General features: G+C 72.3%; 50 protein-coding genes, 4 tRNA genes, 1 other RNA gene and 2 pseudogenes. 32 read left to right on the forward strand and 25 right to left on the reverse strand.

Going from position 1 to position 51144, the window contains the following annotated elements:
* Together AB0O67_RS15070 and AB0O67_RS15075 are read right to left on the reverse strand one after the other, a co-directional pair.
* Positions 1-2961: PAS domain-containing protein (locus AB0O67_RS15070; RefSeq protein WP_365449977.1), on the reverse strand; the 2961-nt coding region annotated here is incomplete at its 3' end.
* 335 nt (positions 2962-3296) lie between these two features.
* Positions 3297-3779, reverse strand: coding sequence for an SSI family serine proteinase inhibitor (locus AB0O67_RS15075; RefSeq protein ID WP_365449979.1), 483 nt, complete (start codon positions 3777-3779; stop codon positions 3297-3299).
* A 180-nt stretch (positions 3780-3959) separates the two neighbouring features.
* Here AB0O67_RS15075 and AB0O67_RS15080 point away from each other — a divergent pair.
* Positions 3960-4050 (forward strand) — tRNA-Ser (locus AB0O67_RS15080).
* 191 nt (positions 4051-4241) lie between these two features.
* Positions 4242-4314, forward strand: a tRNA-Arg gene (locus tag AB0O67_RS15085).
* A 115-nt stretch (positions 4315-4429) separates the two neighbouring features.
* On the opposite strand, the gene AB0O67_RS15090 is transcribed toward AB0O67_RS15085, so the two are convergent.
* Positions 4430-4780 (reverse strand): hypothetical protein, encoded by a 351-nt coding sequence (locus tag AB0O67_RS15090; RefSeq protein ID WP_365449981.1) that lies wholly within the window; start codon positions 4778-4780, stop codon positions 4430-4432.
* A gap of 94 nt (positions 4781-4874) precedes the next feature.
* Between AB0O67_RS15090 and AB0O67_RS15095 the strand changes: the two genes are divergently transcribed.
* Positions 4875-5003 carry an alpha/beta hydrolase gene (locus AB0O67_RS15095; RefSeq protein ID WP_365449983.1) on the forward strand — a complete coding sequence of 43 codons (129 nt, stop codon included), beginning with the start codon at positions 4875-4877 and terminating at the stop codon, positions 5001-5003.
* Between the two features lie 190 nt (positions 5004-5193).
* Positions 5194-5460, forward strand: coding sequence for a hypothetical protein (locus AB0O67_RS15100; RefSeq protein ID WP_365449985.1), 267 nt, complete (start codon positions 5194-5196; stop codon positions 5458-5460).
* Positions 5461-5474: 14 nt separating this feature from the next.
* On the opposite strand, the gene AB0O67_RS15105 is transcribed toward AB0O67_RS15100, so the two are convergent.
* Positions 5475-5840 carry a DoxX family protein gene (locus AB0O67_RS15105; RefSeq protein WP_365449987.1) on the reverse strand — a complete coding sequence of 122 codons (366 nt, stop codon included), beginning with the start codon at positions 5838-5840 and terminating at the stop codon, positions 5475-5477.
* A gap of 96 nt (positions 5841-5936) precedes the next feature.
* Here AB0O67_RS15105 and AB0O67_RS15110 point away from each other — a divergent pair, with 96 nt between their 5' ends.
* The 4 genes from AB0O67_RS15110 to AB0O67_RS15125 all read left to right on the forward strand — a co-directional run bounded on the left by AB0O67_RS15110 (position 5937) and on the right by AB0O67_RS15125 (position 10878).
* Positions 5937-7034 (forward strand): DUF2797 domain-containing protein, encoded by a 1098-nt coding sequence (locus AB0O67_RS15110; protein ID WP_365450069.1) that lies wholly within the window; start codon positions 5937-5939, stop codon positions 7032-7034.
* Between the two features lie 116 nt (positions 7035-7150).
* Positions 7151-7891 carry a response regulator transcription factor gene (locus AB0O67_RS15115; protein ID WP_365449989.1) on the forward strand — a complete coding sequence of 247 codons (741 nt, stop codon included), beginning with the start codon at positions 7151-7153 and terminating at the stop codon, positions 7889-7891.
* A 609-nt stretch (positions 7892-8500) separates the two neighbouring features.
* A complete protein-coding gene (locus tag AB0O67_RS15120) occupies positions 8501-10045 on the forward strand; it encodes an MFS transporter (protein WP_365449991.1) in 1545 nt (514 codons plus the stop codon).
* Positions 10046-10116: 71 nt separating this feature from the next.
* Positions 10117-10878 carry a TetR/AcrR family transcriptional regulator gene (locus tag AB0O67_RS15125; protein ID WP_365449993.1) on the forward strand — a complete coding sequence of 254 codons (762 nt, stop codon included), beginning with the start codon at positions 10117-10119 and terminating at the stop codon, positions 10876-10878.
* Here AB0O67_RS15125 and AB0O67_RS15130 read toward each other — a convergent pair whose 3' ends face one another.
* Complete coding sequence (locus AB0O67_RS15130; RefSeq protein WP_365449995.1) at positions 10879-11349, reverse strand: PPOX class F420-dependent oxidoreductase; 471 nt, start codon at positions 11347-11349, stop codon at positions 10879-10881. It abuts the gene before it with no gap.
* A 56-nt stretch (positions 11350-11405) separates the two neighbouring features.
* Positions 11406-11759, reverse strand: coding sequence for an STAS domain-containing protein (locus tag AB0O67_RS15135; RefSeq protein WP_365449997.1), 354 nt, complete (start codon positions 11757-11759; stop codon positions 11406-11408).
* 288 nt (positions 11760-12047) lie between these two features.
* Here AB0O67_RS15135 and AB0O67_RS15140 point away from each other — a divergent pair, with 288 nt between their 5' ends.
* Positions 12048-12728: a GAF and ANTAR domain-containing protein gene (locus tag AB0O67_RS15140; RefSeq protein ID WP_365449999.1), complete on the forward strand. Its 681-nt coding sequence runs from the start codon at positions 12048-12050 to the stop codon at positions 12726-12728.
* A 12-nt stretch (positions 12729-12740) separates the two neighbouring features.
* Here AB0O67_RS15140 and AB0O67_RS15145 read toward each other — a convergent pair whose 3' ends face one another.
* The 3 genes from AB0O67_RS15145 to AB0O67_RS15155 all read right to left on the reverse strand — a co-directional run bounded on the left by AB0O67_RS15145 (position 12741) and on the right by AB0O67_RS15155 (position 16611).
* Positions 12741-13562: a YceI family protein gene (locus AB0O67_RS15145; RefSeq protein ID WP_365450001.1), complete on the reverse strand. Its 822-nt coding sequence runs from the start codon at positions 13560-13562 to the stop codon at positions 12741-12743.
* A gap of 76 nt (positions 13563-13638) precedes the next feature.
* Positions 13639-16146 carry an MFS transporter gene (locus AB0O67_RS15150; RefSeq protein ID WP_365450003.1) on the reverse strand — a complete coding sequence of 836 codons (2508 nt, stop codon included), beginning with the start codon at positions 16144-16146 and terminating at the stop codon, positions 13639-13641.
* Positions 16147-16161: 15 nt separating this feature from the next.
* Positions 16162-16611, reverse strand: a complete 450-nt coding sequence (locus AB0O67_RS15155) for a MarR family transcriptional regulator (RefSeq protein ID WP_365450005.1) — start codon at positions 16609-16611, stop codon at positions 16162-16164.
* A 182-nt stretch (positions 16612-16793) separates the two neighbouring features.
* Here AB0O67_RS15155 and AB0O67_RS15160 point away from each other — a divergent pair, with 182 nt between their 5' ends.
* Positions 16794-16988 (forward strand): hypothetical protein, encoded by a 195-nt coding sequence (locus tag AB0O67_RS15160; RefSeq protein ID WP_365450007.1) that lies wholly within the window; start codon positions 16794-16796, stop codon positions 16986-16988.
* An 8-nt stretch (positions 16989-16996) separates the two neighbouring features.
* On the opposite strand, the gene AB0O67_RS15165 is transcribed toward AB0O67_RS15160, so the two are convergent.
* The 5 genes from AB0O67_RS15165 to AB0O67_RS15185 form a co-directional block, all read right to left on the reverse strand.
* Complete coding sequence (locus AB0O67_RS15165) at positions 16997-17812, reverse strand: hypothetical protein (protein ID WP_365450009.1); 816 nt, start codon at positions 17810-17812, stop codon at positions 16997-16999.
* 39 nt (positions 17813-17851) lie between these two features.
* Positions 17852-18787 carry an RNA polymerase sigma factor SigF gene (locus AB0O67_RS15170; RefSeq protein WP_365450011.1) on the reverse strand — a complete coding sequence of 312 codons (936 nt, stop codon included), beginning with the start codon at positions 18785-18787 and terminating at the stop codon, positions 17852-17854.
* Positions 18788-19124: 337 nt separating this feature from the next.
* Entirely contained in the window at positions 19125-20015 is an 891-nt protein-coding gene (locus tag AB0O67_RS15175) for an RNA polymerase sigma factor SigF (RefSeq protein ID WP_365450013.1), read from the reverse strand.
* Between the two features lie 145 nt (positions 20016-20160).
* Positions 20161-20454, reverse strand: a complete 294-nt coding sequence (locus AB0O67_RS15180) for a Dabb family protein (protein WP_365450015.1) — start codon at positions 20452-20454, stop codon at positions 20161-20163.
* Positions 20454-20630, reverse strand: coding sequence for a hypothetical protein (locus tag AB0O67_RS15185; RefSeq protein WP_365450017.1), 177 nt, complete (start codon positions 20628-20630; stop codon positions 20454-20456). The genes AB0O67_RS15180 and AB0O67_RS15185 overlap by 1 nt, the downstream gene beginning before the upstream one ends.
* Before the next feature lie 151 nt (positions 20631-20781).
* Between AB0O67_RS15185 and AB0O67_RS15190 the strand changes: the two genes are divergently transcribed.
* The 4 genes from AB0O67_RS15190 (at position 20782) to AB0O67_RS15205 (ending at position 23072) form a co-directional block, all read left to right on the forward strand.
* Positions 20782-21375, forward strand: coding sequence for an HhH-GPD-type base excision DNA repair protein (locus AB0O67_RS15190; protein ID WP_365450019.1), 594 nt, complete (start codon positions 20782-20784; stop codon positions 21373-21375).
* Between the two features lie 67 nt (positions 21376-21442).
* The gene (locus tag AB0O67_RS15195) at positions 21443-22120 is read left to right on the forward strand and encodes an HdeD family acid-resistance protein (protein WP_365450021.1); all 678 of its coding nucleotides are present in this window, start codon (positions 21443-21445) and stop codon (positions 22118-22120) included.
* 445 nt (positions 22121-22565) lie between these two features.
* A complete protein-coding gene (locus AB0O67_RS15200; RefSeq protein ID WP_365450023.1) occupies positions 22566-22895 on the forward strand; it encodes a hypothetical protein in 330 nt (109 codons plus the stop codon).
* Between the two features lie 51 nt (positions 22896-22946).
* A complete protein-coding gene (locus tag AB0O67_RS15205; RefSeq protein WP_365450025.1) occupies positions 22947-23072 on the forward strand; it encodes a hypothetical protein in 126 nt (41 codons plus the stop codon).
* A gap of 20 nt (positions 23073-23092) precedes the next feature.
* On the opposite strand, the gene AB0O67_RS15210 is transcribed toward AB0O67_RS15205, so the two are convergent.
* Positions 23093-24682: a helicase HerA-like domain-containing protein gene (locus tag AB0O67_RS15210; protein ID WP_365450027.1), complete on the reverse strand. Its 1590-nt coding sequence runs from the start codon at positions 24680-24682 to the stop codon at positions 23093-23095.
* A 103-nt stretch (positions 24683-24785) separates the two neighbouring features.
* On the opposite strand from AB0O67_RS15210, the gene AB0O67_RS15215 reads away from it, so the two are divergent.
* Entirely contained in the window at positions 24786-25082 is a 297-nt protein-coding gene (locus AB0O67_RS15215; protein WP_003991361.1) for a type II toxin-antitoxin system VapB family antitoxin, read from the forward strand.
* A 148-nt stretch (positions 25083-25230) separates the two neighbouring features.
* The gene (locus AB0O67_RS15220) at positions 25231-25854 is read left to right on the forward strand and encodes a LytR C-terminal domain-containing protein (RefSeq protein WP_365450071.1); all 624 of its coding nucleotides are present in this window, start codon (positions 25231-25233) and stop codon (positions 25852-25854) included.
* Between the two features lie 343 nt (positions 25855-26197).
* Here the strand turns inward: AB0O67_RS15220 and upp are convergent, their stop codons facing one another.
* On the reverse strand, positions 26198-26833 hold the full coding sequence (gene upp, locus AB0O67_RS15225; RefSeq protein WP_365450029.1) for a uracil phosphoribosyltransferase: 636 nt from the start codon (positions 26831-26833) through the stop codon (positions 26198-26200).
* Between the two features lie 96 nt (positions 26834-26929).
* On the opposite strand from upp, the gene AB0O67_RS15230 reads away from it, so the two are divergent.
* From AB0O67_RS15230 to AB0O67_RS15245, 4 genes are all read left to right on the forward strand, one after another.
* Entirely contained in the window at positions 26930-27133 is a 204-nt protein-coding gene (locus AB0O67_RS15230) for a hypothetical protein (protein ID WP_365450031.1), read from the forward strand.
* Between the two features lie 303 nt (positions 27134-27436).
* Entirely contained in the window at positions 27437-27973 is a 537-nt protein-coding gene (locus tag AB0O67_RS15235; RefSeq protein ID WP_365450033.1) for a hypothetical protein, read from the forward strand.
* 56 nt (positions 27974-28029) lie between these two features.
* On the forward strand, positions 28030-28461 hold the full coding sequence (gene tadA / locus AB0O67_RS15240; RefSeq protein WP_365450073.1) for a tRNA adenosine(34) deaminase TadA: 432 nt from the start codon (positions 28030-28032) through the stop codon (positions 28459-28461).
* Positions 28462-28526: 65 nt separating this feature from the next.
* Positions 28527-28611, forward strand: a tRNA-Ser gene (locus tag AB0O67_RS15245).
* Between the two features lie 55 nt (positions 28612-28666).
* On the opposite strand, the gene AB0O67_RS15250 is transcribed toward AB0O67_RS15245, so the two are convergent.
* From AB0O67_RS15250 to AB0O67_RS15270, 5 genes are all read right to left on the reverse strand, one after another.
* Positions 28667-30712, reverse strand: coding sequence for a copper resistance protein CopC (locus AB0O67_RS15250; protein WP_365450035.1), 2046 nt, complete (start codon positions 30710-30712; stop codon positions 28667-28669).
* 202 nt (positions 30713-30914) lie between these two features.
* Positions 30915-31679, reverse strand: a complete 765-nt coding sequence (locus tag AB0O67_RS15255; RefSeq protein WP_365450037.1) for a glucose 1-dehydrogenase — start codon at positions 31677-31679, stop codon at positions 30915-30917.
* Positions 31676-32149 (reverse strand): cupin domain-containing protein, encoded by a 474-nt coding sequence (locus tag AB0O67_RS15260; RefSeq protein ID WP_365450039.1) that lies wholly within the window; start codon positions 32147-32149, stop codon positions 31676-31678. The genes AB0O67_RS15255 and AB0O67_RS15260 overlap by 4 nt, the downstream gene beginning before the upstream one ends.
* Positions 32146-32754, reverse strand: coding sequence for a GNAT family N-acetyltransferase (locus AB0O67_RS15265; RefSeq protein WP_365450041.1), 609 nt, complete (start codon positions 32752-32754; stop codon positions 32146-32148). The genes AB0O67_RS15260 and AB0O67_RS15265 overlap by 4 nt, the downstream gene beginning before the upstream one ends.
* On the reverse strand, positions 32747-34864 hold the full coding sequence (locus AB0O67_RS15270; protein ID WP_365450043.1) for a penicillin acylase family protein: 2118 nt from the start codon (positions 34862-34864) through the stop codon (positions 32747-32749). The genes AB0O67_RS15265 and AB0O67_RS15270 overlap by 8 nt, the downstream gene beginning before the upstream one ends.
* A 92-nt stretch (positions 34865-34956) precedes the next feature.
* On the opposite strand from AB0O67_RS15270, the gene AB0O67_RS15275 reads away from it, so the two are divergent.
* The 6 genes from AB0O67_RS15275 (at position 34957) to AB0O67_RS15300 (ending at position 41470) form a co-directional block, all read left to right on the forward strand.
* Positions 34957-35667 carry a siderophore-interacting protein gene (locus AB0O67_RS15275; protein WP_365450045.1) on the forward strand — a complete coding sequence of 237 codons (711 nt, stop codon included), beginning with the start codon at positions 34957-34959 and terminating at the stop codon, positions 35665-35667.
* A 324-nt stretch (positions 35668-35991) separates the two neighbouring features.
* Positions 35992-37302: an ABC transporter substrate-binding protein gene (locus AB0O67_RS15280; protein ID WP_365450047.1), complete on the forward strand. Its 1311-nt coding sequence runs from the start codon at positions 35992-35994 to the stop codon at positions 37300-37302.
* Positions 37299-38282, forward strand: a complete 984-nt coding sequence (locus tag AB0O67_RS15285; RefSeq protein WP_365450049.1) for a sugar ABC transporter permease — start codon at positions 37299-37301, stop codon at positions 38280-38282. Before AB0O67_RS15280 ends, AB0O67_RS15285 begins: the two co-directional genes overlap by 4 nt.
* Entirely contained in the window at positions 38279-39166 is an 888-nt protein-coding gene (locus AB0O67_RS15290; RefSeq protein WP_365450051.1) for a carbohydrate ABC transporter permease, read from the forward strand. Before AB0O67_RS15285 ends, AB0O67_RS15290 begins: the two co-directional genes overlap by 4 nt.
* Positions 39167-39193: 27 nt before the next feature.
* Entirely contained in the window at positions 39194-40507 is a 1314-nt protein-coding gene (locus AB0O67_RS15295; protein WP_365450053.1) for a glycoside hydrolase family 36 protein, read from the forward strand.
* A gap of 174 nt (positions 40508-40681) precedes the next feature.
* Positions 40682-41470 (forward strand): DNA-formamidopyrimidine glycosylase family protein, encoded by a 789-nt coding sequence (locus AB0O67_RS15300; protein WP_365450055.1) that lies wholly within the window; start codon positions 40682-40684, stop codon positions 41468-41470.
* 102 nt (positions 41471-41572) lie between these two features.
* Here the strand turns inward: AB0O67_RS15300 and AB0O67_RS15305 are convergent.
* Positions 41573-41767 (reverse strand): annotated as a pseudogene (locus tag AB0O67_RS15305) (heme-binding protein); the annotation flags it as partial.
* Between the two features lie 153 nt (positions 41768-41920).
* Here AB0O67_RS15305 and AB0O67_RS15310 point away from each other — a divergent pair.
* Positions 41921-42016: pseudogene (locus AB0O67_RS15310) on the forward strand (DNA-binding response regulator); the annotation flags it as partial.
* Between the two features lie 143 nt (positions 42017-42159).
* On the opposite strand, the gene AB0O67_RS15315 reads toward AB0O67_RS15310, so the two are convergent.
* From AB0O67_RS15315 to AB0O67_RS15325, 3 genes are all read right to left on the reverse strand, one after another.
* Positions 42160-42312 (reverse strand): hypothetical protein, encoded by a 153-nt coding sequence (locus AB0O67_RS15315; RefSeq protein WP_365450057.1) that lies wholly within the window; start codon positions 42310-42312, stop codon positions 42160-42162.
* Positions 42313-42405: 93 nt separating this feature from the next.
* Positions 42406-42627, reverse strand: coding sequence for a hypothetical protein (locus AB0O67_RS15320; RefSeq protein WP_365450059.1), 222 nt, complete (start codon positions 42625-42627; stop codon positions 42406-42408).
* 77 nt (positions 42628-42704) lie between these two features.
* Positions 42705-42792: transfer RNA gene (locus tag AB0O67_RS15325), tRNA-Ser, on the reverse strand.
* Between the two features lie 73 nt (positions 42793-42865).
* On the opposite strand from AB0O67_RS15325, the gene ffs reads away from it, so the two are divergent.
* From ffs to AB0O67_RS15350, 5 genes are all read left to right on the forward strand, one after another.
* An RNA gene (ffs, locus tag AB0O67_RS15330) (signal recognition particle sRNA small type) lies at positions 42866-42960 on the forward strand.
* A gap of 84 nt (positions 42961-43044) precedes the next feature.
* The gene (locus AB0O67_RS15335; protein WP_365450061.1) at positions 43045-45357 is read left to right on the forward strand and encodes a DNA polymerase III subunit gamma and tau; all 2313 of its coding nucleotides are present in this window, start codon (positions 43045-43047) and stop codon (positions 45355-45357) included.
* Positions 45358-45509: 152 nt separating this feature from the next.
* Complete coding sequence (purD, locus tag AB0O67_RS15340) at positions 45510-46763, forward strand: phosphoribosylamine--glycine ligase (RefSeq protein ID WP_365450063.1); 1254 nt, start codon at positions 45510-45512, stop codon at positions 46761-46763.
* 302 nt (positions 46764-47065) lie between these two features.
* Positions 47066-49183, forward strand: coding sequence for a hypothetical protein (locus AB0O67_RS15345; protein ID WP_365450065.1), 2118 nt, complete (start codon positions 47066-47068; stop codon positions 49181-49183).
* A gap of 317 nt (positions 49184-49500) precedes the next feature.
* Positions 49501-51000: a N,N-dimethylformamidase beta subunit family domain-containing protein gene (locus AB0O67_RS15350; RefSeq protein WP_365450067.1), complete on the forward strand. Its 1500-nt coding sequence runs from the start codon at positions 49501-49503 to the stop codon at positions 50998-51000.
* Positions 51001-51144: the final 144 nt, after the last annotated feature.

Below are 51144 nucleotides of genomic sequence, written 5' to 3' on the forward strand. Positions count from 1 at the left end.
CTGGGCCGGCTGGGGCTGGGGCTGGGGCTGGGGTGGGACGGGCCGGCCGGGGCCGGGCTGCTGCGCCGGGGCCTGCCGGGCCGGCCCGGTCGCGCCCGGCAGCGGCTGGGCGACGCCCTGCGCGGGCACGCCGGGCTGCTGCGCCGGGACGCTCTGCGGCGGGGCGGCCGGAGCGGCCTGGGGCTGCTGAGCCACCGGAGCACCCTGGGCGGCGGAGACCGCATGGGGTTGAGGCTGGGGCTGGACGGCAGGCTGGGCCCGGGCCGGGATCGACTGGGCCGGGATCGCCTGCGCGGGCCCGCCGTTGGCCTCCGCCTGCGGGGCGGCCACCCGACGGCGGCGCCCCGTCGGCGCGCTCGCCGGATGCGGCTGCGGCGGCGTGTGGTCCTCGGACCGGTCATGCGGTACGGCGTCGTGCCGGCCGTGATCGTCGGGGTGCTCGGCACCGGGGGAGCCCTGGTTCGGCACCTGTGCCTGTGTCTGCGTCTGCGCCGGGCCGATCTGCGGGACGGCGTGTGGACCGGCCTGCCCCGGCACCTGGACGGCCGCCGGCGCCGGACCCTGAGGCTGCCCGGGCGCCGGAACCGTCGCCTGATCCGCCGCACCCCGATCCGCCTCGGCGGGCGGGAGCGCGAACACCGTGCGCGGACCCGTCTCCTGCGCGGCGGCCCGTTCCTGCGCCGCCGCGAGCGCCCGCCGCCGACGCCCGGTCGACTGCTGCTGCCCCTCGGCACCGGCACCGGCCCCGGCCGGCACGACCGCGGCGGACGCGTCGGGCGCCGGGGCCGCCGTGGCGTCCGGGGCTCCGGCGGGCAACGCCGCAGGCAGAGCATGCTGTTCGCCCGCCGCACGCCGGGCCCGCCGCCCGCCGCCGGAACCAGGTACGCCCTGCGGCGGAACCGTGCCACCCAGGCCGTTCGCGGCCGCCGCGGTCCCCGCGGCATGCTCGGCGGCGGTGACGACGGCGCCCTCGCTGACGTCGTCCCCCGCCGCGTCGTCCGGCGCAGCGCCCGGCAGGGCGAGTTCGGCGCCCTCGGCCGGCCGCCCGCGCCGCCGCCCGGTACCACCACCGGCCTCACCGGGGTCGGCCGCAGCGGGTGCCGGCGCCACCTCGGGCGCGGCCCGCCGCCGGCGGCGTCCGGTCGGAGCGGCGGCCTCGATCTCGGCGGCCTTGGCCTGCGGCACCTCGCTCCCCAGGAAGGCGTCCACGGAGGCGCGCCGTGCCCGCCGCCGCCCGCCGCCGGAGGTCTCCTCGGCCTCGGGCGCGGCTTCCGGCACGGCCGGAGCGGCAACGGCCCCCGCCCCGCCCCCGAGCGGCACTTCCAGCACGTACGCGCTGCCGCTCATGCCCGGCACCTCGTGCGTCTGGAGCACACCGCCGTGCGCGCGCACGATGCCGCGCACGATCGGCTCGTGCACCGGGTCTCCCCCGGCGTACGGCCCGCGCACCTCGATCCGTACGACCTCGCCGCGCTGCGCCGCCGCGACCACGACCGTGTTGTCCATGTAACCGCCCGCCGACACGGGCGCGTTGCCGGTCGCGTCGACGCCCGCCACGTCCGCGACGAGATGCGCGAGCGCGGTGGCGAGGCGCTGAGGGTCGACCTCGGCCTCGATGGGCGGCGCGTGCACGGCGAACTGCACGCGCCCCGGGCCGACGAGCTCGACGGCGCCGTCGACACCGGCCGCGACGACCGCGTCGAGCATGACCTTCGTCCGCGTGATCGTCTCGGCCCCGGCGTCGATCCGCTGGTAGGCGAGGACGTTGTCGATGAGCTGGGTGATCCGGGAGTACCCGGCGGAGAGGTGGTGCAGGACCTGGTTGGCCTCGGGCCACAGCTGGCCGGCGTCGTCGGCGGCGAGGGCCGCGAGATCGCGGCGCAGTTCGTCGAGCGGCCCGCGCAGCGAGCGGGCGAGCAGTGTCAGCAGCTGGTCGTGGCGCCCGGCCAGGGCCTCGTAGCGGTCCTTCTCCCGCTCGGCGAGCGCGGCGTACCGCTCCTCGCTCGCCGCCACCTCCTCCGTGTGCTGCTCGCGCAGCTCCTCCAGCTCGGTGACGTGCTGCTGGCGCAGGGCGGTGAGGTCCGAGGCGTGCTCCTCGGAGAGCCGCTCCAGTTCCTCGGCGTGCCGCTTCTCGACGGCGGACTTCTCCTCGGCGAGGACGTCGTACGGGCGCCGGTCCGCGAAGGTCATCACGGCGCCGACGAGCTGGTCGCCGTCCCGGACGGGGGCGGTCGTGAGGTCGACGGAGACCCTGTCCCCGCCCTTGGACCACAAGACCTGCCCCCGCACCCGGTGCTTGCGCCCCGAGCGCAGGGTGTCGGCGAGCGCGGACTCCTCGTACGGGAAGGGCGAACCGTCGGCGCGGGAGTGGAGGACGAGGTCGTGCAGTTCCTTGCCGCCGAGTTCACCGGCGCGGTAGCCGAGGATCTGGGCGGCGGCCGGGTTGACGAGCACGATCCGGCCGTCGGTGTCGGTGCCGACGACGCCCTCGGACGCGGCCCGCAGGATCATCTCGGTCTGCCGCTGCGAGCGGGCCAGCTCGGCCTCTGTGTCGACGGTGCCGGACAGGTCGCGCACGACGAGCATCAGCAGCTCGTCGCTGGTGTAGCCGTAACTGTCGTAGGCCTGTTGGCCGTTCTCCAGGTTCGCGCTGGTGACCTCGACGGGGAACTCGCTGCCGTCCGTCCGCCGGGCGGTCATCCGGGTCGGCTTGGTCCGTCCGCGCGGGTCGATGTGGTCGGGGCGCCGCATGGAGCCCGGGATGAGCTTCGAGTCGAACTGGGGCAGCAGATCCAGCAGCCCGCGCCCGACCAGGGCGGTGCCGGGCGCCTCGAAGGCCTCCAGCGCGATGGTGTTCGCGTTGACGACGGTCCCGTTGGCGTTGACCAGCACCAACGCGTCGGGCAGCGCGTCCAGTATGGCTGCGAGGCGAGCAGCGCCTCGGGATGGCCTGCTGCTCACGAGACGCTTCCCTCCTGTTACCGCACCTTGCCGACCGCTCGGGCCATCTTGCCAACCTGCCCGCGACGTGTCACGCGAGGGAGTCTAAGGGCTGGGGTTGTCCTCGCGACGCTGGATGAGAGAGAGGTCGCACGACGAATTGACACCGAACGGGAGTGCGTACCGGCTCTCGGCACACCACCGCCACGCGCCGTTCGCGCCCCCTGCGCCGGATCTTTACGTGAGGGAGTGGGGGAGGGCGGGGGGCGCGGCATGGGGATGGCGGGGGGCGCGGCATGGGGATGGCGCGGGTGAGGCTTATGGGCGGGTCTGTGAAAGCGGTGGCTCTCGGGCGCCTACGCGTGGCCGGCGTCGGGGAGCAACGGTTCGAGCCGGTCCCAGCGGGCGATCTCGCAACCGTTGCTGCGGTCGAACGTGGCATCGACGGGGCGTCCGGCCCACGTCCCGGTGACGCGCGCGGTGGCGGGACCGCCGTACTGCATGGTGCACATGGTGTCCCGGGGCACCGGCGCGAAGACGTCCCGTCCCCACCGGGTCTCCCTCTCCAGCGCCTGACAGGCTCCGTCGGCGTCCGGGTGACTCCCGCCACTCGGGTGGCATCGCACCTCGAAGGTCCCGTCGGCACCACCGCTCACACCGCTGACGGTGACGGTGAGGTTATCGGCGTCGGGATGGGGGTGTCCGCGGTGCTGGCCGAGGGAGCCGAGGGAGCCGACGAGAGGGGAGGGCGGGGCGGCGGCCGCGGGTGCGGACAGGGAGGTGAGCGCGGCGAGGGAGGCGCCGGCGGCGAGGGCGAGCCGGGGCAGCGTGAGACTCATGACCTGCAACATGACCTGACCAACGCCTCACGCCCCCGGATGTTGCGCGCGCCCCACCGGCGGGGAAGCCCTTTGCCCTGCGACCCGGCTGCCTAGTACCGTGGGGGGCGATTGGTGACAGCACGCTCGACTGTGTCATCATCTGCACACACCGCTCGCGCACGCGAGAGCGGCTGTGCTGGAGGCGTCGCCTAGTCCGGTCTATGGCGCCGCACTGCTAATGCGGTTTGGGCCTTAAAGCCCATCGAGGGTTCAAATCCCTCCGCCTCCGCGCATCACCGAAGCCCTGGTCCTCCCCGGACCGGGGCTTCGGTCGTCTCGGGGCTCCGAATGGCGTTTGCGCAGGTCACAAGGGGTGCGGCTAACGGATTTCACATGACGGCGGCAGTCATGTAATGTTCTTCCTGTCGCCGCGAGCGGGCCGGGAGGGCCGGGAGCGGCGGGAAAACAGAACACAGACAAGCACTCGTAGCTTAACGGATAGAGCATCTGACTACGGATCAGAAGGTTGCAGGTTCGAATCCTGCCGAGTGCACACAGGTTGGAGGCCCCGGAGAGATCCGGGGCCTCTGGCGTTTGCTCATGCGCCGTGCGACCGGTGGCTCAACTTCGGTTGCCGGTGGGGGGTGGGAGGGTGAGCCGGGCGGCGGTCATGACCATGAGCTGGTGGTCGGGGTCGGTGGCGCAGCGGTACGGCGGCGGGGTCGGGCGGCGTCCTTTCCGGCCAGGCCGTACAGATAGGCCCGCTGGTCCTCGTCCGGGCGCAGCGCGGGGGCGAGTGCGGCCAGTACCGGGGCGGACGCCGGGAGGCCGCCGTGTTTCGAGGCGGGTGTAGCCGTCAAGCTGATCGCCGCGAGCTGCGCGACGTCTTCCCGGCGTAGGCCCGGCATCCGGCGAGGCCGGTCGCCGTTGGGCATTCCGACCGCGTGAGGGCGTAGCTGCGCACGCCTGGCCTTCAGGAAATCGCCCAGTTCATCGCGCGGCGCATTGTTGCCGGCCATGGAACCAGTGACTTCGCGCCCCCTGCGACGAGGTGGACCCCGGGCGCATCGGCGCCCTGGGCGTCTGCGCGTCGGGCGGCTACGTCCCCTGAAGGTGAACGAGCCCAAGGAACTGTTCTGGATCGACGGCGCCACCCACATCGACCTCTACGACAAGGAGGAGTACGTGCCCACGGTCGTCACGAAGCTGAGCAGCTTCTTCGGGGAGTACCTCGGCACCTGACCCGCCGACACGAGGGCAGGACGTACGGGGAGCAACGGCTCGTGCGAATGCGCAAGTTGCGGCGGCTGTACGGGTGATTAGAGTTGTTATATCCGTATCAAAGTTCTTGTGAGAGGGGGCAGGCATGCCCGCTTCACGAAGAGGGGCCGCCGTCCTGAGTTCGGCTGTCATCGCCTTGAGCCTCGGTCTGATGCCGGTCACCTTCCAGCAGGCTGCAGCGGCCACGCCCAGTGGGACTCATGTCGGTACGGCGACGCTGGTGCCGGAGCAGAGCAGGGACTACCGGCGGGGCTTCAGCGACGGTTTCAAGCAGGGCTTCCGCCAGGGCGAGCGTAAGTGCGACAAGCACGACAACCGCCGGGCACTCACCGGTTTCCCCGAGCAGAGCAGGGACTACCGACGGGGTTACAAGGACGGCTTCAACGTCGGGTACCGCACGGGGCAGCGGTCCTGCTGACCGGAGCGGTGTCCTCATCGACCGGTCAGGTAGGCCACGTTCAGCAGCAGAGTCGCCAGGGACAGGGTGAAGTACGCCGACCACGCGCCCAGTTGGGTGTCGTGGACCCGTAGGTGGGCGCCGAGGGCGGCCAGGAAGTACAGGACCAGGCCCGCCGCCGCGAGCGTGCCGAGCGCGGGGACGGCCAGGCCGGTCAGGAGCCCGAGCGAGGCCGCCGCGAGGAGGGTGCCCAAGGGGCGGATCCACGAGTGCGGGATGCCGAGGCGGTCCGCCTGGGCCCTGGGGTAGGGGTGGCCGATCAGGTCGGCGACGGCCGCGCTGGCGGTGGCCGTGGTGGTGAGGAGGGTGAGGAGGAGGTAGGGCAGGAAGAGGCTGGACATCTCGGCTCCGTTTGGTCGGTGGTCACTGGCTCGACGGTGCGGGTGGGCGGGAGGTGACCGGCCGTTGTCAGTGGCTGCGCCTACGCTCGGACGTTGATGGCTGACGTGTGGAAGTGCTCGGGGCTGCGGTGGGCGGGCGGTGGCCCCGTACTCGCCTGGAGCGGAGGCCGGCGGAGCGCGCTGAGCTGGGGGAAGCGGGTCGCCTTCGGCGTCGCGGAAGGAGGTGTCCGGACGTGCGTGGGGGCTCGCGGGCACGCGTGTCCCCGGGGGGTCGTCGTGGCGGGAAGGAGTACGGGGGCCCGGTGCGAGGAGTGTGCTCGGCTGAACCGGGCGCATTCCGTGGCCGCCGATGCCGTGCCCGACGATCCGCGGGCCTACCACGTGTATCTGGCGTGGTTCGGGCCCGGCATGGTGAAGGTGGGGATCACCGCCGTGGAGCGCGGCGAGGCCCGCCTGCTGGAACAGGGGGCCGTCTGTTTCAGCTGGCTGGGGGCCGGGCCCTTGATGGCCGCGCGGCGGGCCGAGGAGATGCTGCGGGCCGCGTCGCGGGTACCCGATCGGATTCCGTACGCCGCCAAGCGGGCCGTGCGAGCCGGGTTGCCCGAGACCGTGGCGGAGCGGGCGGCCGAGATCGCGGAGCTGCACGCGCGGGCCATCGCTTTCGCGGCCTGGCCGGAGTCGCTGGAGCGCAAGCCGTTCCGGGCCGTCGATCATGTGCGGGCGTTCGGGCTGGACGGGGCGCCGGGCGCCGTCGGCGAGGTGAGCGAACTCGTCGCCGGCGGGGTGGTGAGCGGCGAGCTGGTGGCTGCCGCCGGGCCCGATCTGCATCTCGATGTCGGCGGACGCGTGGTGGTACTGGACACACGGCTCATGTGCGGGTGGGAGTTGATCGCCTCACCCGCCGAGGCCCCCTCGCCGGGCGCGGCTTCGACACCCGGCGCTGCTGTGTCGTCCGCGGCGGCTTCGTCGCCGGGCGCAGCCCCCTTCCCGGGCGTAGCCCACTCGCCGGTCGCAGCTCTGCCGCCCGCGGGCGTCCCCTCGCCCGGTGCAGCCCCCTCGCCCGCCGCCGCCCGGTACCCCACCCCCGCTCGGTCTGCTGCCGCAGCCCCGTCTCCCGCGGGCCCAGCAGGGGCCCTCTCCTTCCCCGTCCGTGAGTTCCCGCGGGCGGAAGCCCTGCAGGACGGCTTGTTCTGAGTCTCCGGGTCCCTGAGGGCTTCCCCAGCGCCCCCTGTCACCCGCCTGTGCGTTTCTCAGGCAAATCACAGGTTGCCGCAAGGGCCCTCTAAGAGGCGGCCGTCAGGGTATTCGGCATGACCACTATCTCGCCCCAGGGGCGCACCGAACTGCTGAGGCCGGACGGGAGCCCCGTCCGGGTGCTTGTGGTGGACGACGAGATGTCGATCACCGAGTTGTTGTCGATGGCCCTGCGCTACGAGGGCTGGCAGATACGCAGCGCCGGGGACGGCCAGGGCGCCGTACGGGCCGCGCGGGAGTTCCGGCCCGACGCCGTCGTGCTCGACATGATGCTGCCGGACATGGACGGGCTGACCGTGCTCGGCCGGCTGCGGCGGGAGCTGCCCGACGTGCCGGTGCTGTTCCTGACCGCCAAGGACGCCGTCGAGGACCGCATCGCCGGACTCACCGCGGGTGGGGACGACTACGTCACCAAGCCGTTCTCCCTGGAGGAGGTCGTCGCGCGGTTGCGCGGGCTGATCCGGCGGTCCCGTGCCGCCGACCGGCACTCGGACTCCGTCCTGGTCGTCGGCGACCTCACGCTCGACGAGGACAGCCACGAGGTCACGAGGGCCGGCGTGGGCATCCATCTCACCGCCACCGAGTTCGAGCTGCTGCGCTTCCTGATGCGCAATCCGCGGCGCGTGCTCAGCAAGGCGCAGATCCTCGACCGGGTCTGGTCGTACGACTTCGGCGGGCAGGCCAACGTCGTCGAGCTGTACATCTCGTATCTGCGGCGGAAGATCGACGCCGGCCGGGAGCCGATGATCCACACCCGGCGCGGGGCGGGTTACCTGATCAAGCCTGCCGTGTCATGACCCGGCGACGGCAGCCGCGTACGCGACGGCGCGCTGGGCGGGTGGGCCGGCCGCGCACTCTGCGGACCCGGCTCGTCGTCGCCTCGGTCGTGCTGATCGCGGTGGTGTGCGCGGTGATCGGCTCGGCCCCGACGCTCGCGCTGCGCTCCCATCTCTACGACCAGCTGGACGGCCGGCTCGGCGAGGCCCTGGCACGGGCGGTGGGCAGACCGCCCGGCGGCAAGCCCGACGCCGAGGGGATTCCCAAGAACCGGAGCAGCCGAGGTCCGACCTCGCCGAGTTCGTCACGCGCGGCCCGCAGGCCAGCGGCACGATCCCGCCGCGCCGGGGCTGGTGTTGCTGAACCGGCTCGGGCGTCGACCGGCCCACGCCGTCGTGGCGTTGGCCGTCGTGACGGGCTGGCCGGTCCGGCCGCGTACACGCTCACCACGCTGGGCGAGGGCCACACCGGCTCGATCGTGACGGCGGGTCCGTCCGTACAGGGCGGCATGGGCGGCGGCCCCGGCGGGGGCGGCTTCCCGGGCGGCGGCCAGAACCGGGGCGCCGGCCGGCGCTCGTGCGGCGGGATCCTCTTGTACGCCGTAAGAGGACTGCTATACGGTGTATGGCATGTCGACGACCTCCCACGTCAAGGCCCCCGCACAGACGCCGGCCGGTCACCCGCAGCGCTGGCTGATCCTCGGGGTGATCTGCCTCGCGCAGCTCACCGTGCTGCTGGACAACACCGTGCTGAACGTGGCGATCCCCTCCCTCACCCAGGAGTTGGACGCGGCCACCTCCGACATCCAGTGGATGATCAACGCCTACTCGCTCGTGCAGTCCGGTCTGCTGCTCAGCGCGGGCGGCGCCGCCGACCGCTACGGCCGCAAGAAGATGCTGATCGCCGGCCTGGCGCTGTTCGGTGTCGGCTCCCTGGTCGCCGGTGTCGCAGGCACCACCGGACAGCTGATCGCCGCGCGGGCCGGGATGGGCGTCGGCGGCGCGCTGTTGCTGACCACCACCCTCGCCGTGGCGATGCAGATCTTCGCGCCCGAGGAGCACCCCAAGGCGATCGGCATCTGGAGCGCCGTCAACGCGCTGGGCTTCGCGACGGGTCCGCTGATCGGCGGGTTCATGCTGGACCACTTCTGGTGGGGCGCGATCTTCCTGATCAACCTGCCGGTCGTGGCGGTCGGGCTGGTCGCGGTGGTGGCGCTGGTGCCCGAGTCGAAGAACCCTCGGGGCGACCGGCCCGACCTGCTCGGTGCGCTGCTCTCCACGATCGGCATGGCCTCGCTGGTGTTCGCGATCATCTCCGGGCCGGAGCACGGGTGGACGTCCGGGCAGGTGCTGGCCGGCGGGGGCGTCGCGGTGGTCGTGCTCGCGCTGTTCGCCTGGTGGGAGAGCAGGATTCCGTACCCGATGCTCGATCTGCACTTCTTCCGGGACCAGCGGTTCACGGGCGCGGTGGCCGGTGCGGTGCTGATCACCTTCGGCATGGGCGGCGCGCTGTTCCTGCTTACGCAGCACCTGCAGTTCGTGCTCGGGTACGAGCCGCTGGAGGCCGGCCTGCGGACGGCGCCGCTCGCCCTCGTCGTCGTGCTGCTCAACTTCTCGGGGTGGTCGGCGAAGTGGATGGTCAAGCTCGGTACGCCGGTCGCCATCGGGCTCGGCATGGTGATGATGTCGGGCGGGCTCGTGTCGATCGCGACGCTGGCCTCCGAGGGGTACGCCGGGACGCTGCTGGGGCTGGTGCTGATCGGCGTGGGCTGCGCCATCGCCAACCCCGCGATGGCGCACGCCATCATGAGCGCGATTCCGCCCGCCAAGGCCGGGATGGGCGCCGGGATCAACGGCACGCTCGCGGAGTTCGGCAACGGGCTGGGCGTCGCGGTCCTCGGCGCCGTGCTCAACTCCCGGTTCGCCGCGCTCGTTCCGGTCGCCGCGACGTCGCTGCCGGCCGCGCTGGCCTCGGCGGGGTCGTCGTCGGAGCGGCAGGAGATCACCGACGCGTTCTCGTCCGGGCTGCGGACCAGCCTGCTGGTCGGTTCGGTGGCCGTGCTGCTGGGCGGGTTCCTGGCGGCCGCGTTGCTCAAGCGGGCGGAGCGGGGGGAGCGGGGGGAGCTGGCGGAACGGGAGGACCCGGCGGAGCGCGCGGAGCCGGCGGACGCCTGAGAGCCCGTGCCCCTTCGGGGGCGCCGCGGCCTAGCCTTGTGGCGGGGACCACTGTCGAGGAAGGTGCGCCGATGACGAAGGCAGCTGCTGGGCGGGCGGCGCGGACCAGCGTCTGGCTGGAGGAGAAGACGCGCCGCAGTGGCGGCCGGGGCGGTCAGCCGTCCGGCCTCGACCGGCAGCGGATCACCGAGGTGACCGTGCGGCTGCTGGACGCCGAGGGGCTCGCCAAGTTCTCGATGCGGCGGCTGGCCACCGAGTTGAGCGTCACGGCGATGTCCGTCTACTGGTACGTCGACACCAAGGACGACCTCCTCGAACTCGCCCTGGACGCCGCCTTCGGCGAGCTGCGGCTGCCCGACCCGGACGCCGCCGAGGACTGGCGCGACCAACTGCGCGCACTCGCCACCGAGTACCGGGCACTGCTGGTGCGCCACCCCTGGCTGTCGCCGCTCGCGGGGACGTACCTCAACATCGGGCCGAACCACCTCGCGTTCTCCCGCGTGGTCCAGCGCGTGATCCGCGGCGCCGGGCTGCCGGCGCACGGCGTGACGGGCGCCATCTCGGCCGTCTTCCAGTTCGTCTACGGCTACGGCACCATCGAGGGCCACTTCTTCGCCCGCGCCGCCGAGACCGGCATGTCCCCGGACGACTACTTCCAGGAGGCCATGAGCTCGGTGGGCGAGGTGCCGGAGACCGCCGAGGTCATCGAGGAGTCCCGGAACCTCATGGCGGCCCGCGGCGGCGACACCGTCGCGGAGATGATGGACCGGGACTTCGTTTTCGCCCTGGACCTGCTGGTGGCCGGGATCGAAGCCATGGTCGAACGCGGCTGACTAGTCGCCCTCGACCAACCGCGCCGGGAATCCCCCCGTCGCCACCGGGCCCCACCGCTGCGGTGTCACCCGGATGATCGACTTGCCTTGCTTCACCATGGCCTGCCGGTACTCGGCCCAGTCCGGGTGCTCCCCGGCGATGTTCCGGTAGTACTCCACGAGCGGTTCCACGGAGTCGGGGGTGTCGATCACCTCGGCGGTGCCGTCGATCTGGACCCAGGGCCCGTTCCAGTCGTCGCTGAGGACGACGAGGCTGACGCGTGGGTCCCGCTTGGCGTTGCGGGTCTTGGCCCGCTCCGGGTAGGTGGACATGACGATCCGGCCCGAGTCGTCGACCCCGCAGGTCAGCGGGGACGCCTGGGGGTCCCCGTCGGCGCGGCGGGTGAGCAGCAGGGCGTGATGGCGGGGACGTACGAAGTCCAGGAGCTCGTCGAGCGAGACGCGGGTGTTGGTCGCGATGTTCGGTGCCATGGACGGCAGCCTAGGGGGAGCGGGGTCCACCGAGGCTGACCCTGCCGGGGGTACGTTCACGCGGCGAGAGCCTCCGCCAGGCCGGCGTACACCGGTACGTCCCGCCGGACGCCGGTCACCTCAAGGACCCGGCTCGGTACGCCGTCGGGCGTCGCCACCACACGGAGCTGGACGTGCGCCGGCAGATGGTGGCGGACGTCCGCGACGAGGCGGGCGCCCTGGGAGTCCATGAACTCGGTGCCGCTGAAGTCGAGCACCAGCAGCCGCAGCTCGCCTGCCCGGGCGTCGGCGGCTGCGGCCGACGCCGCGTACAGGGCGGCGCCGTTGCCGAGGTCGATCTCGGTGGGCAGGGTGAGCAGGGTGCAGCCCGGCAGGTCGCGCACCCGGCACGGGGTCGGGAAGGGGGTCACGGCACTCACCTGGCAGACGGCATATGGCAGACGGCGGACGATCGTCCGGTTCCGAATTCCGAAGAGGCCGCTTCCTGACCCGTCGGCCCATTCCATCACGCTCGCGGCCTCGTTCAAAGGTGTCCGGAAAGACCGTCAGCCGGGCGTCACCTCAGTGCAACGGAGCAGATAAAGTGCTGTACGTCCTGTGCTCGCAGTCGGGAATGTGCTGCGGAGCTCTCCTGCGCACGGTCTTTTTGGCCGCGCTCGCTGAAGAGGTTCGTGGTGACTGCGTCCGAGTTTTCTGGTTTGCACCGTTTTCCAGCTGGTTTCGAGCTGGCCGAAGCGCTGACGGTGGCCGCGCAGCAGCTGCACGAGACGCTCACCCCGGACACCACCCTGACCACCGCCGTGCGGCTCGCGGTGCGGCTGCTGCCGGGCGCCGAGTACGCCGCGATCTCCGTGATCGAACGGGACGGCGACCGTCGCACGGTGGCCTGGCGCGACGAGCCGGTCCGCGCCGTCGAGGCGTTCAGCAGCGACGGCGCCCGGCCGCCGTACTGGACCCGGCTGTGGAACGCCCCGGTGGTCCGGCTCGCCGACAGCGAGGCCGAGGAGGGCGGCGACGGCCCGGCCGGCCTCGGGCTGCGCTCGGCGCTGGCGCTGCGGCTGCGGGCCGACAGACGCAGCCTGACCGTGCTCACCGCCTACGCACGCAAGCCGCACGTCTTCGACGACGTGGCGACCCGGATCGGCCGCCTGTTCACCGCGCACGTCAGCATCGCCCTGGACTCCGCGACCGTGCGCGAGCAGCTCACCGAGGCCATGCGCACCCGCGACCTGATCGGGCAGGCCACCGGGATCCTGATGGAACGGATGAACATGGACGCGGGGGAGGCCTTCGAGAGCCTCGTGCGCGCCTCCCAGCGGGAGAACATCAAGTTGCGCGACCTCGCCCGCCGGCTCGTGGACGCGCACCCCCCGGCGTGAGCCGGAGCCGGCTCACGCCGTCGGCAGGGACTCCCCCTGCACCGCCTGCACGTCCAGTTCCACCTTGAGCGTCGTGCCGATGGCGGCGATGCCCGCCTGCACGACCTGGTTGTAGTGCATGGCGAAGTCCTCGCGCCGCAGTTCGGTCGTGGCGCGGAACGCGGCCCGGGTGCCGCCCCACGGGTCGGCGCCGGTGCCCAGGTAGGCGAGGTCGAGGTCGACGGGGCGGACGACGCCGTGCAGGGCGAGTTCGCCGTGCACCGTCCAACGGTCGGCACCGGCCGCCGTGAGGCCCGTCGACCGGTAGGTGATCCGCGGGTGCCGCTCGACGTCCAGGAAGTCGGGGGAGCGCAGATGCTGGTCCCGCATGCCGTTGCCGGTGTCGATGGTCGCGGCCCGGATGGCCGCCGTGACGCGGGACTTGGTGATGTCGTCCGGGGCGATCTCGATCGTGCCGGTGAAGTCCGTGAACCGGCCGCGCACGCTGGAGATTCCCAGGTGCTGCGCGACGGCTGCCACGGCGGAGTGCGCCGGGTCGATGGTCCACGGCCCCGGGGGCGGCAGCTCCGCCCCGCCCTGCCGGGACAGCGTCACCGCGCCGACCTCGGCCCGCCCGCTCGCGGTGACGATCGCGCCGGCGGCGGCGGGCGCGTACCCGACCGCCGTGACGACGACGGTGTACGCCCCCGGCTCCAGCGGCGTCGCGTCCCGCACCGCGCCTTCGGCGTCCGCCTCGGCCCGCAGCACCTGCGTGCCCCTCGCGTCCGTCACGGTGACGACCGCGTGCGACACGGCCCATCCGTCCCGGGTGCGGATCCTCGCGGTCAGTCCCATGTCCTTCGTAACTCCCTGTACTGGAACCGGCCCGTGACGGGGCACCCGCCACGGACCGGATCTGATCCTCTTGGAACTACTCGCCGGGGTGGGCGAGTTCGATGTCGTGCCCGTCGGCGCCGGTGCCGGTGACGGTCAGCGCGGTCGCCACCGGCGGGTAGCCGGTGGCGATCAAGGTGTAGTCGCCGCCGTTCAGGTCGGTGAAGGCGTACGCCCCGTCCGTCCCGGTGGTCGCGGTGCCGACGACGTTTCCGGCCGCGTCCACCAGCGTCACGCGCGCGTCTGCCAGCGGCCCGTGCGGGGCCCGTACGACGCCCTGCAGCTGGGCCCCGGCGTCCAGGTCGACCTCGACCCGGGTGACGCCGGTGCCGCCCACCTCGACGGGCAGCGCGCGCGGCCGGAACCCGGTGGCGTTGACGGCGACCGTCACGGGCCCGGGCACCAGCTCGGCGAAGCCGAACTCGCCCTGGTCCCCGGTGGTCTGGCTGGCCAGCAGGTCACCGCGCACATCGGTGACGATCACCATCGCGTCCTTCACCGGCAGCGCGTTCCCGGCGGCCCGCACCACACCGGTCAGCCCGCTGGTGCCGCTGAGCAGGATGTCGTACGACACCGGCTCCCCGCCCACGACCACGGTGGAGGCCTGCGGCTGGAAGCCGTCGGCGGAGGCGATCAGGACGTACGAACCCGTGCCCGGCGCGTCCACCGCGTAGGAGCCGTCGGCCTGCGCGACCGAACGGCCGAGCTGACGGCCCGAGAGGGAGATCAGCGTGACGGCGGCCTGCGGGACCGGCGCGTTCTCGGCGCCGCGGACATGACCGCGGACCGGGATGCCGCCGGGGACCGGCGGTTCGGTGGCCACGGCGACCGCGGCCGCGAGCCGCTGGGTCCCGTCGGGACCGGCCTCGGTGGCCGCCAGGACCGGCCGGCTCGGGAGCGGCCGACCGGCCGGCGCGGCGGCCTGGGCCGGTACCTCGTCGTCGGCGGCCTGCGCCAGTGCGCCCTTGGTCCTCAGCGGGACCTCCTTGATGAACAGCGCGCACACCAGCGCGAGCAGCGCGACCGGCGCGGCGTAGAGGAAGACGTCCGCGATGCCGTGGCCGTAGGCGCTCTCGAACAGGGTGCGGAGCGGGCCGGGCAGGGCGTCCAGGTCCGGGATGCTGCCGCTGGAATGGGAACCGGCGAGCTCGGCGGCCGACCTCGGGTCGAGGGCGGACGCGCCCTCCTCTACGTAGTCCGTGATGCGGTGGGTCAGCACCGCGCCCAGCGCGGAGACGCCGACTGCGCCACCGAGGGAGCGGAAGAAGTTGACCACCGAGCTGGCGGCGCCCAGGTCGCTCGGGGCCACCTGGTTCTGCGTGGCGAGCACGAGGTTCTGCATCATCATGCCGACGCCGAGGCCGAGCAGCGCCATGTAGGCCGCCACGTGCCAGTACTCGGTGTCGTACCGGATCGTGCCGAGCAGGCCGAGTCCGCCGGTCACCAGCACACCGCCGGCCAGCAGCCACGCCTTCCAGCGCCCGGTGCGGGTGATGACCTGGCCGGAGACGGTGGAGGAGAGGAACAGACCGCCGATCAGCGGGATGGTCAGGACGCCGGACATCGTCGGCGACTTGTCGCGGGCCAGCTGGAAGTACTGGCTGAAGAAGATGGTGCCGGCGAACATCGCGATACCGACGAACAGCGAGGCGAGCGAGGCCAGCGTGATGGTGCGGTTGCGGAACAGCCGCAGCGGCACGATCGGCTCCGAGGCCTTCGTCTCGATCAGCAGGAAGATCGCGAGCAGCGCGACCGTGCCGCCGACCAGCGCGTACGTCTGCCAGGACACCCAGTCGTACTTGTCACCGGCGAAGGTCACCCAGACCAGCAGCAGGCAGACCGCGGCGGTGATGAAGAAGGCGCCCGCCCAGTCGACCTTGACCCGCCGCTTGACGACCGGCAGGTGCAGGGTGCGCTGGAGGACTATCAGGGCTATGACGGCGAAGGGGACGCCGACGTAGAAGCACCAGCGCCAGCCGAGCCAGTCGGTGTCGGTGATGACACCGCCGATGAGCGGTCCGCCGACCATGGCGGTGGCGAAGGTGGCGCCGAGGTAGCCGTTGTAGCGTCCGCGCTCACGCGGGGAGATCATCGCCGCGAGGATGATCTGGGCCAGCGAGGACAGGCCGCCCATGCCGATGCCCTGCACCGCGCGGAAGGTGATCAGCATCGCCGGGTTCTGCGACAGACCGGCCGCAGCCGAACCCAGCATGAAGACCACCAGGGCCAGCTGGATCAGCAGCTTCTTGGAGAAGAGGTCCGCGAGCTTGCCCCACAGCGGGGTGGACGCGGTCATCGCCAGCAGCGACGCGGTGACCACCCAGGTGTAGGCGCTCTGGCCGCCGCCGAGGTCCTGGATGATGTCGGGCAGGGCGTTGGAGACGATCGTCGAGGACAGGATCGCGACGAACATGCCGAGCAGCAGCCCGGTCAGCGCCTCCATGATCTGCCGGTGCGTCATCGGGGCGCCGGAGCCGTGCGAGCCGTGGGCGCCACCTCCGTGCTTGGCGTGGGCCCGCACACCGGCTGGTGTGGTTGTTGCCATGGGCTTCCTTTTCTCCTACGTGTTTGCTGGTGTACGGGTGCAGTCGTCGAAGCTCGCCCGGAGCCGGGTCATGAGCTGGATGAGCCGGCCGACCTCGTCGTCGCTCCAGTCGCTCAGTCGCTGGGCGAGCAGGTGTGTGGTCCGCCGGGACAACTCGTCGAGCTGGTCCAGGCCACTGGGGGTCAGGTGCAGGATGCGGGAGCGCTTGTCCGCCGGGTCCGGCAGGCGTTCGATCCAGCCCCGTCCGGCCACGTGCGCGACGTGGCGGCTGGTGACCGACATGTCGACGCTGAGCAGCTCGGCGAGCCTGCTCATCCGCATGTCGCCGTACCTGCCGAGCAGCGTGAGGACGGCGGCGGAGCCGCTCGGGCACTCGGACGGCAGGATCCGACCCATCTCCCGTTTCACGGCCCCGAAGGCGCTGAACTGACGCGCCAGTTCCTCGTACTGCGCCCGTTCTGCCATGACCCCTCCCCGTTCAGTTGCTTAGAGCAACCATAGAAAAGTTGGTTGCCGCAGGCAAACTAAATCGGGGGTGTAGCCATAAAAACTTGGCAAAGGCAAGTATTGCGACCGTAAACGTGCAGGTCGGGCCCTGTCCGACCCCCGCTTGGGCCCGTCAGGCCTTTTCGCTAGGGTCTCGGGGCATGGCTAACAACCCGGGTCCCCAGGGCAACCCCGACCCCGCAGGCAACACCCAGATGTTCCGTGCCTTCGTCGACGAGGCCCCGCAGGGCCGGCAGCAGGCGGCCGCGCCGGCCGGCCCGCGCATCGGTCTGATCGTCGGCATCGTGGCGGCCGTCGCCATCGTCGCCGCGGTCGCCTGGCTCGCGCTGAAGTAACCGCCCCGTCACTCCCACCGGACCGAGACGTCCCGCGTCTCGACGTGCATGCCGAGCGGCACCCGCCAGGCGTCCACGCACACGGTCCAGGTCCGTTCCTTCCGCGCGCCGGCCGCGATCGGCGCCGGGAGTGCTTCGGTCGACTCGATCGTCCCCCAGTCGATGCCGAGCGCGCCGATGATGTGGGTGCCGAAGGTGACCGTGCCCGAACGCACCGCGCTGTCGCCGGTGTTGTGGAAGGTGACGGTCACCTGCTCGCACCACCGCTTGTCCGCGGGCGCGCGCACGGGCGTGCCCATGCTCACCTCGGCGGGTCCGGGAGGAGCCGGCCGGCCGGGGCCCGGCGTGGGACTCTCCGGGCGGGTGGGGGCCGGCGGCGGTGGGTTCGTCGTCGTACTGCCGGGATCGGTGCCGTCGCCGAAGGGGGGCGCCGTGCTGCCTTCGTCCGCCGGGGTGGAGGCGTCCTTCAGGGGCGGTGGGACCTCGCCCGGCGGCCGCTGTCCCGGGGCGGCGTCGGCCGCGGGGGCGGAATCCCGCGAACCGCCCGGTGAGTTGTCCGGTGAGTCGCGCCCCTCCGCCGTCCCGCCAGGCGCCCGGGTCCCGTCGAGCGGTACCAGCGTGACCTCGCCCGGCGGTGCGCCCGCGGTCCCGGCCGCCCGGGGTGGGCCGCCCGCGGCGCCGACCGCGACGTAGCCGTCGTCGTCGCCCCCGCTGCCGCACGCGGCCAGTAGGCCGCCCGTGCACACGAGGGCCGCCGCGGCACCCAGCAGGGCACCACGGCGGCGAGGCGACTGTGTGCCGAACGCGCTCCATGCCCCACGCATCGCGCCAGTGTGGCTGACGGTACGTCAGGAAGGAAGAACTCAGTCGGAGATGAGGCCCTCGCGCAGCTGGGCCAGCGTGCGGGTGAGCAGGCGGGAGACGTGCATCTGGGAGATGCCGACCTCCTCGCCGATCTGCGACTGGGTCATGTTGGCGAAGAAGCGCAGCATGATGATCCGCCGCTCACGGGGCGGGAGCTTGGCCAGCAGCGGCTTCAGCGACTCGCGGTACTCCACGCCCTCCAGCGCGGTGTCCTCGTAGCCGAGGCGGTCGGCCAGCGAGCCCTCGCCGCCGTCGTCCTCGGGGGCCGGGGAGTCCAGCGAGGAGGCGGTGTAGGCGTTGCCGACCGCGAGGCCGTCGACGACGTCCTCCTCGGACACGCCGAGCACCGTGGCGAGCTCGGTGACCGTCGGGGAGCGGTCCAGCTTCTGGGACAGCTCGTCGCTGGCCTTCGTCAGGGCCAGGCGCAGCTCCTGGAGCCGGCGCGGCACCCGCACCGACCAGGAGGTGTCGCGGAAGAACCGCTTGATCTCGCCGACGACGGTCGGCATCGCGAACGTCGGGAACTCCACGCCGCGTTCGCAGTCGAAGCGGTCGATGGCCTTGATCAGGCCGATCGTGCCGACCTGGACGATGTCCTCCATCGGCTCGTTGCGGGAGCGGAAACGCGCCGCCGCGTAGCGCACGAGCGGGAGGTTGAGCTCGATCAGGGTGTCCCGGACGTAGGCGCGCTCCGGGCTGTCCTCCCCGAGTGCGGCGAGCCGCAGGAACAGGGAGCGGGACAGGGTGCGGGTGTCGAGGTCCGCGGAGGCCTGCGGGGCCGGAACATCCGCGGCCGCGAGGGCCGGGGCCGGTGCGGCCGCCAGGGCCGAGACGTCATCGATGGGGTCGAGCGCGTCGTGCGCGTCGAGCGCCTCGGGCGCTGTCTCGCTCTTGGTGAGCGTCAGCACCTTCGAGCTGCCCTGGTCTGCGGACATGCCACCCCCTTTGGGTCGCGGGACGGTCGCGGCGAACGCTCCTCGTTGCGGAGCGCAGCCTTCACCTGAATACCGGCGCCGGGGCACCGGCAAACGCGCTTCCCGCAGAATGTCACATGTCGGCAACGCGCTGTAGTGACATGTCGACATGCGAGATGCGAATACCCGCTGGCAGAAGGGGGTCTGACGGGTATTCGGAACGGAGACGCCACCAAAGTGCCTGGTGAGCGATTCGCTCTCCACGGTGACGCGTCGAGCCCGCTTTCGGTTGTGCGCCGGTTCGATTCGCGGCTGCGCGGCGACCCTGTTCGCGCTTGCGTCGGACGGGGTTCAGGAGTCACGCGTCGATTCGGTTCGCCGAGCGCAGACGCTGGAAGCTGCGCGCGAGCAGCCGGGAGACGTGCATCTGGGAGACGCCGAGTTCCGCGCTGATCTGGGACTGCGTCAGATTGCTGTAGTAACGCAGCAGCAGGATCCGCTGCTCGCGCTCGGGGAGCTGGACGAGCAGATGCCGTACGAGGTCGCGGTGCTCCACGCCGTCCAGGGCCGGGTCCTCGTAGCCGAGCCGGTCGAGCAGTCCGGGCAGTCCGTCGCCCTCCTGGGCCGCCTCCAGCGAGGTGGCGTGGTACGAGCGCCCGGCCTCGATGCAGGACAGCACCTCCTCCTCGGTGATGCGCAGCCGTTCGGCGATCTCGGAGGTGGTCGGGGAGCGCCCGAACGCGGTGGTCAGGTCCTCGGTGGCGCTGTTCACCTGCACCCACAGCTCGTGCAGCCGACGCGGTACGTGAACGGTGCGGACGTTGTCCCGGAAGTACCGCTTGATCTCGCCGACGACGGTGGGCATCGCGAAGGTCGGGAACTGCACACCCCGGTCCGGGTCGAAGCGGTCGATGGCGTTGATCAGGCCGATGGTGCCGACCTGGACGACGTCCTCCATGGGCTCGTTGCGGGAGCGGAAGCGGGCGGCCGCGTAGCGCACCAGCGGGAGGTTGGCCTCGATGAGCGCCCCCCGCACCCGGGTGTGTTCCTGTGTGCCCGGCTCCAGCGTCTTGAGCTGGCCGAAGAGCACCTGGGTGAGCGCCCGGGTGTCGGCGCCCCGGCTGCTGCGCTGGGGCGCGGGTTCGGGGGCGGGCGTCTCCGGGGCGGCTGCTTCTGGCGCGGGTGTCTCCTGGGGCGGGGCTTGAGGCGCAGTACTGGCCGGCACGGTCAACTCCACCTCGTGATCCATCAACTCATCCGTCAAAAGCGGTCATAGCATCACAAGACATGTGCACTGTGTGCAAGCACCGCATAATGCCGTGTTGAGGGCAAGTTGGGGCATAAGACGCATGTGAGCCCCCCGCTGTTACCGCGGGGGGCTCGTGGCCGTGGGTCTAGAACTCGTAGTCCGCGATCACCCAGGTGGCGAACTCCCGCCACAACGCGACGCCCGCCTGGTGGTCCGGGTGCTCCAGGTACCGGCCCAGGGCGGCCCTGTCGTCGAACGAGGAGTTGATGGCGAAGTCGTGGGCGATGGGCCGGTCGCTGAAGTTCCAGCCGAGCTCCCAGGAGCGGATCTCGTCGATCCTGCCGTCCAGGGCGCGGAAGGCCTCCACACCCTCGACCACGCGGGGGTCGTCGCGCTCGACGCCCTCGTCGAGCTTGAAGAGGACCAGGTGGCGGATCATCACTCTCCTCCGTTGGCGATCCAGGTCATGAAGTCGCCGATGGCCTGGGCGGCGTCCGATATGCCCTCGAACCCTATCTGGACGTAGTCCGCTGCCGTTTCTGGATCGGTGATGATCACGTAGAGCGCGAAGACCACGAGTACATAGACGGCGATCTTCTTCGAATTCACCGCCACCGCGGCCTCCCCTGCGCCTGCTGTGCCCGTATGGAACGCCTGTTTGCCGGCGGCGAGTGTAGCTTCACGTCGTATTTGAGGACCAACGGCACGCTGGACGGAGACCAGGCACGAGGAGGCGGCCCGACGGCCGGCGCGGGATCATCGGTCCATGGACGTCACACTTCACCTCGCACAGGACCCCGAGGCCGACGAACTGCTCGGGCGCTCCCCCCTCGCCGCGCTGATCGGGATGCTGCTGGATCAGCAGATCCCGATGGAGTGGGCGTTCAAGGGGCCCGCGACCATCGCCGGCCGGATGGGCTCGGACGACCTGGACGCGCAGGAGATCGCCGCCTACGACCCGGAGGCGTTCGCCGCGCTGCTCTCGGAGAAGCCGGCCGTGCACCGTTACCCCGGGTCGATGGCCCAGCGGATCCAGCAGCTCTGCCAGTACCTCGTCGAGCACTACGACGGTGACCCGAGCGCCGTCTGGGAGGGCGTCGGCGACGGGCGGGAACTGCTGAAGCGGCTTCAGGAACTGCCAGGGTTCGGCAAGCAGAAGGCACAGATCTTCCTCGCGCTGCTCGGCAAGCAGCTCGGCGTGACCCCGCAGGGATGGCGGGAGGCCGCGGGCGACTACGGTCCGCCGCAGGCCTTCCGGTCGGTCGCCGACATCACCGGGCCCGAGTCGCTCGCCAAGGTGCGGCAGCACAAGCAGGAGATCAAGGCGGCGGCGAAGGCGGCCAAGGCCGCGAAGAAGTAGGCCCGCGCGTCATTCTTCTGGCCCGTTCCGGCGTGCGCCGGGCTCGGTCGCGTTCCCAGCATGGAGCATGACCGAGCCACCGAGCGGATCCCCGCGGGGAGCGGAGTTCGACGACCGGCACGTGCACGCCACGCGTGACCCGCGCGCGCCGAGACCGCCGCACGAGGGTCCCGAACCGCCCTTCGAGGGCCCGCTGCACATGCTGTCCAAGGCGGCCTGGCAGGCAGTCCTCGTCACCGGCATCGCGTCCCTGATCCTGGGCGTCCTCGTCCTGATCTGGCCCGGCGCCTCGCTGGTCGCCGCCGGAGTCCTCTTCGGTCTCTACCTCCTCGTCAGCGGCGTCCTCCAGCTCGTCTCCGCCTTCGGCACGCACAAGACGACGGCGCTGCGCGTGCTGGCGTTCATCAGCGGCGCGCTGTGCATCCTGCTGGGGCTGTTCTGCTTCCGCGGCGCCATGCAGTCGATCCTGCTGCTCGCGCTGTGGATCGGGATCGGCTGGCTGTTCCGCGGGATCACCCAGACGCTGGCCGCCGCCTCCGACCCGGCGATGCCCGCGCGCGGCTGGCAGATCGTCCTCGGCATCGTCAGCGTCCTCGCCGGCGTCGTCCTGATCGTCTCGCCGTTCGAGTCGGTGGCCGTCCTGACGGTGGTCGGCGGGTGCTGGCTGGTCGTGGTGGGCGCGGTCGAGATCGCGACGGCGCTGCGCATCCGGGGCCGCGCCCGCCAGGTCCCGCGCGAGGTGTGACGCCCGTGCCCACGACCACCGGCGCACCGCCGTCCCTCCCCGGCATATCCCCCCACCGCCCGGTCCCGCGCCCCCGCCTCACCACCCGACGCCGCCTGACCGCGGCGTCGGCGCACCTGCCCGGTACGCCGCCGCGCTCGATCGCCGGCCCACCGCGCTCCACCGGTGGGACGCCTCCCGGCACGGGCAGGTCGCCGCGCGTCGGTGGCACCTTGCCTGCGACCACCGGAGCCTCGTCACGCCTCACCGGCAGGTCGCCGTGCCTGACCGCGACCTCGGGGCGAGGCGCCGCCTGGTCGGACTTCCCCAGTGCGGCCCCGGTGCGAGTGCCCGGTGCATCGCCCAGCCTCACCGGTGCCGCCGCCCGGCTCATCCCTACGCCGAGCGGGCGGATTCCACCCGCCATGCGATGGACGTCGTACAGCGGCCGGGGAGATGACCTGCTGTGAGCACGCCCCAGCAGTCCCGCCGCGCGGTGCGCCGACGCGCCTGGCCCCGGCTGCTCGTGCTGCTGCTCGTGCTGCTGCTGCCGGTGGCGCACGCGCAGGCGGCGGCGGGACCCGTCGCCGTCCTGGCGGGGGAGGCGGTCGAGGCCGACGTGCTCGACACGGCCCTGCGGCCGCCGGGGCGGGGCGGGCACCGGCCCGTGGTGGCGCAGCGGCCGATGCGGTCGGCCACCCCGCAGGAGAGGATCACACAGGCCCACCCGGCGCATGCGCCGACCGGGCCGCCGTACCCGCTGCGGACCCTGCGCTCGGTGGTCCTGCGCTGCTGACAGACCTGTGGTTCCCGCAGGTCAGTCGGTACGACGCAAGGAGTCACAGCCATGCCCTCGGATCCCTACGCCGTTCTGCGCGCACTCGTTCGCGCGGAGGCCATCCGCAACGAACCGAAGACGGAACTCAAGGACACCAAGCAGCCGCAGCAGCCGCCGAAGAAGCGGGACCGCTGAGCCGTGGGCGGAGGCGGGCCCTACCGCCTCCGCCGCGCCGTCCCGAAGATCGAGCGGGTGATCTCGCGCCCGATCTGGGTGCCGATCGAACGGGCCAGGGACTTGAACATGCCGCTGCCGACGACCTGCTCCACGACGGACTCCTCCCGCCGCGGCGCACCCTTCGCCGCCCGCGACTCCGGCTCGGCCTCCGGCGCGGGCCGCCGGGCCTTCACGGCCTCCAGCCTCTCGTACGCCGACTCCCGGTCCACCGCCTGTGCGTAACGGCCGAACAGCGGCGAGGACGTCACCGCCCCGTTCAGCGCGGCCGCGTCGATCGGGCCCATCAGTGACTCCGGCGCGCGCAGCCGGGTCGCGGCGACCGGCGTCGGGGCGCCCCTCTCGCTGAGGACCGTGACCACCGCCTCGCCGGTACCGAGGTCGGTGAGGAGCTCTTCGAGGTCGTAACCGGAGTCGGGGAACGTCCTGACCGTCGCCCTGAGGGCCTTCTGGTCGTCCGGGGTGAAGGCGCGCAGCGCGTGCTGGACGCGGTTGCCGAGCTGGGCGAGGACGTCACCGGGCACGTCCTTCGGGGTCTGGGTGACGAAGAAGACGCCGACCCCTTTCGAGCGAATGAGCCGCACGGTCTGCGTGATCGAGTCCAGGAACGCCTTCGACGCGCCGTTGAAGAGCAGATGCGCCTCGTCGAAGAAGAAGACCAGCTTGGGTCGCTCGACGTCGCCGACCTCGGGGAGGTCGTGGAAGAGGTCGGCGAGCAGCCACATCAGGAATGTCGAGAAGAGCTGCGGCTTGTCCTGCACGGCCGGCAGCTCCAGGACCGAGACCAGGCCCCGCCCGTCCTCCGCCGTGCGCAGCAGTTCCGCCGTGTCGAACTCCGGCTCCCCGAAGAAGGGGCCCATTCCCTGCGCCTCGAAGGCGGTCAGCGCGCGCAGGATCACCCCGGCGGTGGCCGTGGACAGACCCCCGATCGCCTTCAGCTCGGCCCTGCCCTCGTCGGAGGTGAGGAAGGCGACGACCGCGCGCAGGTCCTTGAGGTCGATCAGCTCCAGGCCCTTGGTGTCGGCGTAGTGGAAGATCAGCCCGAGGGACTGCTCCTGGGTCTGGTTGAGCTGGAGGACCTTGGCGAGCAGGACCGGGCCGAAGCTGGTGACGGTGGCGCGCAGCGGGACGCCCTGGCCGATGCCGCCGAGGGCGTAGAACTCGGCCGGGAAGCCGGTCGCCGTCCACTGCTGGTGCACCTCGGCGGCGCGGGAGCGGATCTTGTCGTTCGGCAGGCCCGGCGCCGAGACGCCCGACACGTCGCCCTTGACGTCGGCCAGGAAGACCGGGACGCCCTGCGCGGAGAGCTGCTCGGCGATCAGCTGCAGCGTCTTCGTCTTGCCGGTTCCGGTGGCGCCCGCGACCAGGCCGTGCCGGGTGAGCATCGGCAACGGGATGCGGACCTGGGCGTCGGGCAGGCACCGGCCGTCCCAGAGCAGGGCCCCCAGATCCAGCGCGGGCCCGCCGAACGCGTACCCGGCGGCGATCCGCAGGGCCTCCTGCGGGAGGGCGGGAGCGCCGCCGGGGGCCTCGGGGTGGGTGGCCGCGGGCACGGTCTCGCTGTCACTCATGTCAGACCTCTGTTCCGTTTCACCCGAATTGCGGCATCTTTTCCAGCGTTGCACTCCCTCTCCATGGCTGCGCCCGGAACGTCTTGACCGGTAGGCTTTCCGTGTGATCTTCAAGCGCATCGGAAACGGCCGGCCGTACCCCGACCATGGCCGGGACAGCACCCGGCAGTGGGCGGACGTCGCGCCGCGCCCGGTCCGCCTCGATCAGCTCGTGACGACCAAGCAGCAGCTCGACCTGGAGACCCTCCTCGCCGAGGACTCCACCTTCTACGGTGACCTCTTCGCGCACGTCGTGAAGTGGCAGGGCGACCTCTACCTGGAGGACGGCCTGCACCGCGCGGTGCGTGCCGCGCTCCAGCAGCGCCAGGTGCTTCACGCGCGCGTCCTGGAACTGGACTGACCGACCCCGCGCGGGCTCCCGCAGCGGCACCGGCCGGTCACGGCTTGGCCCTTTCGGGTTCTCCTGAGCGGCGTCCAATGATCATCTAGTAGGCAGAGCCGCCCGGGCGCACTACGCTGCGCTCATGAGCATGCTGACTCCCCCTGGCATGGGCGGCCAGTACCGGATCACGGGGGACAAGTACCCACGGATGCGTCCACCCCGTCGGCGCGGCAGGCTCGTACTCGTCGTCACCGGGTCCGTCGTCGTGATCGGCGTTTTGAGCTGGGGAACCCTCCAACTCGTCGACGTCTTCACGGGTGGCGGCGACAGCGCGTCGGCCGCCGGCACCAAGGCGGGCTGCGCCACCAAGGCGAGCCCCTCGCCCAGCGCGGCCGCGGCAGTGGCCCTGCCGAAGCCCGGCGCCGTCACCGTCAACGTGCTCAACGCCACGACCCGCAGCGGTCTCGCGAAGAAGACCGCCGACGAGCTGAAGAAACGTGGCTTCAGGATCGGCGAGGTGGGCAACGCGCCGAAGCAGTGGGACAAGAAGGTGAAGGGCACGGGGCTGCTGATCGGGCCCACCTCGGCGCTGAACACCGCGCTGCCGGTGCTCGCCACCCAGCTGCCCGGCGCCGAGCGCAGCGCGGACCGGGCCCGCAAGGGCGTGGCGGTGGACCTCATCATCGGCAACGGCTTCAAGGAACTGGCGAAGAAGCCGGCAGCCGACCGGGCGCTGGCCACCCTGACCGCGCCGCAGTCGGCGTCCACCGACACGAAGAAGAGCTGCTGAGCACAGCCACGCGGCCCACGGAACGAGCGCGCCGGCTGAACATGCCCGGAGTCCGGCTGCCGGGGCCCTCTGGCGCCGGCTGCGGTGCGTTCGTGGCAGCTGGGTGCGTCAGTTCGGGCGGGCCGGCCGTGGGTGCTCGGGTGCCGGCTATGTCAGCGTGCTCGGGTGCCGGCGGTGACCCGTCTGTTCGCGTGCGCCGTGTCCGCGTGCTCGGGGCCGGCCGGGTTCGTCTGCGCGGCGGTTGGGGCTGGGCGCTCGCCCGCCCGTGGCCGCAAGGCCGAGCGCCCGAGCGCGGGCTGCTGCCGCGTGCTCGGGCGCTCGGAAAGACCGTCCGTGCGTGCGTCTACTCGGCCGCGCCGTACATCCGGTCCCCCGCGTCGCCCAGCCCCGGGACGATGTAGCCGTGCTCGTTGAGGCGCTCGTCGACCGAGGCCGTCACGACAGTCACCGGCGTGCCGGCCAGCTCGCGCTCCATCAGCTCGACGCCCTCGGGCGCGGCCAGCAGGACCACGGCCGTCACGTCGTCGGCGCCGCGCTTGATCAGCTCCTGGATCGCCGCGACCAGCGTGCCGCCGGTGGCCAGCATCGGGTCCAGCACGTACACCTGGCGCCCGGAGAGGTCCTCGGGCATGCGCGTGGCGTACGTCGAGGCCTCCAGCGTCTCCTCGTTGCGGATCATGCCCAGGAAGCCCACCTCGGCGGTCGGCAGCAACCGGACCATGCCGTCCAGCATGCCGAGGCCGGCGCGCAGGATCGGCACGACCAGCGGGCGCGGGTGGGAGAGCTTGACGCCGGTGGTGGTGGCGACGGGGGTGGAGAGGTCGACCTGCTCGGTGCGCACGTCGCGCGTGGCCTCGTAGGCGAGCAGGGTGACCAGCTCGTCGGCCAGACGACGGAAGGTCGGGGAGTCGGTGCGGCGGTCGCGCAGCGTGGTGAGCTTGTGGGCGACCAGGGGGTGGTCGACGACGTGGAGACGCATGGGCACAACAGTAACCGCGCTTCGGCGCGGCCACTCCCTGGCGTCAAACCGCCCATCCGGGGGAAGGTGAGAGGGACGGATAGGGGTGGTGTGCCTATGCCTGACCTGCCAGAGCTGCCCGACCACGCGTCCCGGTCGGACGCGGAGGCGCAGGAGATCGACACGGCGCGCAGGCGCCGACGGGCGCAGTTCCTGCGGGAACTCGCCGAGGCCAGGGAACTGCGTGACCGCGTCCAGCCGCGCCGCGCCAAGGCGGCCCGCCTCCGCCGCGCGATGCGCATGCGAACGTTCCGCTGGTAGCCCGCACGCCCCGCACCAGGGTGGGAAGAACCGCGCCACGTGCGGTCGTTGACGGGGTGGGGGTACGTGGCGGCGGTCGAAAGCCACGTACGATCCGCTGGTGGCGGCGACGAGTGTGCGGATGAGTGGTTCGCGGACGTGCGATCAAAACAGCCGGACACAGCGGGCCGAAGACGTCCCCTGAACGCCTTGTTTCTGCCACGATTCCGAGTGGGTGGGGCTCGGAGCCCGAGCTCTCCCCGCCCGCAGCCTCCGCCGGGGGGACCCCCAACCGGCACGCCTAAGACCAGTGGGAGAGTCACGGTGTACTTCGCCGCACTGCTCGCGCGCACCGAAGACGGGTGGGAAGCGAGCGACACGGAGCTCGACGACGTGGAGACCTTGTCGGATCTGGCCGACCTGGCCCGGGAATCCACTCCCGACGACGACACGGTGCTCGTCCTGATCGAGCAGGAGGACGCCTGGTTCGGCGTCGTCCGCATCGATGGTGAGGACGACCCTCGTATCTACGTCTCGGACGCCGCCGCCGCTGCCCGCAGCAGCTACGGCGAGATCCTGCTCACCGACGAACTGCTCGGCCGGGATCCCGCCGACGACGGCAACGACCTGGACGCCCTCGACCTGGACGGCACCGAGGACGGTGAGCCCGACGAGGACGGCGAGGACGGCGAGGAGGACGGCGGCTCCGCCGACGCCGTGCCGCACGGCCCGGTCGGCGACGTCGGCATCCTCGACGACCTGGGTGTCACCGAGAAGGAGTTGCTGTCGCTGTCGGCGGACGCGGTCACCGAGATCGCCGACGCCCTCGGCGCCTCGGAGACGCTGGAGACCGTCCGCTGATCCCGTCGGCTCCCCGTACGGCCCCGGATCCTGTGCGTGACCCCTGGCGGGCCGCGATGCGGCTCGCCCTGGACGAGGCCGGGCAGGCGGTCCGGGGCGGTGACGTCCCCGTCGGCGCGGTCGTCCTCGCCGCCGACGGTACGACCGTGCTCGCCGCCGGACACAACGAACGCGAGGCCACCGGCGACCCGACCGCGCACGCGGAGGTCCTCGCGATCCGGCGGGCCGCGGCCGAGCTGGGCGAGTGGCGACTGACCGGCTGCACGCTGGTGGTCACCCTGGAGCCCTGCACGATGTGCGCGGGTGCCCTCGTCCAGTCCCGCGTGGACCGGGTCGTCTACGGCGCCCGCGACGACAAGGCCGGTGCCGCCGGCTCCCTCTGGGACGTCGTCCGCGACCGCCGCCTCAACCACCGCCCCGAGGTGATCGAGGGCGTGCTCGCCGAGGAGTGCGCCGGGCTGCTCACCGAGTTCTTCCGGGACCGCTGACGGCCACCGCGGGGCGACGGAAACGGATTTCGGAGCATGCCGCACCTTGCTGTAAGGTCTCCCTCGGTAGCGTGTCCGAGCGGCCGAAGGAGCTCGCCTCGAAAGCGAGTGTGGCGCAAGTCACCGAGGGTTCAAATCCCTCCGCTACCGCTCTTGGCCGAAGGGCCCGGTCCGATGGACCGGGCCCTTCGTGCTGCTTCCGGCGTCAGCCGACGCGGACGTTCTTCTCCACCGTGACCTGGTCGATGTCGGTCGTACGGACGGTGATCTTCATGGTCCAGACGCCGGGCAGCGGGAGCCGGAGCTTGTCCGTGCCCCAGTAGCCGCCCCGGTTCTCCAGCTCGGCGTCGATCGGGCCGACGTCCTGCGCGCGCAGGGTGAAGGTGAGGCGCACCTCGGGGACGGTGACGATGCCGCCGTCGGGGCCGAAGACGACGGCCTGCACCTGGTTCTTGCCCACCCGGCCCGGGGCGAGGTCGAGCTGCACCTTGCCGTGGCCGTTCGGGGTGCCGACGTCGAAGGGCACCATGCTGCTGGAGGCCGTGGGCCGGCCGGCGTCGGCGGCCTCCGTCCGTGCCGCGGCCGACTCCGTGGCGGCCCGGCCGGGCAGGGTGATGGTGAGCAACGTGGTGATCACCAGGACCAGCACGCCGGTCACGAACTCGGCGAGCACGGAGCGGCGCAGGGCCCGGCGGTGGTGGTCTTGCCCCGCGGTCGGGGCGGGGACCGGGTCCCGGTCCTGGCCGGTGGGGTGCTCGTCCCGCGCGGTGGCGCCGGCGGGCGCGGTGATGACGGCGGGCGCTGCCCCCGCGGAGTCGCCCACCGCCACGCCCGCCCGGCTCGCGGCCGGCTCGCTCGTGGCCGCGCCCGCGTCCCCGCCCGCCGCCAGGCCCACCGCCACGACCGCCTGACCCGCGGCAGCCGGACTCGGGGCCGACTTGCTCGCAGCCGCACCCGCGCCCCCGCCCACCGTCTCCAGCACCCGCGCCTCGGCCTCCGCCCGCGCCGGTTCCAGCTCCGCCCAGCGCCGTGCCCACCGGCGGGAGTAGCCCGCCGCCGCCAGCAGCAGGGCCACCGCGGCCACCTTGGCGAGCAGGACGCGGCCGTACGTCGTGCCCGTGAGGGCGTCCCAGGAGCCCAGGCCCCGCCAGGACTGGTAGACGCCGGTGGTGGTGAGGACGGCCACCGAGGTGAAGGCCAGCCCGGAGAAGCGGGTGACGGCGGCGGACGTGAGGTCGTGCGGGGCGCGGTAGAGGACGGTGAGCAGGGCCGTCAGACCGCCCAGCCAGACCGCCATGCCCAGCAGGTGCAGCACGGACGACGTCATGGCCACCGGCACCTGGATGCCGGCGGAGGCGTGTTCGGCGGCGGCCCAGGTGAGGGCCAGCGCGAGGCACAGCGCGATGCCGGGTGCGGGGTGGGCGGTACGGCGGGCCGAGTGGCGCACCAGGACGAAGGCCGCCGCCAGCAGCGCCAGCCGGGTCAGCAGCGCCAGGCCGGGCCGGGTGGTCAGGGTGGCGCTCAGGACGGCCGGGTCGAGGGCGTCCGCCAGGCCCGTGCCGCGTTCGTAGGGGCCGCGAAGGAGCAGCAGGGCGGCCGTGGAGATCACGAGGGTGAGCCAGGCGGTGGGGAGGAACCGGCGCAGGGCGGCGCTGGGGCCGCCGAGGACGGCGGACATGAACACGGCGACGCCGATGAGGAGCGCCAGGCCTCCGTACGCGGCGTAGCGGGCGATGTTGTAGAGCGAGGCGGTCGCCGGGTCCTCGTTCGGGCCGGTCACCGCGGCGGTCGTCGCCGACGGCTCACCGACCGAGAAGACGAACGCGCCCGAGACCGGGTGGCTGTCCGCCGAGACGACCCGCCAGGCCACGGTGTACGTGCCGTCCGCCAGGCCGGTCGGGAGGCCGACCCGGACGGTGTCGGCACGGTCGCCGGGGTGCGTGGCGTCGCCCGTGTCGACCGGGCGGTTCTCCGGGTCGATCACGCGGACCGAGTCGTCGAGGAGCCCGACGGACTCGGTGAAGGTCAGGGTGAGGTGGCGGGGGGCCGAGTCGAGGACGGATCCGTCGCCGGGGTCGGTGCGGCCGAGGGCGGCGTGCGCGGACGCGGGGGCCGCGCCGCCGAGGAGGAGCAGGGCCAGCACGGCGACCAGCAGGAGCGGCAGCCGAAGTCGCCGGAGGACCCCGGCCGGTGCGAAGGCCTCGCCGTCGCTGCCGTCGTCGCAGCCATGCCGTGCTCCGCCGTCGCGCATGCCCATCGCTTCTCCGTCGTCGGATCTGCTTCCGGGATACGTACGGACGCGGTGCCCGATGTGCTCATCCGGAGGACATACGGATACGGGCGCCGATGTGCTCAGCCGGGAGCCGTGAGGACACCGCGCTCACCTCTGGCCCGCGCAGTTCCGTCAAGCCGGACCTGCGCGGGGACCCCACCCCGACACGCCGCCCGTGCCCTCACCAGGTGGGCCGTGCCGAGATCCCGCCGTCCACCACCAGGTCGTGCCCCGTCACCCAGGACGCCAGCGGTGAGGCCAGGAACACGCACGCGTCCCCGATGTCCTCCGGCCGCCCCAGCCGGCCGAGCGGCACCGCGCGCTGCCAGCGCTCCACGCCCTCCGGCCAGGCCTGCGCCAGCCCTTCCCGGTCGATCAGCCCGGGGGAGACGGTGTTCACGCGGATGCCGTGGCTCCCGTACTCCAGCGCCGCCGAGCGGGCGTGCATCACGACCGCCGCCTTGGAGGCGCAGTAGTGCGCGTGTGCCGGTGCCGGTGCGCTCGCCTCGATGGAGGCGATGTGCGTCACCGAACCCCCTTCGCCGCGCTCCCGCATGACCTCGACGGCCGCCTGAGTGCACGCGAAAACACTGGTCAGGTTGGTGTCCACGACCCTCCGCCAGTCGGTGGCGGTCATCTCGGCGAGCTCCTGCACGGGTTGCACGGCGGCGTTGTTGACCAGTGCGGTCAGCCGTCCGGCACCCCATGCGGCGGCCTCGCGCACCACCCGCCGGCACTCGTCCTCGTCGGCGAGATCGGCCTGGAGCACGACGGCCCGGCCGCCCAGGCCCTCCACCAGCGCCGCCACCTCACGCGCCGGCTCCACCGACGTACGGCAGTGCACGGCGACCGCGGCGCCCTGCTCCGCGAACCGCAGGGCGATGCCCCGCCCGATGCCGCCGCCCGCGCCCGTGACGAGGGCGACCTGACCCTCCAGCAGCCTCATGGCCGGCACAGTTCCACGATCCGGTCGGCCGCGTCCGGGTGGCGGGCGGTCAGCTCGGCGGGGTCGCCGTGCTCATAGCCCTCGTGGGTGAAACCGGGCGCCATCGTGCAGCCGAAGAACGTCCAGGAGCCGCCCTCGGCGACCCGCCCGCCCATCCAGGTGCCGGCCTCCACGGTGAACTGCGGGTGCTGGCCGCCGAGCACGTCCGGTCCGAGGACGACAGTGCGGGAGGCGCCGTCGGGGGCGAGGAGCAGCAGCTCCAGCGGGTCGCCGAGGTAGAAGTGCCAGACCTCGTCGGCGGGCAGGCGGTGCAGGGCGGAGTAGTCGTCCCGCCGGAGCAGGGCGACGATGGCGGTGCCCTCCGGGCGCCCGTCGGGGCGGTCCGGTCCGGCCCAGGTCTGCCGGAACAGGCCGCCCTCGCGCGGGATCGGCTCCATGGCGTAGTGCGCGACAAGCTCTTCTGGAGTCACGCCGGGCAGGCTACCGGCCGGAGCAGGAACGCCAGTTGAGCGTGCTTCTCCGGCAGGTGCACGTCGGGCAGATTCACCTCCGGCAGTACGACCTTCGGACCGGCCACGAACCCCAGTCTCAGGAAGCGCTCGATCGCCTTCTCGTTGCGCACGTCCGGGTCGACCACGACGCGCCGGCGGCCCAGGACGAGCCACACGTACGAGGCCGCGGCACCGATCAGCGACGTCGTCCAGCCGAGGCGGGATCCCCCGGCTCCGGCGGGCGCGAGGAGCAGATGGACGCCGATGTCGCCGGGCCGGACGTCGTAGCACTCGCCGACCCGGTCCGCCTGCGGCTCGTAGGTCTGGAACAGGGCGACCGGTTCGCCGTCCTTCACCAGCAGGTACGCGTGATGGGTGTCGAGGGTGTCCAGGTGGGCGTAGATGCCGGCCACCTCGTCCTGGGTGAGCCCGTTCATGCCCCAGAAGACGGCGCGTTCCTGGCTCACCCAGCCGTGGACCACCTCGGCGTCGCCCTTCGCGTCGAGGGGCAGCACGCGTACGGTGCCGAAGCCGTCGACCACCTCTTCGTGGACGGCGGCGCGGTCGGCGTACGGGTCAGTCATCGTCGGTCTCCTTGGTGAGGCGGGCCCAGTCGGTGACGACCGGGACGAGGTCTCCCCCGGTCCACAGGGGGAGTTGGTCGCGGTGGTGCGCCGAGCCGGGCACGCCGGACGCGCCCAGCGGCACCACCCACAGGCTGTCCTCGCGCCGGGCCAGGTCCCACACGTAGCGGGCTGCCGGGCCGCGCGCGGCGAGGTCGGTGAGGCCGGGGACGGCGGAGGTGCACAGCACGCAGTCGTGGTCGCCGGACAGGGCCGGTTCGGCGTACGTGTCGGTGGAGTAGGGCGTGCCGGGCAACGCCCGCCACGGGGCGAGGCGGTGGGTGTCGCCCCAGGTGCGGCCGGCCGGTGCGGCCGCGGCCCGCGCCGCCACCTCCTCCAGGGCCGCCCGGACGATCGCCGGGCGGTCGATGCCGTAGAGCTCCTGGGCCGTCAGCAGGTTCTCCAGGGCGAACGCGGTCCGTGCGGTGAGCCCCAGCCAAGGGAGGAGGACCTCCGGGTAGGCCGGCGGCTCGGTCAGCGGGGCGAATGCCGGGTGGGCGGCCAGGCGGCGGACGACGGCGCTGCGGACGGCCGCGTAGGCGGCGGCCGGTTCGCTCGTGGCGTCCATGCGGCGGTCCCAGCGCAGCAGCCGCTCGCGCAGGGCGGCGGCCTCGGGGGCGAGGCCGTCGAGGGCGGCGAGGAGAGAGAGGAGGGGCGCGGCGGAGGCGAGGTGGGTGTCCATGTGGATGGTGGGCATGTCGGCCGCCGACCACTTCCCCTTCTCGTTCAGCAGCGCGGCGATCCGGTCGGCGCGGTGCGGCGGGGCGAACTCGACGCCGAGCGGGGCGGACGGGCCGCGCTGGTTGGCCATCACCGCGATGCCGTCGGTCAGACCGGCGCGGGGCGTACCGTGCCAGCCGCGCCACTCGTGGCCGGGCTCCCAGGCGGGCACGGTCCGGACCCTGTTGGCCTCGGACCGCACCGGCACCCGGCCCGCGACCCGGTGCAGGGTGCCGCCCTCGGTGTCTGCGGCCTGCACGACGTTGACCGGCTCCACCCAGGTGTCGAAGGCGCGGTCGACGTCGGCGACCGTGCGGGCCCGCAGCAGCGGGAGCAGGGTGGCGAAGCCGGCGTCGGCGAGGACGCGGGGCGGGTGGCGGAGACTGAGGGCGAGCGGGGGCTCGGGGTCGTCCGGGAGGAGCGCGCCGTCGTCCAGGCCCTCGGGCCCGCCGGCGATCACCGGTCCCCGTTCGGTCTCGATGACCTCGACCGGCACCGGCTCCGCACCGCGCACCTCGACGAACTCGGTCTTCCGGTAGGCGCGTTCCCATCGCCCGTCCGGGCCGAGGGCCTCCACGCCGGCGCCCGTCCGGCGCAGCCGCTCCCGGTAGAGGTCCTGGTAGTCGGCCATGGCGTTGGTGATGGCCCAGGCGACCGTTCCGGTGTGGCCGAAGTGGGCCGTGCCGGGGATGCCGGGCACGGCGAGGCCGACGACGTCGAACTCGGGGCAGCTCAGCCGTATCTGCTGGTAGACGCCCGGCTCCTCGATGAAGCGGTGCGGATCTCCGGCGATCACAGCATGCCCGGTGACGGTCCGCTCCCCGGCGGCCAGCCAGCCGTTGCTGCCGCAGGTGCCGGGGCCGTCCGTGGCGAACAGCGCCACCGCCTCCGGTCCCAGATGCCGGATCACCTCCTCTCGCCAGAGCTTCGCCGGGAAGCCCGCGAAGAGGATGTGCGTGGCGATCCAGACGGCGAGCGGGGTCCACGGCTCCCAGCGGCCGGGGGCGAGGCCCGCGTCGGCGAACTCGGGAGTACGGCTCGCGCCCTGCGCGAGGCCCTCGTTGACGCCGTCGACGTAGGCACGGACCCAGTCGGCCGTGTCGGGGTCCAGGGCGTTGAAGGAACGTTCCGCCGTGTCCGCCAGGCGGGCCCGTCTCGCGAGCACGTCCCAGGGCACGGCGGCCGTACCGAGGAAGGAGGCGGAGGTGCCCTGGGCGCGGTGGCGTTCGACCTCGAGCTGCCAGGCGCGGTCGTGGGCCGTGACCCGGCCCTGGGCGCGGGCGAGTTCGCGGGCGTCGGTGGCGCGCAGGTGGGGGATGCCCCAGGCGTCGCGGTAGATCTCGATGGTCACCTGGACATCACCCTGTCATTCCTTCAGCTCTTTAGGTTAGGCTTCCCTAAGTAAGTCGTGGCGGAATGGTACGCGAAATGTGAAGGAGTGCCATGGGGCAGGGGCACGGTTGGCAGGGCGCGGTCCTGAAGCTGATGGGCGCGAAGGACTTCGTCCTCACCGTCACCGGCGCCGAGGACGTCACGCCGGAGTACCGGCGGGTGCACTTCACCGACGGAGGCCTGCTCACGGCCAACGGCGTTCACCCCACGATGTGGGTCCGGCTGTGGTTCGACAACGCGGGCAAGTCGCACCAGCGGGCGTACACGCTGGTCGACGCGGACCCCGAGACGAACACCTTCAGCCTCGAGTTCGCACTCCACGAGGGGTGCGCCAGTGACTGGGCGCGGGCGGCGAAGGAAGGCGACAGCATCGAGGCGACGGTCCAGGGCACGGGCTTCCAGCACCCCCGGCCCGAGCCCTCGCACGTCTTCGCGATGGGCGACCCCGCCTCGCTTCCCGCGCTCAACTCCCTCCTCGACGCCCTCGGTTCGGCACCGGCGACGATCTGGTTCGAGGGTGAGCTGGACGGCCTGCCGTGCCGCGCGGACACCGACCGGCACGAGATACGCCAGCTGCCCCGCCCGGGCCTGGTCGACGACGTGCGGGCCACGCTTCCGGCGCTCCTGGCGGCCACCGCGAACCCGTACGTCTGGATCGCCTGCGACACCGCGACGACCCGCACCCTGGCGTCGTACGTCCGCAAGGACCTGTCGGTCCCGAAGGAGCGGATGCACGCGCTGGGGTACTGGCGGGCGACCTGACACCACCCACGTGACCGCACGACCCGGGGCCGGCCTCCAGCCGGCCCCGGGTCTTCTGCGCTTCCGGGCAGCCCTTCCTCGGGCCGGCCGCCTTTCACTGCCAGGGCCGTCGAGCGGCCGGTCGTGTTGGTTTCTGTGAAAACCCCTGGCAGGCGGGGCTGTTGAGCCTCGACGTCACGGTCACGTTTCCACAAACTACGACGTCATCTCTTGACGTATGCCCGGACATGCGGCTGTTATTGCGCCACCCTCGTGTTCGGTCAGGTTGGTTTCTGATTGGTTTCGACCAATTTTCGGACCGGACCCCTGTCCCCAGGAGCCGTCATGCGCAGAACCCCTTCCGGTCTCACCCTCCCCGGCCCGAGCCGCCGCACCCTTCTGCGCGGCGTGGGCGGAGCGGCCGCTCTCGGCGCCGGCATACCCCTGTTGAGCGCCTGCGGCGGCAGCGGCGCGGCCGCCGACCCGAAGACGGTCACGCTGGGTTCGAAGGCCTCCGACCCGGTGCCGAAGAAGGCGTACGCGGACGTCTACGCGGCCTTCCGGAAGCAGTCCGGGCTCACCGTCGACGTGAACACCAAGGACTCCAACACCTTCCAGGAGCAGATCAACTCCTATCTCCAGGGCACGCCGGACGACGTGTTCACCTGGTTCGCCGGCTACCGGATGCAGTTCTTCGCGGCCAAGGGCCTCGCCACCCCGATCGACGACGTGTGGCAGAAGATCGGCGGCAACTTCCCCGACGCGATGAAGGCGCTCAGCAAGGGCGAGGACGGCAAGTACTACCTCGTGCCGCTCTACACGTACCCCTGGGCGATCTTCTACCGGAAGAGCGTCTTCGCGGAGAAGGGCTACGAAGTCCCCACCACCTGGGACGACTTCATCGCGCTGTGCAAGCGGATGCAGAAGGACGGCCTCGTCCCGATCGCCTTCGGGGACAAGGACGCCTGGCCCGCCCTCGGCACCTTCGACCAGATCAACTTCCGCAAGAACGGCTACGACTTCCACGTCGACCTGATGGCGGGCAAGGCCTCCTGGACCGACGCCAAGGTCCGCGCCGCCTTCGACCTCTGGGCCGAGATCCTCCCCTACCACCAGGAAGGCGCCATCGGGCGCACCTGGCAGGACGCCGCCCAGACGCTGGTGTCGAAGAAGGCCGGCATGTACCTCCTGGGCACCTTCGTCGCCCAGCAGTTCACGAACGAGGCCGACCTCGCGGACCTCGACTTCTTCGCCTTCCCGGAGATCGACCCGGCCTACGGCCAGGAGACCGTCGAGGCGCCGACCGACGGCTTCATGATGAGCAGGAGCCCGAAGAACAAGGCGGGTTCCGCCGAGCTCATGGAGTACCTGGGCAGCCCGGCCGCCGAGGAGATCTACCTCAAGTCGGACCCGAGCGTGGTCGCCGCCTCGACGAAGGCCGACACCTCCTCGTACACCCCGCTCCAGAAGAAGGCGTACGAGATGATCGGCGCCGCGAAGAACCTGACGCAGTTCATGGACCGCGACAGCCGACCGGACTTCACCTCCACGGTGATGCAGCCCGCGCTGCAGAAGTTCATCCGCGACCCCAAGGGCGTCGACGGCCTGCTCTCGTCCATCGAGCGCCAGAAGAAGACGATCTTCGCGTCCTCATGACCACGGAACTCACCAAGGAGAACCCGGAGGCTGCCGCCGCGCCGCCTCCGGGCGCCGCCCCGGTCGAGCGGCGGAAGGTGCCCACCGGCCACCGCCGCCTGCTCACCCGCCGCGACCGGCTCACGCTGGGCCTGATGGCGACCCTGCCGACGGTCCTGCACATCGCCCTGGTGTGGATGACCGCGCTCGCCTCGATCGCGCTCGCCTTCACCACCTGGGACGGCATCGGCTTCGACTCGATCCACTGGGTCGGGCTGCAGAACTTCAAGGAACTGTTCGAGCAGAACCCGCAGTTCTGGCCGGCCGTCCAGCACAACGTCGTCTGGTTCGTGGTGCTGATCGTGATCCCGACGCCGCTCGGCCTGTTCCTGGCCGTGCAGCTGGACAAGCGGATCCGGTTCAGCCGCGTCTACCAGACGGCGTTCTTCCTGCCGGTCGTGCTGTCCATGGCCGTCATCGGCTTCGTCTGGCAGCTCGTCTACAACCCCGACACCGGACTGATCAACAGCGTCATCGGGGCCAACGAGCCCGGCAAGTACATCGACTGGATCGGCGACCCGGACCTCAACCTCTGGGCGGTCCTGGTCGCCGCGTCCTGGCGGCACACCGGCTACATGATGATCCTCTACCTGGCCGGCCTGAAGGGCGTGGACCCGACGCTGCGCGAGGCCTCCGCGATCGACGGTGCGGGCGAGTGGCAGACGTTCCGGAACGTCGTCTTCCCGGCGCTGCGCCCGACCAACACGATCGTCCTCGTCGTCACCATCATCGAGGCACTGCGCGCCTTCGACCTCGTGTACGTCTTCAACGGCGGCGCCGAGGGGACCGAGCTGCTGTCCATCCTGGTGACCAGCAACATCATCGGTGAGTCGAGCCGTATCGGATACGGATCGGCGATCGCGGTCGTCCTGCTGCTGATCTCGCTCGTCGTGATCATCCCGTACCTGGTCAGCACCTTCCGGAAGGAGCGGCGGGCATGAGCGCCACGGCAGTCGTCCCGAAGAACCGCGCCCCGATACGCCCCGGCCGCGTCCTGCTGCACCTCGTCCTCGGCACCATGGCGCTGGCCTGGCTGGCGCCGCTGCTCTGGGCGGTCTACGCCGCCCTGCGCCCGTACGCCGAGACGAGCGAGAAGGGATACGTGTCTCTCCCGGACACGCTGAGCCTCGACAACTTCACGAACGCGTTCACGCAGTCGGACATGACGCACTACTTCGTGAACACGCTGGTGATCGCCGTCCCGGCCGTGCTGGTGACCCTGTTCCTGTCGTCGATGGTGGCCTTCTACGTCAGCCGCTTCGACTTCCGGGTCAACCTCGCCCTGCTGCTGGTCTTCACGGCCGGCAACCTGCTGCCCCAGCAGGTGATCATCACCCCGCTGTACCGCCTCTACCTCCTGGTGGACCTGCCCGGCGTCACCATGAGCGGCAAGCTGTACGACTCCGCCCTCGGCCTGGTCCTCATCCACGTGGCGTTCCAGTCCGGCTTCTGCGCGTTCGTGCTGAGCAACTACATGCGCTCGCTCCCGCACGAACTGACCGAGGCCGCGCTGGTCGACGGCGCGTCGGTGTGGCGCCTGTACTGGCAGATCACCCTGCCGCTGTGCCGCCCGGCGATGGCGGCCCTCGCGACCCTGCTGTCCATCTGGATCTACAACGACTTCTTCTGGGCCCTGGTCCTGATCTCCACCGGCGAGAACATGCCGATCACCTCGGCGCTGAACAACCTCTCCGGCCAGTTCTTCACCGACCCCAACCTGGTCGCCGCAGGCGCCCTGCTCACCGCCATCCCGACGCTGATCGTCTACTTCCTGCTCCAGCGGCAGTTCGTCAGCGGCCTCACGCTCGGCGCCAACAAGGGCTGACGTCCGCCTTTTCGAGAGAGAACCACCGTGTCCCACTCCTTCACGTCGCTGGCCTCCGTGCCCGTGGACGTCTCCCGAGCCCGCGTCCACGAGGAGGGCTGGCAGTCCTGGAGCCCCAGCGGCGCCTATCCCCTCACCGGCCGGCCGTACCGCCCGACCGACGCCAACTGGGCGACCGTCTGCTACCGGCCCGGCGTCACCGCCCCCGCGGGGACCTTCCAGGGCGAGGGCCTGCTCGCCCTCGACCCGGGCGACGGCGCACCGGTCCGCCTGTGGGCGGCGACCGACCCGGCCCGCGAGGTCCCCTCGATCCGGCTGACGGTGACGGACGGCACGGCGGAGGTGAGCGCGGACGGCCGGGTGAAGGAGTGGACCGGCACGCACATCCAGTCGGTGCTGGCGGACTGGGCCGCGGCCCTCGGCCTCGCCGTCCCGCGCCCCGCTCCCACCGTGTGGTGCTCCTGGTACGAGTACTTCACCGCCGTCACCGAGGACGACATCCACGAGAACCTCCGCGCGATGGACACCCTCGACCTGCCCGTCGACGTCGTGCAGATCGACGACGGCTACCAGAGCGCACTCGGCGACTGGCTCACCCTCTCGGGCCGCTTCCGCTCCCGCGAGGGCATGGCGGCCGCGATCCGCGCCAAGGGCCGCCGCGCGGGCATCTGGACGGCCCCGTTCCTGGTGGACCCGGCGAGCGCCCTGGCCGCCGAGCACCCGGACTGGCTCGTACGGTCCGAGGACGGCGTCCCCTTGCACGCCGGCCGCAACTGGGGCCACGACCTGCACGTCCTGGACAGCACGCACCCAGAGGCGGCGGGGTACCTGACGGAGGTCTTCCGCACCCTGAGCGCCGAGGGCTACGACTACTTCAAGGCCGACTTCCTCTACGCGGGCGCGCTGGACGGTGTGCGGCACGCGGACGTGGACGCGCTGACGGCCTACCGCTCCGGCGTCGAGCTGATCCGCGAGGCGATCGGCGCGGACGCCTATCTGCTGGGCTGCGGCGCGCCGATGCTCCCGTCGATCGGCCTGTTCGACGCGATGCGGGTCAGCCCCGACACGGGTCCCCACCGCCGTCCCGAGGCCGGCGACTACAGCCAGCCCGGGCAGGATCCCGCCGAGTTCACCGGCGCCGGACGGCAGTGGCAGCACCGCCGCCTGTGGATCAACGACCCCGACTGCCTGATGGCCCGACCGGCCGTCGAGACCCGCGAGCGCTGGGCGGCCCACGTGGAGGCGACCGACGGCCTGATGGCCTCCAGCGACCGCCTGCTGTCACTGGACGAGTGGGGTGTGACGACGACGCGCCGCCTGCTCGCGGGCGCGGGCCGATGACACGGGAGTGACGGCACTGGCCCGCAGCCGCCACCGCCGTTCGGACGGGCGGGAGGGGAGACCAGCGTGCCGTGGTGCCCTCCCGCGCCGGCAACGGTTCAGATGTGAGGGGCGTGCGTGCCGGCCTGCCACGCGTGCCCCCGCATCGAGCGCGGGCCACGACGGAGCTGAGTCATGCCCGAACTGCCGGACGTCGAGGCCTTCCGGAAAGTGTTCGAGTCCTGCGCGTCGGGCAGGGTCGTGCGGCGCGTCGAGGTCCGGGACACGGGCGTCCTGCACGGCATGAGCGCGCGGCGGCTGCGCGAGGCGCTGGAGGGACGGCGGTTCGGCAAGCCCGAACGCCACGGCAAGTGGCTGCTCGCCCGCACCGGCGGCGGCCACACCCTCATGCTGCACTTCGGGATGACCGGCAGTCTGGTCTGCGAGCGTCCCGACGACGCCGCCGAACCCCACGACCGCGTCCTGTTCACCGTGAGCCGGGACCGTCAGCTCCGCTTCCGCGACCAGCGCAAGCTCCAGGGCCTCTGGCTCGCCGACGACGCCGGGGTCGCCCGGCTGCTCGACGGGCAGGGCCCCGACGCGATGGCGGTGGGCCGCGAGGAGTTCGGGGCCGCGCTCGCCGCCCGCCGCGGTGCCCTCAAGACCGCGCTCACCGACCAGTCCGTCGTGGCCGGGCTCGGCAATCTGCTCGCCGACGAGATCCTGTGGCGCGCGGGGCTGCGACCGGCCGCCCGGGCGTGCGACCTCACCGAGGCCGACCGGCGGCGCCTGTACACCCGGATGCGTGCCACCCTGCGTTCGGCGATCGGCGCGGGCCGCGTCCCGCCACGCGACTCCTGGCTCACCGGCCACCGCGACGACCCCGACCCGCACTGCCCCCGCTGCGGCACCCCCCTGCGCCGCTCCCGACTGGCGGGCCGGACCACCGTGTGGTGCCCGCGGTGCCAGCCGGGAGATTCGTGACGGGCGGCCCGGTGTGTGGCTCGCCGGGTGCGCGGTGGCAGCGCGCGTCCGGGCTCGCGGCGCTGCCGCTCGGGCCGGTGTGAGCGGCCGGAAGCCGCGACACCCAGCCTGCGCGTACTTCTCGTCCAGGTCGCCGGAGGGCGCACCCGCGACACCGATGCCCGTGACGGAAGCGCCCCCGACGGCGACCGGGGCGCCGCCCGCGAGGAACAGTGTGCCGGGATGTCCTTCAGGTGCGACGCCTGCTGAAGGTGCTTGGCCGGCTCGGAGGGGGGGCGCGTTCCATGAGACGGCGGTTGAACGCCTTGCGCACGGCGATGCGGGCCCGCCCGCGTCAGATGGGCGGCAGCCTCACGATCCACTGCGACGACCACGCGGCGCTATGAGCGGGCCGGCGCGTCCTGCTCGCGAGCGCCGGACCTCCGGCTCGGCCCGGGGATGACGGGAGCAGCCATCGAGGCCGGTGCCACCGGCTGCCTCCTCAAGACGGAACGCCCCGAGGAACTGTTCGCCGCCCTCCGCACCGCCGCCGACTGCCGCACCACCCCGCCATCTCTCCCAGGGCCGGGGAGCGGTGGCCGTGGCCAAGGAGTGGCGTCTTGTGCCGTGAGAAGGGGGCCGAGGCGCGGACCGACGACGACATGGCGACCTGGCGGAGGACCCGGCCGCCTCGATCTGCCGACCGGTTCCTAAGCGGTGCCGGAGACGGCCCACGGCCGGCTGCCGAGGTCACCGTCACCTTCGAGCAGGAAGTTCTCGTCGTCCCCGAAGTCCGGGGCCTGGAAGGGGTTCGTCGTCGGAGGCGGCGATGCCGCGGCTCCGCCGCGGGGTTGCCCTTCCACGGCGGAGAACAGCGAAGTCGAATCGATGAGAGGTCTCTCCTTCGTTACGGGTCCCGGACGGGCCCCGGTGTGCCGTGACCGGGCACAGCGGTCCTACAGCTTGGTCATCTTGCTGTACGGGCTCAGGATGCGCATCTGCGCCGAGCCGAAATCGACGAGTGCCGCGATTCCGTCCTCGATGCCGATCACGCGGCCGAGGCCGTACATGTCGTGTGTGACCTGGTCGCCCACGGCGAAGTGCTCAGGAGTGCGAGTGACCGGGGCCTTGAAGGGGCTGGTAGGCAAATGACGCTTCGGTGCATCGGGCTTTGTCATTGCCCCCAGTATGCGCCTACGCGCGTCCCCCTGGGGAACGCCGGAGGGCCGGACCTTCGCGGTCCGGCCCTCTGGGCTGGCGGAGGATACGAGATTCGAACTCGTGAGGGGTTGCCCCCAACACGCTTTCCAAGCGTGCGCCCTAGGCCTCTAGGCGAATCCTCCGCCGGAAACATTACATGACCGAGAGGAGTGCTCGCGAACTCGTTCCCGCACCTCAGCATCGGGTAGGCTGTGCGAAGCCCCTCACGCGGCGCTATCTGACTGAACTCCCCCAGGGCCGGAAGGCAGCAAGGGTAGGTTGGCTCTGGCGGGTGCGTGGGGGGCGTTCGCGTGTCCGGGGCCGGCGGGATGCCGGAGATCCCCAGGATCGCCGGGCGGATCCCGTTGTCGGTGGGCGCCTATAACCTCGTATGCGTGTCGTCTCTCGCGCTGTACCGCCGCTATCGCCCGGAGTCGTTCGCCGAGGTCATCGGGCAGGAGCATGTAACCGACCCGCTGCAGCAGGCGCTGCGCAACAACCGGGTCAATCACGCGTACCTGTTCAGCGGTCCGCGGGGATGCGGCAAGACGACCAGCGCCCGGATCCTGGCCCGCTGCCTGAACTGCGAGCAGGGCCCGACGCCCACCCCCTGCGGGGAGTGCCAGTCGTGCCAGGACCTCGCGCGCAACGGCCCCGGTTCGATCGACGTCATCGAGATCGACGCCGCTTCGCACGGTGGTGTGGACGACGCCCGTGAGCTGCGGGAGAAGGCCTTCTTCGGGCCCGCGAGCAGCCGGTACAAGATCTACATCATCGACGAGGCCCACATGGTCACGTCGGCCGGTTTCAACGCGCTCCTCAAGGTCGTCGAGGAGCCCCCGGAGCATCTGAAGTTCATCTTCGCCACCACCGAGCCCGAGAAGGTCATCGGGACGATCCGCTCGCGCACGCATCACTACCCGTTCCGGCTGGTGCCGCCCGGGACTCTGCGGGACTACCTCGGCGAGGTGTGCCAGAAGGAGGACATCCCGGTCGCGGACGGTGTCCTGCCGCTCGTCGTGCGGGCCGGCGCCGGATCCGTGCGTGACTCCATGTCCGTCATGGACCAACTGCTCGCGGGTGCGGGGGCGGACGGTGTGACGTACGCCATGGCCACGTCCCTGCTCGGCTACACGGACGGGTCGCTGCTCGATTCCGTCGTGGAGGCGTTCGCCACAGGGGACGGCGCCGCGGCCTTCGAGGTCGTGGACCGCGTGATCGAGGGTGGCAACGACCCGAGGCGCTTCGTCGCGGACCTGCTGGAGCGACTGCGGGACCTCGTGATCATCGCGGCGGTTCCGGACGCCTTGGAGAAGGGGCTCATCGACGCCCCCGCCGACGTGCTGGAGCGGATGCAGGCCCAGGCCGGCACCTTCGGCCCCGCCGAACTCAGCCGCGCCGCCGACCTCGTCAACGAGGGCCTCACCGAGATGCGCGGCGCCACCTCCCCGCGCCTCCAGCTGGAGCTGATCTGCGCGCGCGTGCTGCTGCCCGCCGCCTACGGCGACGAACGGTCCACGATGGCCCGCCTCGACCGCCTGGAGCGGGGCGTGAACTTCTCCGCGGGAGCCGCGGCGCCCGCCATGGGGTACGTTCCCGGCCCCGACGCCCACGGGGCGGCCCCCGCGAGCACGGCCGCGGCCGTACCGCCGGGCGGCGGCGTCGCGGCGGCCCGGGCAGCGGTGCGCACCCCGGCCCCGGAAGCGGCGGGTGGTCCCGTACCTGGGGGGCAGGCCGGGCCCGGCGACCAGCGGGGCGACGTACGGCCCGCCGCGACCCCCGGTCCGGGCGGGTCCGCCCAGCAGCCGCCCGCGGTTCCCGCGCCGACGGAAGCGCCGGGACAGGCCCCCGCTCCGGCCGCTGCCGCCCCCGGCGCCTGGCCCACCGCGGCCCCGGCCGGTTCCGGGCCCGCCGGCCGGCGACCCGGCGGCTGGCCCACCGCCGCACCCCCTGGTGGCGGTGACCGCCCCTCGACGGCACCCGCCCCTGCCGCACAGGCGCCGGCGCCCACACCCACGCCCGCCTCGGCCCCGCCGGCCTCGCCGCCCCCGAGCGGCGGCCGCGACCCCCGCACGCTCTGGCCGAACATTCTCGAAGCGGTGAAGAACCGCCGCCGCTTCACCTGGATCCTGCTCAGCCAGAACGCCCAGATCGTCGGCTTCGACGGCACCACCCTCCAACTGGGCTTCGTCAACGTCGGCGCCCGTGACAACTTCACGAGCAGCGGCAGCGAGGACGTGCTGCGGCAGGCGCTGGCGGAGCAGTTCAACGTCCACTGGAAGATCGAGGCCCTCGTCGACCCCTCGGGCGGTGGCGCGCCGCCGCCGTCGCCGGGCAGCGGCGGCGGGGGCGGTTACGGCGGCGGGGCGGCCGGTGACTTCGGCGGCGGCGGAGCCGCGAGCCACGGCGGTGGCGGCGCCGCGAGCGGCGGTTACGGCGGTGCCACGCCGGGAGGCACCGGCGGCGGCACCACGACCGCCCAGCGCCCGGCGTCCACGCGGCCCGCCTCGGCCGCCCCCGCCTCGTCCGCCCCGGCGCCCACCCACACCCCCGCGCGGCACTCCGCGCCGGAGCCGCCGCCCATCTCGATCGAGGACGACATCCCCGAGGACGACGACCCCGACCTCGACGAGTCGGCCCTCTCCGGCCAGGAGCTGATCGTGCGGGAGCTGGGGGCGACGGTGATGGACGAGTTCTCGAACGACTGAGGCACGTGTCGGTTCCGCCACCCGTGTCGCGCGCCTTCCGGCGGGGTCCCTCGCGCCGAGGCCGCCTTTCGGAGAAACCCACAACTGCTCACCCCGACCTCCTTCGGCATCCCCCACAAACCCGCCCGACCCGCTCCGGTTAGGCTGACCCCGTGAAGGTCCTCGTCATCGGTACCGGCGCCCGCGAACACGCCCTGTGCCGCTCCCTGTCCCTCGACCCCGCCGTCACCGCGCTGCACTGCGCCCCCGGCAACGCCGGCATCGCCGAGGTGGCCGAGCTGCACCCCGTCGACGCCCTGGACGGCGCGGCCGTGTCCGCCCTTGCCGTGCGGCTCGGCGCCGACCTCGTGGTCGTGGGCCCGGAGGCCCCGCTGGTCGCGGGGGTCGCGGACGCCGTGCGTGAGGCGGGCATCGCCGTGTTCGGCCCCTCCCGGGAGGCCGCGCGCCTGGAGGGCTCCAAGGCCTTCGCCAAGGACGTCATGGCCGAGGCCGGCGTCCCGACCGCCCGCTCGTACGTCTGCACGACGGAGGCGGAGGTCGACACGGCACTCGACGCCTTCGGCCCGCCCTACGTCGTCAAGGACGACGGTCTCGCCGCCGGCAAGGGCGTCGTCGTCACCGCCGACCTCGACGCCGCGAAGGCGCACGCCGTGGCCTGCGACCGCGTCGTCATCGAGGAGTACCTGGACGGCCCCGAGGTCTCCCTCTTCGCCGTGACCGACGGCGAGACGGTCCTCCCGCTCCAGCCGGCCCAGGACTTCAAGCGCGCGCTCGACGACGACGAGGGCCCGAACACCGGCGGCATGGGCGCGTACTCCCCGCTGCCCTGGGCCGACCCGAAGCTCGTGGACGACGTCCTGGAGAGCGTCCTCCAGCCGACCGTCGACGAGATGCGCCGCCGCGGCACCCCCTTCTCCGGCCTTCTCTACGCCGGACTGGCGATCACCGGCCGGGGTGTGCGGGTCATCGAGTTCAACGCCCGGTTCGGCGACCCGGAGACCCAGGTGGTCCTGGCCCGCCTGAAGACCCCCCTGGCCGGCATCCTGATGGCCGCCGCCACCGGCAACCTCGCGAGCCTCGAACCGCTGCGCTGGAGCGACGACGCGGCCGTCACCGTGGTCATCGCCTCGCACAACTACCCGGGCACCCCCCGGACGGGCGACCCGATCACCGGCCTGGACGTGGTGGCCGAGCAGGACGCCCCGCACGCGTTCGTCCTGCACGCGGGCACCAAGCGGGACGGCGACGCCGTCGTCAGCGCGGGCGGCCGGGTCCTGTCCGTCACCGCGACGGGCGGCGATCTGGCCGAGGCCCGCGAACGGGCGTACCGCGCCGTCACCCGCGTCCACCTGGACGGCTCCCAGCACCGGACGGACATCGCGGCGAAGGCGGCGGCGGGCGCCTAGCCCGGACCCCGTCCCGATCCCGAGATCAGCCGTCTGACCAGGCACTCCGCAGGCCCCGGATCCTTTTTGGATCCGGGGCCTGATCCTTGCCCTGCGTCATCCACCTTTCCCCAAAGCCATTCCATCGAGTGACCGATGTCCTATCCGGCTGACGGGGGCCGGGGCCCCAACTAGGGTGCGGCGCAAGCGTTCCGGCACTTGGCCCACCGGCATTGCGATGTCAGTGGTGGGTGCCACAGTGGGGGAGTGAGCAACGCCAGGACAGCCAGCAATGCCAGGACGGGAGGGGGTGAGGTCCGGACGTGACCGGCATCGGTGTGGAGACAGGAACACAGAGCGCGCGCCACCGTGCGCTGGCCGTGCTGCGGGTCCGCAGCCGGGCACTGGCCGTCGCGGTGCTGCCCGCGGCTCTGGCCGTGGTCCTGCTGGCGGGCGGTTCCACCGGCCATCTCGTCGGCGCGGGGTGGGACGGCGCCCGCTGGGCGGTGAGCGCGGTCGCGCTCCTCGTGCTGCTCTCCGCCGGCGGCTTCGCGCTGCTCCTCGCCCGCGCCCGTCCCGCCATGAGCCCGACGGTCCCGATCGCCGAGCGGGCCGCCCCCGATCTCTACCGGCTGGTGCGCGACCTCGCCGACCGCCTCGACGTCCCCGTGCCCTCCGCCATAGCGCTGACCCCGGACTGCGACAGCTGGCTGGAGGACCGCACTCATCCGGCCCACGGCCCACCGGCCGCGCCGGACGGCCGCGACGAGATGGCGGGCCCCGTGCGTCGGAACGGCCATCGCCGTACGGCGGCCAGTCCCGTCCTCGTCATCGGCTCCCCCTTCCTGTGGTGGATGCGCGTCGGCGAACTGCGCGCGGTCCTCGCCCCGGTCGTCGCCGGTACGGGACCTTCGGCGCACCCCGACATAGCCGCCGCCCGGCGCTTCGTGCGGGCCCTGGACGCGGCGGTCGCCGTGGCCTCGGCACCGGGCCGCCGCCCCGTGGTCCGCACGGTGTACGCGGCCGCAGGCCGGCTGGCCCGTCTGCTGTTGCGGAGCTGCCGGGAGCACGCGGCCGAGATGGAGCGCGGGGTCGCCGCGGCGGCGGCCGAGCGTGCACAGGCTGTGGATTACGGGCTGCGGATCGTCGCGCAGGAACAGGTCGGGCTGGCGTACGCCGGCTGGGACCGCCTGCTCACCCGGGTCGCGCTGCCCGCCTGGCGGATGGGCCGCTGGCCGTCCCGGCTGGACGCGGGCGTCGTCGCCGCCCTCACCGAGCTGTCCCGGCGGGACCGCCTGGCCGAGGGCTTCGCCTCGCGCCTCGGTGAGCGCCCCGCCTGCGACCTCCTCGAAGAGCCCGGCCTGGTGGACGAGGCCACCTCGCTGCTCGCGGCCCGCCTCTTCCACGGCGGCCCGGCGGAGTCCGGCCCCGACTGGGCGCCGGTGGCCTGGCAGGAGTATCCCGACGAGGTCGTGGACCGCAAGTGGCGCACCGACGCCGCCCGCCTCCACCGCGTCCTGGACACCCTCGGTGTACGCCGCACCACCCGCGACACCGACCATGGCCCGACCCTGGCCCGAGTCCTGAACCACCTGACGGACCCACCCCCGATCCCGGACCACGACGCCAACACGGCCGGGGCCATGGACCCCGGCCCCCGTCACACGGACACGGCTTCGACCACCGACCCGCACCCGCCCCCGGCACCGGCCCTGGACCTCGACGCGGTCCCGGACCCGGATCCGGCTGTGGACGCCGAGAAAGACCTGGCACCGGCCCTGGACCTGGATGCGATCCCGGACCCGGACCCCACTGTGGAAGCCGTGACAGACCCGGCCCCAGCCCCGGACCTGGACGCAGACCCGGACACGTACCCGGACCGGACCCCTGACACGTCCACAGACCCGGAAGACCTCAAGGCCCTCACGGACCTAAAGGACCTGGAGAACCTAAAGGACCTGGAGGACCCGGAGGCCTCGGGCGACCTCGACGACCTCGAACGCCTCGGAGACTTCGAGGACCCGGAAGACCCGCCGCCCAGCGACCCCCGCAGCGCCGCCCTCGCCGCAGGCCTCAGCGCGGAGCTCGCCCGGGAGGAGGTGACCGGCACCCCGCCCCGCACGACCGCGCCCGCCCCCACCCCGGACGCCCTGTGGGACGACGGCGCCCTCCCCCTCTTCCCGCTCCAACCCCCTCGCACCCCCCGCGAGCTGCTCGCCGACCACGTCACGGCGATGGTCTGCTGCGCCGCGATGGACACCGCTGGCGCCACCCCCGGCCTGGACTGGCTAGACGGCCCGTCCCTCCTGGTCAAGGGCGAACGCGCCGCCGACCTGACCCCCCGGGTCCTGAGCCTCATAGAGGACGGTGACCCGGCCCCGCTCAGAGCCTGGCTGGCCGAGGTCGGGATACGCGCGGAGAAGCCCGTACGACTCGTCTGAGCCGGGCGCCACCGACCACCACTTCGGCCTCACCCCTTCCGGCCCCGCCCCTGCGGAGTCCGTTGTTCCGCTTTCGGTCAATTCGAAACGAACAGTGACGGAGTCCGTGCGTAATGTGATGTGCTGGGTATTGAACGCGCACATGGCAATCGCACTCGACATAAGACAGTCGTACAAACGCGACAGCAGGGCGCGCCAAAACAGCGCAAAGCGACCAAAAACAGAAAACATCGCACCGCGCCACGCCACAGCACACTCACCGCCGCCGAGAGCGACCGCACCACCAGAACGAACGGCGCCGAGGGAGGGGAACGACCATGGGGTCGGAGCAGATTCGACGCTGGGAGTCGGGAGCACTGGCACACGCCGTGACGGATCCTTTCGGCCAGGGCCCGCTTCCCTGGCTGCGCGGCAGCGAGACGTACTTCGACGACACCGGCCAGGTGGTCCCCTGGTACGTGGACCCGGCCCCCGGCGCCCAGCAGGCCCCGGGCACCACCGCTCCGCGTGTCCCCGCTCCGCGCGCCGGCGGCCCGCGCGCCGCCGACGACGTGCGCCGCCAGATCAAGGGCTTCGTCTCCACCGGCGCGGTCGCCCCCGGCGAGGCCGTCGACCTCCATGTCACCGTCGACCCGCCCCAGGAATTCGCCGTCGACGTCTACCGCATCGGCCACTACGGCGGCGACGGTGCAGCCAAGATCACCACCAGCCCCCGCCTCTCCGGCATCGTCCAGCCCCCGCCGCTCACCGCCGACCGCACGGTCTCCTGCCACCACTGGTGGTTGTCATGGCGGTTGCAGATCCCGTCGCACTGGAGTGTCGGCGCGTATGTCGCCGTCCTCACCACCGCCGACGGCTACCGCTCCCACGTGCCCTTCACGGTCCGCGACGACCACCCGGCCGACCTGCTGCTGCTGCTCCCGGACGTCACCTGGCAGGCGTACAACCTCTATCCCGAGGACGGCCGCACCGGCGCGAGCCTCTACCACGCCTGGGACGAGAACGGCCGGCTGCTCGGCGAGGCCGACGCCGCGACGACCGTCTCCTTCGACCGGCCGTACGCGGGCGCGGGCCTGCCCCTGCACGTGGGCCACGCCTACGACTTCATCCGCTGGGCCGAGCGCTACGGCTACGACCTCGCCTACGCCGACGCCCGCGACCTGCACGCCGGCCGCGTCGACCCCACCCGCTACCGGGGCCTGGTCTTCCCGGGCCACGACGAGTACTGGTCGACCCACATGCGCCGCACGGCGGAGCTGGCCCGCGACCAGGGCACCTCCCTCGTCTTCCTCTCCTCCAACTCCATGTACTGGCAGGTGGAGTTGGCCCCGTCCCCCTCCGGCACCCCGGACCGCCTCCTGACCTGCCGCAAACGCAAGGGTCCGGGCAAGGCGTCGCTGTGGCGGGAGATCGACCGCCCGGAGCAGCAGCTGATCGGCATCCAGTACGCGGGCCGGGTCCCCGATCCGCATCCGCTGGTCGTCCGCAACGCCGGTCACTGGCTGTGGGAGGCGACCGGAGCGCACGAGGGCGACGAGATCGACGGCCTGGTGGCCGGCGAGGCCGACCGCTACTTCCCGCGCACCCCGCTGCCCGACCACGACGAGCGCATCCTGCTCGCCCACTCCCCGTACACCGACAGCGAGGGCGTCCTGCGCCACCAGGAGACGTCCCTCTACCGGGCCCCCTCCGGCGCCCTGGTCTTCGCCGCAGGAACGTTCGCCTGGTCCCCGGCCCTGGACCGCCCCGGCCATGTGGACCCACGCATCCAGCGCGCCACCGCCAATCTCCTGGACCGCATCTGCAAACGCGACTGATCGGCCCACAGGCCTGACCGGACCGACACCGGCCCCCATGACCCGCTGTCCGCACCCATCCCGGCATACGGGAGAATCGACCCACTTGGACAGAACCACGGGGAGGAACCGTGTCCGGATTCGTCGAAAAGCCCGAGCCGACCG

Source organism: Streptomyces sp. NPDC086077 (assembly GCF_040686175.1).
In the GTDB taxonomy this organism is placed as follows: domain Bacteria; phylum Actinomycetota; class Actinomycetes; order Streptomycetales; family Streptomycetaceae; genus Streptomyces.

Excerpts from the sequence above, each read along its gene's own strand:
- AB0O67_RS15090 (WP_365449981.1), bottom strand. The coding sequence starts at position 4,780 with ATGGCCGGCAACAATGCGCCGCGCGATGAACTGGGCGATTTCCTGAAG.
- AB0O67_RS15075 (WP_365449979.1), bottom strand. The coding sequence starts at position 3,779 with ATGAGTCTCACGCTGCCCCGGCTCGCCCTCGCCGCCGGCGCCTCCCTC.
- AB0O67_RS15160 (WP_365450007.1), top strand. The coding sequence starts at position 16,794 with ATGGCTAACAACCCGGGTCCCCAGGGCAACCCCGACCCCGCAGGCAAC.
- upp (WP_365450029.1), bottom strand. The coding sequence starts at position 26,833 with ATGCGTCTCCACGTCGTCGACCACCCCCTGGTCGCCCACAAGCTCACC.
- AB0O67_RS15130 (WP_365449995.1), bottom strand. The coding sequence starts at position 11,349 with ATGGCACCGAACATCGCGACCAACACCCGCGTCTCGCTCGACGAGCTC.
- AB0O67_RS15145 (WP_365450001.1), bottom strand. The coding sequence starts at position 13,562 with ATGGGACTGACCGCGAGGATCCGCACCCGGGACGGATGGGCCGTGTCG.
- AB0O67_RS15125 (WP_365449993.1), top strand. The coding sequence starts at position 10,117 with ATGACGAAGGCAGCTGCTGGGCGGGCGGCGCGGACCAGCGTCTGGCTG.
- AB0O67_RS15190 (WP_365450019.1), top strand. The coding sequence starts at position 20,782 with ATGGACGTCACACTTCACCTCGCACAGGACCCCGAGGCCGACGAACTG.
- AB0O67_RS15280 (WP_365450047.1), top strand. The coding sequence starts at position 35,992 with ATGCGCAGAACCCCTTCCGGTCTCACCCTCCCCGGCCCGAGCCGCCGC.
- AB0O67_RS15320 (WP_365450059.1), bottom strand. The coding sequence starts at position 42,627 with ATGACAAAGCCCGATGCACCGAAGCGTCATTTGCCTACCAGCCCCTTC.
- AB0O67_RS15275 (WP_365450045.1), top strand. The coding sequence starts at position 34,957 with ATGGGGCAGGGGCACGGTTGGCAGGGCGCGGTCCTGAAGCTGATGGGC.
- AB0O67_RS15210 (WP_365450027.1), bottom strand. The coding sequence starts at position 24,682 with ATGAGTGACAGCGAGACCGTGCCCGCGGCCACCCACCCCGAGGCCCCC.
- AB0O67_RS15285 (WP_365450049.1), top strand. The coding sequence starts at position 37,299 with ATGACCACGGAACTCACCAAGGAGAACCCGGAGGCTGCCGCCGCGCCG.
- AB0O67_RS15170 (WP_365450011.1), bottom strand. The coding sequence starts at position 18,787 with ATGTCCGCAGACCAGGGCAGCTCGAAGGTGCTGACGCTCACCAAGAGC.
- AB0O67_RS15175 (WP_365450013.1), bottom strand. The coding sequence starts at position 20,015 with ATGGATCACGAGGTGGAGTTGACCGTGCCGGCCAGTACTGCGCCTCAA.
- AB0O67_RS15110 (WP_365450069.1), top strand. The coding sequence starts at position 5,937 with ATGGCTGACGTGTGGAAGTGCTCGGGGCTGCGGTGGGCGGGCGGTGGC.
- AB0O67_RS15195 (WP_365450021.1), top strand. The coding sequence starts at position 21,443 with ATGACCGAGCCACCGAGCGGATCCCCGCGGGGAGCGGAGTTCGACGAC.
- AB0O67_RS15350 (WP_365450067.1), top strand. The coding sequence starts at position 49,501 with ATGGGGTCGGAGCAGATTCGACGCTGGGAGTCGGGAGCACTGGCACAC.
- AB0O67_RS15300 (WP_365450055.1), top strand. The coding sequence starts at position 40,682 with ATGCCCGAACTGCCGGACGTCGAGGCCTTCCGGAAAGTGTTCGAGTCC.
- AB0O67_RS15255 (WP_365450037.1), bottom strand. The coding sequence starts at position 31,679 with ATGAGGCTGCTGGAGGGTCAGGTCGCCCTCGTCACGGGCGCGGGCGGC.
- AB0O67_RS15230 (WP_365450031.1), top strand. The coding sequence starts at position 26,930 with ATGCCTGACCTGCCAGAGCTGCCCGACCACGCGTCCCGGTCGGACGCG.
- AB0O67_RS15250 (WP_365450035.1), bottom strand. The coding sequence starts at position 30,712 with ATGCGCGACGGCGGAGCACGGCATGGCTGCGACGACGGCAGCGACGGC.
- AB0O67_RS15100 (WP_365449985.1), top strand. The coding sequence starts at position 5,194 with ATGCCGGTCACCTTCCAGCAGGCTGCAGCGGCCACGCCCAGTGGGACT.
- tadA (WP_365450073.1), top strand. The coding sequence starts at position 28,030 with ATGCGGCTCGCCCTGGACGAGGCCGGGCAGGCGGTCCGGGGCGGTGAC.
- AB0O67_RS15155 (WP_365450005.1), bottom strand. The coding sequence starts at position 16,611 with ATGGCAGAACGGGCGCAGTACGAGGAACTGGCGCGTCAGTTCAGCGCC.
- AB0O67_RS15265 (WP_365450041.1), bottom strand. The coding sequence starts at position 32,754 with ATGACTGACCCGTACGCCGACCGCGCCGCCGTCCACGAAGAGGTGGTC.
- AB0O67_RS15150 (WP_365450003.1), bottom strand. The coding sequence starts at position 16,146 with ATGGCAACAACCACACCAGCCGGTGTGCGGGCCCACGCCAAGCACGGA.
- AB0O67_RS15115 (WP_365449989.1), top strand. The coding sequence starts at position 7,151 with ATGACCACTATCTCGCCCCAGGGGCGCACCGAACTGCTGAGGCCGGAC.
- AB0O67_RS15120 (WP_365449991.1), top strand. The coding sequence starts at position 8,501 with ATGTCGACGACCTCCCACGTCAAGGCCCCCGCACAGACGCCGGCCGGT.
- AB0O67_RS15220 (WP_365450071.1), top strand. The coding sequence starts at position 25,231 with ATGGGCGGCCAGTACCGGATCACGGGGGACAAGTACCCACGGATGCGT.
- AB0O67_RS15165 (WP_365450009.1), bottom strand. The coding sequence starts at position 17,812 with ATGCGTGGGGCATGGAGCGCGTTCGGCACACAGTCGCCTCGCCGCCGT.
- AB0O67_RS15205 (WP_365450025.1), top strand. The coding sequence starts at position 22,947 with ATGCCCTCGGATCCCTACGCCGTTCTGCGCGCACTCGTTCGCGCGGAG.
- AB0O67_RS15290 (WP_365450051.1), top strand. The coding sequence starts at position 38,279 with ATGAGCGCCACGGCAGTCGTCCCGAAGAACCGCGCCCCGATACGCCCC.
- AB0O67_RS15105 (WP_365449987.1), bottom strand. The coding sequence starts at position 5,840 with ATGTCCAGCCTCTTCCTGCCCTACCTCCTCCTCACCCTCCTCACCACC.
- AB0O67_RS15180 (WP_365450015.1), bottom strand. The coding sequence starts at position 20,454 with ATGATCCGCCACCTGGTCCTCTTCAAGCTCGACGAGGGCGTCGAGCGC.